40 protein-coding genes and 1 pseudogene (1 of these 41 running past the window's edge) are annotated in these 57,671 nt (G+C 70.1%); 7 read left to right on the plus strand and 34 right to left on the minus strand.

What is annotated here, in order from left to right:
- Positions 1 to 717: 717 nt before the first annotated feature.
- Positions 718 to 1,110, minus strand: a complete 393-nt coding sequence (locus tag JK363_RS36810; RefSeq protein WP_201882250.1) for a hypothetical protein — start codon at positions 1,108 to 1,110, stop codon at positions 718 to 720.
- Positions 1,111 to 1,726: 616 nt separating this feature from the next.
- Here JK363_RS36810 and JK363_RS44445 point away from each other — a divergent pair.
- Complete coding sequence (locus JK363_RS44445) at positions 1,727 to 3,154, plus strand: AfsR/SARP family transcriptional regulator (RefSeq protein ID WP_201882253.1); 1,428 nt, start codon at positions 1,727 to 1,729, stop codon at positions 3,152 to 3,154.
- On the opposite strand, the gene JK363_RS36820 is transcribed toward JK363_RS44445, so the two are convergent.
- The 3 genes from JK363_RS36820 to JK363_RS36830 all read right to left on the minus strand — a co-directional run bounded on the left by JK363_RS36820 (position 3,129) and on the right by JK363_RS36830 (position 8,112).
- Positions 3,129 to 4,982, minus strand: a complete 1,854-nt coding sequence (locus tag JK363_RS36820; RefSeq protein WP_201882255.1) for a sigma-70 family RNA polymerase sigma factor — start codon at positions 4,980 to 4,982, stop codon at positions 3,129 to 3,131. The two genes, JK363_RS44445 and JK363_RS36820, sit on opposite strands and share 26 nt — an antisense overlap.
- 177 nt (positions 4,983 to 5,159) lie before the next feature.
- Entirely contained in the window at positions 5,160 to 5,786 is a 627-nt protein-coding gene (locus JK363_RS36825) for a helix-turn-helix transcriptional regulator (protein ID WP_201882256.1), read from the minus strand.
- Positions 5,787 to 6,207: 421 nt separating this feature from the next.
- On the minus strand, positions 6,208 to 8,112 hold the full coding sequence (locus JK363_RS36830) for a protein-arginine deiminase domain-containing protein (RefSeq protein ID WP_201882319.1): 1,905 nt from the start codon (positions 8,110 to 8,112) through the stop codon (positions 6,208 to 6,210).
- Positions 8,113 to 8,539: 427 nt separating this feature from the next.
- On the opposite strand from JK363_RS36830, the gene JK363_RS36835 reads away from it, so the two are divergent.
- The 3 genes from JK363_RS36835 to JK363_RS36845 all read left to right on the plus strand — a co-directional run bounded on the left by JK363_RS36835 (position 8,540) and on the right by JK363_RS36845 (position 10,636).
- Complete coding sequence (locus JK363_RS36835; RefSeq protein ID WP_201882257.1) at positions 8,540 to 9,745, plus strand: helix-turn-helix domain-containing protein; 1,206 nt, start codon at positions 8,540 to 8,542, stop codon at positions 9,743 to 9,745.
- Positions 9,746 to 9,848: 103 nt separating this feature from the next.
- Entirely contained in the window at positions 9,849 to 10,457 is a 609-nt protein-coding gene (locus tag JK363_RS36840; RefSeq protein ID WP_236076426.1) for a hypothetical protein, read from the plus strand.
- A complete protein-coding gene (locus JK363_RS36845) occupies positions 10,454 to 10,636 on the plus strand; it encodes a hypothetical protein (protein ID WP_201882259.1) in 183 nt (60 codons plus the stop codon). The genes JK363_RS36840 and JK363_RS36845 overlap by 4 nt, the downstream gene beginning before the upstream one ends.
- Before the next feature lie 187 nt (positions 10,637 to 10,823).
- Here the strand turns inward: JK363_RS36845 and JK363_RS36850 are convergent, their stop codons facing one another.
- The 12 genes from JK363_RS36850 to JK363_RS36910 form a co-directional block, all read right to left on the minus strand.
- Positions 10,824 to 12,617 (minus strand): acyl-CoA dehydrogenase family protein, encoded by a 1,794-nt coding sequence (locus tag JK363_RS36850; protein WP_201882260.1) that lies wholly within the window; start codon positions 12,615 to 12,617, stop codon positions 10,824 to 10,826.
- 464 nt (positions 12,618 to 13,081) lie between these two features.
- The gene (locus tag JK363_RS36855) at positions 13,082 to 13,756 is read right to left on the minus strand and encodes a sterol desaturase family protein (protein ID WP_201882262.1); all 675 of its coding nucleotides are present in this window, start codon (positions 13,754 to 13,756) and stop codon (positions 13,082 to 13,084) included.
- Positions 13,753 to 14,058 (minus strand): SDR family oxidoreductase, encoded by a 306-nt coding sequence (locus JK363_RS36860; protein WP_201882263.1) that lies wholly within the window; start codon positions 14,056 to 14,058, stop codon positions 13,753 to 13,755. Before JK363_RS36860 ends, JK363_RS36855 begins: the two co-directional genes overlap by 4 nt.
- A gap of 40 nt (positions 14,059 to 14,098) precedes the next feature.
- Positions 14,099 to 14,626, minus strand: a complete 528-nt coding sequence (locus JK363_RS36865) for a flavin reductase family protein (protein WP_201882264.1) — start codon at positions 14,624 to 14,626, stop codon at positions 14,099 to 14,101.
- Positions 14,623 to 14,799 carry a hypothetical protein gene (locus JK363_RS36870; protein WP_201882266.1) on the minus strand — a complete coding sequence of 59 codons (177 nt, stop codon included), beginning with the start codon at positions 14,797 to 14,799 and terminating at the stop codon, positions 14,623 to 14,625. The genes JK363_RS36865 and JK363_RS36870 overlap by 4 nt, the downstream gene beginning before the upstream one ends.
- 203 nt (positions 14,800 to 15,002) lie before the next feature.
- Positions 15,003 to 16,127, minus strand: coding sequence for an acyl-CoA dehydrogenase family protein (locus JK363_RS36875; RefSeq protein WP_201882268.1), 1,125 nt, complete (start codon positions 16,125 to 16,127; stop codon positions 15,003 to 15,005).
- A gap of 178 nt (positions 16,128 to 16,305) precedes the next feature.
- Positions 16,306 to 17,493 carry an SDR family oxidoreductase gene (locus JK363_RS36880; RefSeq protein ID WP_201882272.1) on the minus strand — a complete coding sequence of 396 codons (1,188 nt, stop codon included), beginning with the start codon at positions 17,491 to 17,493 and terminating at the stop codon, positions 16,306 to 16,308.
- Between the two features lie 38 nt (positions 17,494 to 17,531).
- Positions 17,532 to 18,701, minus strand: a complete 1,170-nt coding sequence (locus JK363_RS36885) for an aspartate aminotransferase family protein (protein ID WP_236076427.1) — start codon at positions 18,699 to 18,701, stop codon at positions 17,532 to 17,534.
- Positions 18,702 to 18,808: 107 nt separating this feature from the next.
- On the minus strand, positions 18,809 to 19,237 hold the full coding sequence (locus tag JK363_RS36890) for a type II toxin-antitoxin system RatA family toxin (protein ID WP_201882276.1): 429 nt from the start codon (positions 19,235 to 19,237) through the stop codon (positions 18,809 to 18,811).
- Positions 19,238 to 19,333: 96 nt separating this feature from the next.
- Positions 19,334 to 19,642, minus strand: coding sequence for a hypothetical protein (locus JK363_RS36895; protein WP_201882277.1), 309 nt, complete (start codon positions 19,640 to 19,642; stop codon positions 19,334 to 19,336).
- A 194-nt stretch (positions 19,643 to 19,836) separates the two neighbouring features.
- Positions 19,837 to 21,759, minus strand: coding sequence for a sodium/proline symporter PutP (putP, locus tag JK363_RS36900; RefSeq protein WP_236076428.1), 1,923 nt, complete (start codon positions 21,757 to 21,759; stop codon positions 19,837 to 19,839).
- Positions 21,760 to 22,025: 266 nt separating this feature from the next.
- The gene (locus JK363_RS36910; protein WP_372444927.1) at positions 22,026 to 23,279 is read right to left on the minus strand and encodes an RNA-guided endonuclease InsQ/TnpB family protein; all 1,254 of its coding nucleotides are present in this window, start codon (positions 23,277 to 23,279) and stop codon (positions 22,026 to 22,028) included.
- 26 nt (positions 23,280 to 23,305) lie between these two features.
- Between JK363_RS36910 and tnpA the strand changes: the two genes are divergently transcribed.
- A complete protein-coding gene (gene tnpA, locus JK363_RS36915; RefSeq protein WP_201882279.1) occupies positions 23,306 to 23,716 on the plus strand; it encodes an IS200/IS605 family transposase in 411 nt (136 codons plus the stop codon).
- Between the two features lie 341 nt (positions 23,717 to 24,057).
- Here the strand turns inward: tnpA and JK363_RS36920 are convergent, their stop codons facing one another.
- Entirely contained in the window at positions 24,058 to 25,527 is a 1,470-nt protein-coding gene (locus JK363_RS36920; RefSeq protein ID WP_372444928.1) for an MFS transporter, read from the minus strand.
- A gap of 119 nt (positions 25,528 to 25,646) precedes the next feature.
- Complete coding sequence (locus JK363_RS36925; RefSeq protein ID WP_201882281.1) at positions 25,647 to 26,087, minus strand: DUF3291 domain-containing protein; 441 nt, start codon at positions 26,085 to 26,087, stop codon at positions 25,647 to 25,649.
- Positions 26,088 to 26,177: 90 nt separating this feature from the next.
- Between JK363_RS36925 and JK363_RS36930 the strand changes: the two genes are divergently transcribed.
- A complete protein-coding gene (locus JK363_RS36930) occupies positions 26,178 to 26,798 on the plus strand; it encodes a MerR family transcriptional regulator (RefSeq protein WP_201882283.1) in 621 nt (206 codons plus the stop codon).
- 60 nt (positions 26,799 to 26,858) lie between these two features.
- Here the strand turns inward: JK363_RS36930 and JK363_RS36940 are convergent, their stop codons facing one another.
- The 8 genes from JK363_RS36940 to JK363_RS36975 form a co-directional block, all read right to left on the minus strand.
- Positions 26,859 to 28,484 carry an FAD-dependent oxidoreductase gene (locus JK363_RS36940; RefSeq protein ID WP_236076429.1) on the minus strand — a complete coding sequence of 542 codons (1,626 nt, stop codon included), beginning with the start codon at positions 28,482 to 28,484 and terminating at the stop codon, positions 26,859 to 26,861.
- 120 nt (positions 28,485 to 28,604) lie between these two features.
- The gene (locus JK363_RS36945; RefSeq protein WP_201882285.1) at positions 28,605 to 30,401 is read right to left on the minus strand and encodes an acyl-CoA dehydrogenase family protein; all 1,797 of its coding nucleotides are present in this window, start codon (positions 30,399 to 30,401) and stop codon (positions 28,605 to 28,607) included.
- A gap of 9 nt (positions 30,402 to 30,410) precedes the next feature.
- Positions 30,411 to 32,141 (minus strand): acyl-CoA dehydrogenase family protein, encoded by a 1,731-nt coding sequence (locus JK363_RS36950; protein WP_201882287.1) that lies wholly within the window; start codon positions 32,139 to 32,141, stop codon positions 30,411 to 30,413.
- Positions 32,138 to 33,772, minus strand: a complete 1,635-nt coding sequence (locus tag JK363_RS36955) for a PfaD family polyunsaturated fatty acid/polyketide biosynthesis protein (RefSeq protein ID WP_201882289.1) — start codon at positions 33,770 to 33,772, stop codon at positions 32,138 to 32,140. Before JK363_RS36955 ends, JK363_RS36950 begins: the two co-directional genes overlap by 4 nt.
- Positions 33,773 to 33,812: 40 nt before the next feature.
- Complete coding sequence (locus JK363_RS36960; protein ID WP_201882291.1) at positions 33,813 to 41,195, minus strand: beta-ketoacyl synthase N-terminal-like domain-containing protein; 7,383 nt, start codon at positions 41,193 to 41,195, stop codon at positions 33,813 to 33,815.
- Between the two features lie 128 nt (positions 41,196 to 41,323).
- Positions 41,324 to 47,821, minus strand: coding sequence for a type I polyketide synthase (locus tag JK363_RS36965; protein ID WP_201882293.1), 6,498 nt, complete (start codon positions 47,819 to 47,821; stop codon positions 41,324 to 41,326).
- Positions 47,822 to 47,865: 44 nt separating this feature from the next.
- Complete coding sequence (locus tag JK363_RS36970) at positions 47,866 to 48,753, minus strand: thioesterase domain-containing protein (RefSeq protein ID WP_201882295.1); 888 nt, start codon at positions 48,751 to 48,753, stop codon at positions 47,866 to 47,868.
- Complete coding sequence (locus tag JK363_RS36975; RefSeq protein WP_201882298.1) at positions 48,737 to 49,003, minus strand: acyl carrier protein; 267 nt, start codon at positions 49,001 to 49,003, stop codon at positions 48,737 to 48,739. The genes JK363_RS36970 and JK363_RS36975 overlap by 17 nt, the downstream gene beginning before the upstream one ends.
- Positions 49,004 to 49,474: 471 nt before the next feature.
- On the opposite strand from JK363_RS36975, the gene JK363_RS36980 reads away from it, so the two are divergent.
- Positions 49,475 to 50,455, plus strand: coding sequence for an AfsR/SARP family transcriptional regulator (locus JK363_RS36980; protein ID WP_201882300.1), 981 nt, complete (start codon positions 49,475 to 49,477; stop codon positions 50,453 to 50,455).
- Between the two features lie 99 nt (positions 50,456 to 50,554).
- Here JK363_RS36980 and JK363_RS36985 read toward each other — a convergent pair whose 3' ends face one another.
- From JK363_RS36985 to JK363_RS37010, 8 genes and pseudogenes are all read right to left on the minus strand, one after another.
- Entirely contained in the window at positions 50,555 to 53,275 is a 2,721-nt protein-coding gene (locus JK363_RS36985; RefSeq protein WP_201882302.1) for a helix-turn-helix transcriptional regulator, read from the minus strand.
- Between the two features lie 624 nt (positions 53,276 to 53,899).
- Complete coding sequence (locus tag JK363_RS36990) at positions 53,900 to 54,421, minus strand: hypothetical protein (RefSeq protein WP_201882305.1); 522 nt, start codon at positions 54,419 to 54,421, stop codon at positions 53,900 to 53,902.
- A 193-nt stretch (positions 54,422 to 54,614) separates the two neighbouring features.
- The gene (locus tag JK363_RS36995; RefSeq protein ID WP_201882307.1) at positions 54,615 to 54,839 is read right to left on the minus strand and encodes a hypothetical protein; all 225 of its coding nucleotides are present in this window, start codon (positions 54,837 to 54,839) and stop codon (positions 54,615 to 54,617) included.
- Between the two features lie 290 nt (positions 54,840 to 55,129).
- Positions 55,130 to 55,603: an ATP-binding protein gene (locus JK363_RS37000; protein ID WP_307822016.1), complete on the minus strand. Its 474-nt coding sequence runs from the start codon at positions 55,601 to 55,603 to the stop codon at positions 55,130 to 55,132.
- Positions 55,604 to 56,385: 782 nt separating this feature from the next.
- Complete coding sequence (locus tag JK363_RS44890; RefSeq protein WP_372444929.1) at positions 56,386 to 56,613, minus strand: WD40 repeat domain-containing protein; 228 nt, start codon at positions 56,611 to 56,613, stop codon at positions 56,386 to 56,388.
- Positions 56,609 to 56,950: pseudogene (locus JK363_RS44895) on the minus strand (hypothetical protein); the annotation flags it as partial. The pseudogene JK363_RS44895 and the gene JK363_RS44890, both read right to left, overlap by 5 nt.
- 191 nt (positions 56,951 to 57,141) lie before the next feature.
- On the minus strand, positions 57,142 to 57,432 hold the full coding sequence (locus JK363_RS44900; RefSeq protein ID WP_372444930.1) for an nSTAND1 domain-containing NTPase: 291 nt from the start codon (positions 57,430 to 57,432) through the stop codon (positions 57,142 to 57,144).
- Positions 57,347 to 57,671 carry the 3' portion of an ATP-binding protein gene (locus JK363_RS37010; protein WP_201882311.1) on the minus strand. 272 nt of this gene lie beyond the right edge of the window, so only the last 325 of its 597 coding nucleotides appear in the window; the start codon falls outside the window, past its right edge — the gene reads right to left on this strand; it ends in the stop codon at positions 57,347 to 57,349. Before JK363_RS37010 ends, JK363_RS44900 begins: the two co-directional genes overlap by 86 nt.

Below are 57,671 nucleotides of genomic sequence, written 5' to 3' on the forward strand. Positions count from 1 at the left end.
GCCGAGGGTATCGAGGGCCTGCGCACCCGTTCCGAGGCGCCCAAGATCTCTCGTCGGGTCCGCCGCGCCATCGAGGGCTTCGTCCAGCGCCTGGAGAACCCCGAGGGCCGCCGGTCTGGATGGTGAGGCCGCTTTGGTGGACTTGGCGGATCCACCAGTCGTCGACGGCAGTGCCGGACAAGGGATGACGGGTTTCAGGTTGTACAGGGCGCGGGTGGTCTTGCCGGGTTTGCGGACGGCGCTGGCGGCGTTGCGGTAGCGCACCGCCCGTCCGGGCTGGACCCTTCGAGGAGTGGTGTGAGGGGTTCGGCCGCGGTGGGGCCGTAGCCCTCGGGCAGCGCGCTGTTGTCGGGCTGGGTCCTGCTTTGGGTGCCGATCTCTTCCTTGAGTACGGCCCAGAAGCTCTGGGCCGCGGTGTTGTCAACGCACGAGCCGCTGCTCGACCCGCCACATTTCCTGGTCGTTGATGCCGGTGGCCGCCCCGCCCCGCTGCGGTTGGCAGTAGCACCGAAGAGGGACGGGACGGCGGAGAGGCCCGCCCGCGGGCGAAGGGCGGACCATGCCGTCCCACTAGGGGAAAGGAAGGGACGGCGTCTGGAGCCGGGTGCCCGTGGCCGTGCGTCGTACGGCCGTGGCGGACTCCCGGCGTGTCGGTGGCGAACCGCTCGGATCCAGTGGGGCAACGGTCGAGCCGTCTCGCCTCAAAGACCCCATAGATCAAGGAACTCGGAACGGTGCTGCCGCGACCTCGATGGCCGTACGCAGCGCCCGGACGTCGGTGATCAGCCGGCCGTCGACGGGCCGAATCCGCCAGTGCGGCCCCGGCCCTTCGACGCGATGCTGCGGCGGGACGACGAGGTGCTGCCTCACGCCGAGCAGCCGGGTCTCCGGGACGTCCCACCCGGTTGTCGCCCCCTCGCGGACGAACCAGTAGAAGACGGGCTCGCACGGGTCCTCGATCACGGCACCGCTGCGGGGCCCCAGGACCGCAAGTGCGCGGACACCGATCCTGCGGGGCACGCGGATCGCGTCCCAGTCGACGCCTGCGGCCTGTAACTCGCAGCCCCCGACGGTCGGCAGAGCGGGTGGTCTGTATGTCTCGGTGTGCATGGGTAGTGGCTCCTCACCGTCTCCGTCGCGCAGGACCGATGTGCGGACCGGTTGGTCGTTCACCCACGGTGGATGGGTGTCGTTCTCCCGCAGCCGATGGGTGCGACAGCGACGGAACCGCCGACGTGTTCGCGTCCAGTTCCGTGCCCGGGGTCGGGGGAACGTCAGCGAGTGCTCCGCCGAGTGACCGGCGCCGCCCGGCGGACCGGTCTCCTCCCGCCCACCATTCAGGAACCGGCCGCGCCGGGCGGACTATGGCGGGCGCGTCGGCGGGCGCGAAGGAGAAGCCGTCGCATCTCCTCCGCGGTCACCGGCCGCATCGACCGCCGTCACATGGTCGGCGTCCGGGCCGCGCTTCCGCAGCCGCAACCGGGGCGGATTTTGGGGTGGTTGAGCCGCACGAAAGGGCGCCCGCCGGCTCACGTCACCGGATGGGCGCGTTGCCGCAGTCGCCGTACGGCGGCACCTCCGGCCGCACCGGTGCCGGTGAGCGGGTTCCTGCGGCGGCACCGGAAAAAATCTTGGAGTTCTCCCGTCATAGCGCCGCACCGGATGTCTCTGTGTAGGTGTGGACACGAATGGTGAAGCACAGCCGGGAAAGGAGAGGGATGCCGACGTGCGACAGCCTGACGCGCCCTTACCCAGGGGCCATCTCACCGATGACGCAGGCGGCCACTGCGCCACCGGCCCAAAGAGGGACGATCTGTCCAAGGCTGACGTCGGGCTGCGGTTGCTGCGGATCGCCCTCCGCCTGATCCACGACGCGGACGGCGGCGACGAGGACACCGGCCAGGCGCTCTCCCGCTTAGCGTCTTCCCTGGCCGACCTCTCCTGTGACGGCTGCGGCCAGCACCTGACCGCGTCGGCCTGGTGCCGTCACGCGACGGATGCCCACCTGATCCACTCCTGGGCCCGGGAACTCCTCGCGCTGCTCGATGCCGGTGAGGGACCGCCGGACCTCGAGCCCGGTGCCGTGCGGAGCGGGCACCCCTCGAACGCCGTGGATGCCGGCACGCCACTCGTGGTCCACCGCGCCGACGGCGAGCGGCGCCGTAGTACACGGTGCGCCGCCTCGCCGGGCTCCGCCGGCGCACCGCCGGCCGCCGTACCGATCAGCCCGGTCGTACCGATCAGCCCGGTCGGCCCGGTCGGCCCGGTCGGCCGATGGCATCCGCTCTCGGCCCCCACACACACCGAAGACCGGCACCCCCGGGTGGCGATCAGGTGCTTCGGCGGATTCCGGATGACCGTAGGTGACTTGGTGATCGACTGGACGAAGGTCCGTCCCCGCGCCCGCGCCGCCATGAGGCTACTCACCATGCGTGCGGGCCGCCCCGTGCACCGGGAGGCTCTCTTCGAGGCTCTCTGGCCGGACATGCCCCCCAAGTCGGCCACGGCCAATCTGCAAGTGGCCGTCTCCAGCCTGCGCAATCTCCTGGAACCCGACCGGGATCGCGGCAAACCACGACTGGTGGTCCGCGTCGGTGACGCGTACCTGCTCAGCCTGCCGTCCGACACCTACCTCGACACACTCGCCTTCCAGGCCGCGCTGACCCGGGGTAGGCATGCGAAGGCCACCGGGGACACCGCCTCGGCGGTACAGGGCCTGCGGGACGCGCTCGCCCAGTACCACGGCGAACTGCTACCCGAGGACGGCCCCGCCGAATGGCTGCAGCAGGACCGCGAGATCTACCGGCGCCAGGCGGCCGACGCCGCCGCGGAACTCGCCGCCGCCGAACTCCAGGCCGGCAACCCGCAGGAAGCCGTGGCCGCGGCCCAGAAGTGTCTCGCCATCGACCGCTTCCACGACATGGGGTGGCACCTGCTGCTGCGGTCCTACCACCGGATCGGTGCACCCGCCGCCGCCGAGCGGGCCCGACGGCGGTACATCGCCACGCTCGCCTCCCTCGGCCTCGACGCCCATGAACCGGCTGCCGGCGTCGCCCGAGACACCGCGCCGATCCCGCATCCCCGGCCGGGACGAGGTGAGGGACCCGGCGGCCACGCGCCCGGACGGCTCAGTGTCCCGGCTTACGGGCAGTGACCTTGACATCGTCAACGGTCGGCCCGCAGGGGCTGCTCGGGTCGCTGGTACTGGCCAGGCGCAGGGTGGTCCGGCCACCGGTCGCGGTGAAGCGTACGGTCTCGCGCCGCCATCCCATCGCGGAGGAAGAATGCCCGGCGGTGTCGAAGGAGAAGTGCTTCGAGACGCCGGCGACCTGGACGGTCAGCGATCTCACGACGGTCCCGCAGCTGGGATTTCCGGCAAGGTAGAAGCTCACCGTGTACTGCGCACCGGGCTCGGTGGCCAAGCCCTGGCTGATCGCTCCAGCCGTGGACCCGGGCTGATCGCCGTTCATGTCGAGTGACTGCGTACCGGTCGCCGGCTGCCATCCCTTGGAGCCAGTGAGATTCACCGAGTTCTCGACCCGCCATCCGCCGATGAACTGGCCATCCCGGTAGGGGATATGGGGCTGGTCACCGACGGATGGCGACTCGAAGGCGCCGTCGCTCAGCTGGGGGTCCGGAACAGGGCCGGGGCCGTTGGGCGGGGTGTCGGACGGGCCGTTGGACGGGGTGTCGGACGGGGTGTCGGACGGGGCGTCGGACGGGGCGTCGGACGGGGCGTCGGACGGGGCGTCGGACGGCCCGCCGGGGAGGCGGTCCGCGGACGTGTCCGGAGCCGGCTGCGGACCCGGACCGGCCCTGTGGTGATCGCCCAGCCGCCGGGACTCCTTCGGCAAGGGCGGTATCGGGCCGGATGCGGTGGGCCCGGGCGCCTCGGGCTCGGTGGTGGGCGCCGGGGTTGAACCGCGCCCGGTGGCGGGGCCCGCGGTGCGGGGACGTGAGGTGGAGTCCGCGGGCAGGAGGAGCGTGCCCGCCACCACCAGCGCGCCAACGACGGCGGCCAGCGAGGTCACTGCCATGGCGGCCTGCGAAGATGCCTTGCCGCCCGCCGCCCCGCGGCCGAGTCCGGCGTCGTCGTCCGGACCGGCCGGCTCCCCCGCCTCGTCGTCCGTCTCGTTCGGTGATCCGTCGGCCAGCGAGCCGAAGTACCCCGCGAAGAGCGGTCCCAAGACCAGCGGAGCCAGAATGCCGCGCAGACGACCAGAGATCTCCCGCAGCTCCGGCAGCAACAGCGCGCAACTGTCACACTCCGCGAGATGAGCCTCCACACGGACCCGAGCCCGTCCCCCGAGCGACCCACGGACATAGGCGGCCAGCTTCACAGCACACCTACGGCACTCCTGCTCCATCTTCTCCGCCGACAAATGCGCCTGCAGATACTCCTTACGCAGCCCCTCACGGGCACGCACCGCCAGCGCGGCAACCCCATTGGCCGATAAGCCGAGATGCACCGCCACCTGAGCCGGACTCTCTCCCTCCACCGCCGTATGCCACAACACCTCCTGCCAACGCTCGGGCAATGCCGCAAACGCCCGCGCAACCAACGACGCCTCCAGATCCGCCAGAACCGGATCCTCAAACGGCACCCAAGGCGCATAGTCCTCCAGCTCTGGCGTGGGCACATCCCGCTTCGCCCTCGCCGCCCTCCTGACCGCGATTCGACGCACCGTCGTCAGCACATACGGTCGAAACGCCTCCCGCGGCCCCCCACCGGCACGCACCGCACTCAGCACCTGAGTAAAACCCTCGGACGCAATCTCCTCCGCATCCGCCGGACTTGACGCATACACCCCGGCCAACCGACGAGCCGACTCCACATGACGCTCGTAGAGCACACCGAAGGCACTGTCGTCACCTTCCCGGGCGCGCACTATGAGTTCCGCGTCGCACTGCTCGACCCATGCGCCGGACCCGGACCCCGCGGAGTCCCCCGGCTCCCGGCCCTGCCCCAACTTCCCCGCCATCGCCACACATCCTCCGTACCCGACCGGACACACCTCCCAGCCGCTTCACGTACGGATCCCAGCAGCGGGAAGCGTTCTCCGAGAAACACTAGAGGCACGGCTCAGCGAAGTTCCCTCGTGTTCCGCGAAATCCGCCCCATGGGGCAACGTCCGCCGCCCGATGAGGGAACGTCCTCCTCAGATCAGGCCGTTGCGCATGGCGTACGCCACGGCATGGCATCGGTTGCGGAGTTGAAAGCGATTCTGGAAGTCGTGGAGGACCTGCTTCACCGTCCGTGCGGAGTAGGCGACCGCGGCCGCTATCTCATCGGTGTCGAACCCCTCGGCGGCCAGCCGCAGCACCTGGACCTCCCGCTCCGTAAGGTTGTTGAAGTTCAGGCCGCGTGGCCCCAGCACATGACGCTGTACCTGGCCGACCTGATCGAGCAGCCGGCCCAGCAGATCCGGAGGCACGGCTCCCTCCCCCGCAGCGGCCGACCGCACCACCGTCACCAGGCGTTCCGGTGTGGCATCCCTGCGGCGGACCACCCCCATCACCCCCGCCTCCACCACCGGCACCAGGTCGGACTCGTCGATCTCCGGGGTGACCAGCACCAGTCGGGCCTCGCTCATCCGGGCAGCGACCGACCTCAGGACCTGCGGGGTTTCCTCGGTCACGGCACCGGCGACGACTACGGCGACTCTCGCCTCGTCCATCTCGTCGGATCCGAGCACCCGCACCTCCGGCCGCGGTCTGAGCTCCGCGGTCACCCCCAGCTGTGAGATCGGATCGTCCGCGCGGATACACACGGGTATGCGGTCCATCCATGCTCCTCGGCAGGCACAGGACACCGTCGGTCATTCGGCGTCTCGGAGGGCAAGCATCCTCGTCGCGCTGGGCGTCCGCTGAACATGGACTTAACGCATGGTTGTCACACCGCCCTCCCCCATATCGGCGCCTGATCCCGCAGGTAACGGCCCCTGGGAAGCGCAGACGGCGCCGAGCCGGTCCGGGCGGCCGCCCGCGAACGACGGTGCCGGTACGAGCTCCGTTTTACCGAGCCTCTCACCCCGCAGGCACACGGCAAACCGCCCCGGGGCCGCGGTGCCCCATCGCGCACAACGAGTTCACGAGCAGCCGCCTTCTTGACCGTTACGTGCGAGGCTCTGGCCCCCCGGAAGAGTCCGACCGCATGAGCGGGGCCCCGGCGCCCATGGCGGCGCGCCGGTCCCTCGGGGCAAGGCCCTACGCCGTGGGCCACCACGGCGCGGTGGCGTCACGCAGTGTGTTGGTGCCGCAGTGCACCTCGCCCATGCCGATGTGATAGGTGTACCAGTCGTCGACGTAGGACGTGGTGAAGCCCGCCTTCGCGTACACGGAGTTCACGGACTCGGTGAAGATGTCCCGGCCGCCGATGACCGGGCCCCACTGCTGGGGCGCGAGGTAGCGTGTCGGGCTGAGCAGGACGCCGTTGACCGCACCGGGGATATAGGCGCTGTTCTGTGAGGCGGCAGCCTGCCGTGTGGCGCGGCCGTCGGCACCGCGTTCGGCACGGCCGTCGGTACGGCTGTGGTCACCGCCGAGCTGGCTGTACTGGCGCAGCGTGTCGGGGCCCATGCGCCGCAGCTTGCGGCTGCCGCTGAGGTTGCCACGCTCGTCCCCGTCGCGCGTGTACAGGCCGGGGACCTTGACGATCTCCGCGTCGGTGATGCCGGTCTCGCGCTTGAGGATGTCCAGGTTCGCCTTGATGCGGTCGGCCGCCAGCTTGTTGTCCGCGTGGAACTTGGGCTTGGCGAGGACCTGGTCGATGGTCTCCTTGGGCGCCGGGATGTCGGCCGAGCGCGGCACGGAGAACATCTTCTCGCCGCCGTGGCCGTCCCGCTTGGCCTTGCGCAGCAGCTCCACGCCGGCCGCCGGGTCGGCGACGCCTATCCGCCAGCCGCGCTCGGTGTCCGCAGGCAGGAACTGGATGAACTCGTCCACGTGCCCGACCGAGAGCCAGGACGTGTCGAGCAGCAGCGGCGCCTGCGCGCCCTGGGAGGACAGGAACGTACGCATCGCCTTGGCGGGCTTGGAGCCGGTGTCGGCGCGGTAGCCCTGGATGATGCGTCCGGCGGGGTAGCTCGTGCCGCCCAGGGTGTACGGCGGGATGGTCTCCAGGTTGCCCATGGAGTTGAGCGTCCACTCCTCGTTGTCGCGCACCCCGCTGACCTGGACCACGCCCACGTCCGGACCGCGCAGCCTCTCGAACAGCTCGCGCCCGGCGTCCCGGTCGGGCTGTGCGGAGCGGATGAGGACGCGCATCACGCGCTGCTTGCCGCCCGGACCCGGCATGCTCGCGTACGCGGGCTCGACGAAGTCCTGCGCCCAGACGTCGTCGTACTTGGTGAAGGTGGTCAGGGGCTTGCTGATCCCGGCGTCCTTCGCCTGCTCGGCCAAGTCCTTGACGAACTTTCGCTGGGCGCGGCCGTAGGCGCCGCCGCCGGACACCTTGGTGACGAGGAGTTCCTCGGCCCGCTGGAGGTGGTGGTGGGTGAGCACCGGGGCGGTGCGCAACACGACGTCGTCGGAGCGGGACGTGCCGCTGCCGGTGACCGTGAAGCGAACCTTCACCTCTCCGTTCCACTTCCGCGCGTCGCGCACCACGTCGGTCGCCTCGATGCCCAGCTCGACGCCGGAGCGCAGCTCCTTCGTTGTCAGCCGGTCGGCGGGCCGCAGCAGGGACCAGCGGCCCTCGCGCTTGATGAAGAGGTGGGACTTCTTGGCGCCGGTGCCGACCGTCTTTACGGTGCCGTGGCTGCCCGCCGGGGTCTGGGGCAGCGGCACGGTCTTGAGCCGGGCCAGGTCGGCGGCGTCGCGCGCGCCGTTGACCTTGGCGTCCGACGCGTCGTTGCACCGGGCCAGCTTGGCGTCCGAAAGCGGCCTGCCCTGTGCGTCCTTGACCGGGCAGCGCTTGGCGTCGTCGTCGACGTTCGGCAGCACGATCGCGCCCCGCCGGTTGGTCCAGGTGTTCTCCCCGTCCGTGTCGGTGGCGCCCTCGATGGAGCCGTCCCGGTTCACATCGGCGCGCAGGTCGGGCACCTGGGGTGTGGCCGAGGTGCCGGTTGCGGCGACGGCGGTGGCGCCCGTGGACGCGAGGACCCCGGCCATCCCGGTCGCCAGCGCGATGTTTCTCCATCGGTGCGTACGCACAGTTCCCCTCCTTGTTCCCGGCCCTCCGGTCAGGTGTGCGAGGGCCGTCGAAGAGCAAGAGGGCCACGGGGGCCGGCAGGTTGACGCAACGGGAGGAAAGCGGCGGAAGGAAACTGACGGCGAGAACGGGCGGGTGCGGCGGTCAGGGCTTGCGGGCGGCGCCGCCGAAGTCGTCGACCTCCGCGGGCGGCTGCCCATCCGGCTCAGGACGCCGCCGCGGACCGAGGTCAGGCCGGGCTCCACCGGGTCCGGCCCGTCGAAGAGCCGGGCGAGCAGCTGCTCCCGAAAGCACGACGGCCCCCACCGAGGCGGGGGCCGATCAGGCGTACCTGCGGAGCCGACCGCGGGTACCGTTCTGAGTGTCTAGGTCAGAATGGAGTGCAGCATGCCGCAGAGCATTGAGGAACACACCGGCGCTCGAATCGCGGACTACCGGAAACTGCGCCAGCTCACCCAGACCGCTCTCGCTCAGCGCGCGTTCCTCGCCCGCAGCACCATCGCCAAGGTCGAGCGGGGCCTGGCGCCGGCCACACCCTCGGTCGTGGCTGCCGTCGCCCGAGTCCTCCAGGTCGACGTCGCCGTGCTCAACGGCCAGCCGTACATCTCGGAGCTCCAACAAGACCACCTCGACCGTCTCATCTCCCCGCTGTCCGAGGCTCTCGACCTGTACGACCTCGGGCCGGACCCCCACATCACCCCCCGGCTCATCGGCCAAGTCGAGGACGACGTCAAGGCGCTGTGCGCTGGGGCCTCCGCCACGGAGTACAAGGACATCGGTTCGAAACTGCCTGGCCTCCTCGGCGAGCTCACCACGATGGTCAGCCTCCTGCCCCCGAGTGAGGAGTACCGGCTCGCAGCCTCGTCGCTGAGCTGGTGCTACTGGGTCGCCTATGAGTTCACCTATCGGGTCGGCTACCACGATCTGGCGTCTATCGCACTGGAGCGCATGGGCTGGATGGCCGAGCAGGCCCAGGACCCGCTGCTGCTCGCCATCCGGTTGAACAAGCGCTCCAGCATGCTGCTCCGGCGTGGGAATAACCAGATGTCGTTGCGGGTTATCGCGCGCGGCCACGACCTGATCGATCAGGTCGAGCGGCCGGAAGGCGTGGATGCCCTGGCCGTGAGCGGCAGTCTGCACTTGGCGTCGGCCATCGCGGCCGCACAGGCCAAGGACGCTGACGCGGTCAGTGGGTACATGGGCCTCGCGCGGGAGACGGCCGAGAAGATCGGCCGGGATGTGCCGGAGGTGTACTGGTCCTCGTTCGGGCTGACGAACGTGCGGCACTTCGATGTCGCGACCAATGTGGAACTCGGCGAGCTCGGCGAGGCGGTGAAGCTGTCGAAGAAGCTGCACTTCCCGGAGACTCACCCACGGATGCGGGTCGGCCGGTACTACATCGAGATGGCCCGAGCCTACGCGCAGATGGGCAGGGCGGAACCTGCCGAACGGTTCCTGGCCCGGGCGCGCCGGGTGGCTCCGCAGCAGGCTCGGTATCACCCTCTGATGCGGGAGACGATCGGCGCCCTGGTACGTCGGCAGCGACGGGCGCCTGAGTCCTTGTCGTCGCTCGCCGCGTGGGTCGGCATGTAGCAGCGGGCGAGGGGTGCCATTGTTCCCTATCGGGGAACACTGACACCCCGACAGCTCGGCACGATGTGACGGTCAGCACACAGACCGTTGCATGGAGCCGACCATGACGCCCAAAGCCCTGCCGTGGAAGCCGCCGCCGTTCGCTACGGATGTCGAGCCGTTACAAGTGGGGAAACACTGGGACGCTGTACGAGCCCATCAGCCCGTAGGCGAACGCGCCCTGGCCCTGCTCGGAGACGCGTGCGGCGCCGTCATCCAGGACACGTACGGCACCCTGTACTGGCTCATCGCGAAAGGCTCCGCCCGCGGTAGCTGGCACCTGCGCCAAGTCCGCGTGCTCACCGAGCGGAGCAGGGAGAGCAACTACCTCGGCGTACCGCCGATCACCTGGACCGAGCCCACCACCAAGGCCCGTACCCACTGGCGTGTACCGCTCGCGCCCGGCCGGTACCTCACTGAAGCCGAGCGTCTGTGGGAGGCCCTCGCGGCCGCCGACCATGCCGAGCTCGGCCCCCGGTCCGAGGGGAGGCAGCTGTGCTTTCGCTGTCAGCTGCCGACCGATGAGCCGGTCATCGTCGGCGGGGAACACGGGGGCAACCTCGGCGGCGGGATCATCTACGCCTGCCCCTCGCACGCCCGCAGCCTCCCGGTCATCGAGGCGGAGACGCTGATCGACGCCGTGCGGCGCGGCCGCGAGGGGGCCGGGACGTGACGGCGACGGCGAACGAGCAGCATGAGGGTGATGCCGCGGATCAGGCGTGGCGGGCAGCCATCGGCCACGTCGCGGCCTGCCCCTCGTGCCGGATTCTCGCGGGATGCGAGCGGGGCGACCAGCTGGTCCGCCGCTACGAGGAGGCCACGCGGCAGGCCCGGTCGGGTGATGCCGGATGAGCCACCGCCGCACATCCCGTGCCGCGCGGGCTGGACTGTACGCCGTCCGCGCCGTCCGTGCCAGGGCTGTCCTCGGTGCGATTCCCGGTGCGGGACCGGCGCCCATGTCGGCGCGGGTGGCGAAGTGGTCGAAGGTCTTGGGTCCGCCGTTGCCGGCCTTGATGGCGGCCGGCGCGCGTCGTGATGTTCAGAGACGGGCGGCTGTTTCGTCGTGGACGCGTTCGGCGAGTGGGAACTGCCAGTGTGAAAACAGCCGGTTGTCGCCGTGGAGACGGCGCAGCACCTGCATCACCGCGTCGACCACAGCCTCATCCGCGATGAGTTCGTGCGGGTACAGCTGCCTGCGCAGCCGTTCCAGCTGGAGGAGCAGTAACGCCCCACTCGGCAGTGGATGGTCCATGACGTCGTACGAGTGAACGAAGGTGAGCACGCAAGCCGCGGCGGCGTGCAGCAGGCAGTACTCCTTGGTCAGTTCGAAGAGCTCGGACGACTGCGTGTAGTCCTTGCCGAGCGCGGATGTGAGGGTGATCGCCCTCTTGTTCATGGGACTGACCCTGGTGAGCAGTTCCTCGGCGAGGTCCGCCGCACAACACAGCCGGTCGCGCTCGGTGCCCGTGGCTTTCTCGGCCAGGGCGCGCAGGCGCCGCAGCCCTGCGGGCGCGGCCAGCACAGCGTCGTCCGAGCCGCGGCTGAACAGCTCCTGCTTCACCGGCTCGAACACTGGGAGCTCGCGGTCCATGCCGAAGAGCGTGGCGGCGCGTTCGGCGGCGGCCTCGCGTGTGGCCGCCTCCGACGCGTTGGCCCTGTCCAGCAGACGGCCCAGCTGATGGCCGAGGTTGCGCAGGTTCACCACCGTGTTCCCGTCGGTGACGTCGGTCAACAGGATGTCGCGCAGCATCTTCTGATGCATGCCATAGTGCGGGTGGTCCCGCATGAAGGTACGCGCCCCGAGGACCACGGTCAGCTGTGCCATTGTCTTCTGCAGCAGCGTGGGCACCAGATACTTGGCCACTGATGACCAGACGCTGACCTGCTCCGGCACCACCTGAAGGCTACGTGCGGCCCCGAGGACCATCGCGTCGGCCACCATCAGGTCGGCGAACGCCTCCGCCAACTGGCGCCGGGTGTAGGGGACATCGATGATCGTGTCACCCAGCAGGACCCGGCGTTCGGCGAAGTCCATGGCGAGCCGGAGGCTGGTGTCGACGGCCGACAGAGCCAGATGGAGGAGCACCACACGCGCCGTCAGGCTGGTCTTGATGGCGATTTCCAGGCCCTGGCCCTCACCTCCGATCAGCGCAGACTCCGGCACGAAGGCCTTGTTCATCCGGATACCGCTGAGGTTCGCCGCGCGCACGCCATACAGGTTTTCGCAGGGCATGTCCTCGATGGTGTCTGCCCCGGTCTGCCACTTGTCCAGGATGAAGAGCGAGTAGGCGGCCGGACCTCCGTGCCGGGCGGTGCGGGCGAAGACTATGATCTTGTCGGCGACCGTCGCGTTGCCGATCGGCCACTTCTCACCGGTGAGCGCATAACCGCCTTCCACCTTCTCTGCCACCACCTCGTTGGCCACCAAGTCGCTCCCGTGAGCGCGCTCAGAAAGGCCCCAGGACACTGCGCCGCCGCATGTGATGTCCGCGATCAGCGAGCACTTCTGCTGCTCGGTGCCGAGGATCCACGCCGGCATGAATCCGAGGCTGGTGAGGGAGAGGCCGATCGCGGTCGACGGGTCCCGGCGCGCCACGAGCCGCATCAGACAGATCGAGGTCTCCACGTTGCCCGCCTTGCCGCCCTGCTCAGCGGGCAGGCTGTATGCAGGGACGCCCCAGCGCCGAAGCAGGCTGAGGAACTCGTATGGGTACCTTCCGCGTTCGTCGTGGTCCAGGACCTGGGCGAAGGGCACGCGGCTGGCCGGGTCGTGCGGATCGCCCAGGTACTGCTCCAGCCGCACTGCCAGGGCCGTCATGGTCGATTTGGACATGGTGAACTCCTATGGAAGGGGTGCTGACCGGACAGGCAGGGCGGTCAGCGGCCGACGGGGCGTCCCGGAACGGAGTGACGGCGTCGAGGGCGGGCAGGAGCTCCCCCAACCGTGGTACCGGAGATCCACCCCTTCGGTTCGGGCGAGCCAGCGAACGGCCGCTGTGCCTCCGGGGCGCCCCGGCGCGCCGCAGGGGTTCTTGACGCGGTCCGCTGGGCGCCCCGGAAGAGCACCTGGTTGCCGAGAGTTCCATGACGCCCACTTCCTCGGTCAGGGAAGCGAGTCGATCGGCGACCTCGAGATGCCTTGAGCGCGACCGAGGTTTCCGGATGGGCGGGTTGCGCGGTGCGGCTCGACCGCAGCGCCGCCCACGAGTGGACCCCCAGCCGAGCCGGACGCCTCGCCGGGTGGGCGCCCACGCCGCCTTGATGGCCCGAGCCTCTCTGAGCCCGGGCTGTTGGTACTCAGGCGGTCTGGCGTCCTGACCGCGTGGTGCTGCGGGATGGGCGGGCGACGGAGGTGCCGAACAGCTCGTCCCAGTAGGGCGCTGAGATCCCGAATCCAGAGGTGTCATCGCGGAAGTGATGGCGCATATGCAGCGAGCGCAGATGGCGCATCAGCCGGTTCTTCGGGGTGGCATGGTGCAGATAGAGGTGGAACAGGTCGTAGGTGAGGTAGCCGAAGGCGTACCCGGCGCCGAATGTCAAGGGCAGCGAGCCCAGTCCGGAGGCCATGTAGATGGTGCCGGCCACCATCGGGACGCTCAGCAGCGGGCTCAAAAGGGAGCGACGTACGTCTTGCGGGTAGTCATGGTGGATGCCGTGGAGGATGTAGTGGAGCCGAGCGCCGAATCCCTTCTCGGGCTCGTAATGCAGCACGACGCGGTGGCCCCAGTACTCGGACAGAGTCCAGGTGACGTATCCGGCCGCCGCCCATCCAAGCAGCGCCCAGCTGTTGGCCTGTTCTCCTTCGACCGCGAACCAGACGCAGGTGATGATGACCGGGGTGTACATGGCCACGGTGATCACGGGGTGCACGTGGATGAGGTTGTCCAGCCACGACCAGCCGACGACGGCCGGTGCTTTGCCACGGTGAATGGCGCCCTTGTTGGTCTTGGGTGCGGGTGTCGAGGAGGTCATGCGCTGGCTCCTACCGCCGCAGGGACCTTCACCAGCGTCTCGTAGCCCGTGCGGGCCCGGAAGCCGGTGGTGTGCAGCAGCTGGTCGGTCGTGGGGGAACAGCTCTTGCCGGCCGGGTCGGTGACATCGAGGGGGTGGGCATGGGTGCTGATCTCGGCGCCGACCATGAGGGCAACGTCGTAGTCGGGGGCTGCGATGGCGACCTCCGCGCCAGTATCGATGAGCTGCTCGGCGGTCGTCCGGCCACTGCCGCGGCAGCCGCCGGCGGCGGCCACGACCGTGTTGTTGAGGTTTCTGCGCACTGGTCCTCCTGCTGCGTGGGAGTTTCGGTGGGCAACGACGTCAGGTGAGTGCCGTGAACTTACGGTTGTGCCAGACCAGCGGCGGGCTGCCGCTGCGGCTGTCCCCACTGCCGACGCTGCGCACCGTGGCGGTGACGATGGTGTGATCGCCGCCCGGATGCATATGGGCGACCTGGCAGGTCAGCCAGGCCAGCGCGTTGCTCAGCACGGGCAGGGCGTCGGTCTGGTGGTGGCGGGTGCGGGCGAAACGGTCGCTTTGGCTGATCGCGGCGTCGGCGAACCGCTCTGCCAGGGGGGCTTGGTCGTGGCGCAGCAGGTTGAGTGCGAAGGCGCCGTTGAACCGGATTCCGGCCAGGGTGCGGCTGCGGTTGCTGAGGCAGACCAACACCATCAGTGGATGAAGAGAGAGCGAGCACACGGCACTTGTGGTCATCCCGCAGGGGCTGGTGCCGTCCGGGCAACTGGACGTCACAATGGTGACGCCGGTGGGCAGTTGGGCGAACACGTCGCGGAACGCCTCTGACGTCACGGCCTGGGCAGGGGCGTGCAGGGCCCTCGGATGGCTCACGGCTGACCACCGCCGTCGACCGGGGCGGGGGCGAGCGCGTTGTCGCCGTAGGGGAGGTGCCCGGCTGCCACCAGCCTGGTTCTGAACGGGGCCAGGCCCGGGCGGTGCTCGGTCGGGTTCCCCGGGAGAAGCCCGTCGGCGCTGGTGAGCGGGATGGCGGTAGCAGAAGACACGTCAGAGCACCTCACAGGTGGGCGGCGTTGTGCGTACGGGGGTCAGGGCTTCGGGCGGGCGCTCGCCCGGGGCGATGCGGCGCATGGTGTGACAGGGGGGACCCAGCCGTTTGGTTGCCGGGCGGATATCGGCGGACCGGCAGTGAAGGAGGATGGTCGGGCGCGAAGACGTTCGCCGCCCGCACCCGAAGCGGCGGTCGGAGTCAGAGAATGCGCAGCGGCTCGCCGGCCAGAGTCTCCACCAGCCGGGCAGCCATGCGGTGGCGCGAGGGCGGGTGAAAGGCCAGCGCACGGCAGGCGGAGTTGAGGTAGGCAATATCACCGGAGGAGATAAAGGCCATTCCCCCCAGGGCCTCCACCGTGGCAGCCGACACTCGGTTGATCGCGTCCTGGGCGGCGTAGCGGCAGATCAGCGCCTGGGTGAGGGTGTCCTGCCCGATCGGCTCGGTGGATGCGGCCAGGGCCTCGACCGCGAGGAAGGCTCCCTCGACGGCGGTGGCGGACTCGGCGCGTATCGCCGCTTCCACCTCGGCGTTGGCCAAGGTGCGTTCCACCAATGCGGAGGCCGCCCCCAGGTAGCCGGCGGTCATCAGCAACTCGAACCAGACGAAGCCGACTGTCTGCAGGTGGTCCAGTCGGCCGTCGTCGGTGACCTCGGTGCGCACCACCAGGTCGGCGGGCACCTCCACATTCTCCAGGACCACCTCGTCGCTTTCGGCTCCGGCCAGGATCGGGCTGCTCCAGAACGGGCGGACGCTCATCCCGGGCGCGTCGGCCGGGATCAGGGCGATGGCCAGCTGCGGCGTCCCGTCGGGGCCGGGCAGCGCGATCGAGGCGGTGAGGAGATTCATCGACCGGGCCAGGCTGCACGGCTTCTTCGACCCGCTCAGCCACACCTTCTCTCCCTCCACCCGGGCGGTGAGATGCGGAGCAAGGATGCCCTGACCGGTGCGGCCCTCAGCGAATCCCGAGGCAAGCAGCAGCCGGTCCTGGGCGATCGCTGCCAGCAGCATCGATTCCATGCCACTGCTGTGCGCTGCGGCTTCGACCACGGCGCCGACGGAGAAGTGGTGCATGGTGGTGGCCACGGCCAGCGAAGGGGAGCGGGCGCCCAGAGCGCGCTGCACGCGCGTTGCGGTGAGCAGGTCGGCTCCTTGTCCGCCGTGCTCTGCGGGAACCAGGAGCGCGGGCCCGCCCGCCTCGATGAACGCGGCCAGTGCCGGCCCATCGGGGCTCTCCAGGGCCGCGAGCGGATGCGCGGCCAGCTGCTGGTCCAACCCTGGCAGCACGTTCTCCAACGCGGCGCGCTCACGGTGCAAGAACCTCATACCTGGCTTCCCCTCCATACTTTTATGACTCGTCCAAACCTGCCGCACCCGGTCGGCGAGGGCCGCAGAATGCCGATGTCGCCGGGGCTGTGACCGAGGGCTTCCGGCGTCACCCCCGCTGAGGCGCCGCGTGCAGGTGCGCTCACTGCCGTGGGCACGAGACGATATCGGCGGTGTATCAGGCACCGGTGACCGTCGCGGGATCCGGCAGGATGCCATGGCGGACGAAGTACCCCACGTACGTGGAGAACACCTCCTCGTCGATGTCCGGGCTGGTAAGCCCGGCATCGATGAGGAACTCCCGGGTGGCCACGTCCGAGAACTCCGCCACCTCGACCTTCTCCCATTCAGCTATGACGCGCATCAGCGGAAACATGGAGTTGGTGACGTCCGCCGCGATGGCCTTCATCCACTTCAGGATGCTGACCTCCGCCAGCTCGTACCCGGCACTGCGCAGCAGGCGGAGGATCTCCTCAGGGCCCAGCACATCGGGACTGACCTGGTGGAAGATCCGGCCGAGCGCCCGCGGGTTCCGTGAAAGTGCGACGATCGCGGCACTGACGTAGTCGACCGGCACAATGTTCATGGGCAGCCGGAACCTGCGTGGATACAGACCGGCCTGGAGGGAACCCCTGATGAACCGCCAGACGAAGTCGTTCTCCTGGCAGGCTCCACTCCGCGAGTCGCCCCACATCTGGCCGGGACGGTGGATCGTCACGGGTACGCCCCTGCGGCCCGCCTTCAGCACGAGTTGCTCGGCGACCCACTTGCTCTTGGCGTATCCCAGTTGCAGTGCCTGCGGCGGCCCGGTCGGGTCGAGCTCCCCCCGCGGCGGCTGGTCTGCTGTCGGCTCGAACACGGCCGTGGTCGACGTATGATGCAAGGTCGCCCCGGCCGCGCAGGCCAGTCGGAGTATCTCGTGGGTCGCGTCGACCGTCGCCCTGCGAAGCCACTTGTAGATCGTGAGGAAGTTGACCTTGGCCGCGGAGTGGTAGATGGCGCCGATCCGCCCGGCCAGCTCGGTGTAGACCTCCTCAGGCATGCCGAGTCGGGGCCGGGTCACATCTCCGGTCAGCACCCTCACCGCGTCCAGGTCGAGGTCGTCGAGGAGTTCGTACCTGCGCAGGTTCTCCTCCAGCCGTTTGCGGCCCGCGTCGGCGCCTGGGGCCCGCACCAGGCAGTGCACGGTCAGGCCATGCGCCAGCAGTTGCCGCAGCACAAACGCCCCGAGAAAACCGGTCGCGCCGGTGAGGAACACGTCGGATACGGTGTGCGGATCCGGTGGTGCGAAGCCGGTGATGTCCTCGTGCAGCCTGATGTCGTCGGCGAATTCCTCGGTGACCTTTGAAAGCGTGGGCGAAGTCATCAGTTGTCTACGTTCCTTCCCGCCGGCATCGGCTCCGGCTATGCGCCGACGGCGGCGGCCTGTGCCGCTTCGGTCAGCAGGACCAGAGCCTCATCGACGTCCTCGTCGGTCGCGACGATGGGAGGCAGCAGCCGGATCGTCGTTGGCCGCGTCATACAAGGAGAGACGACCAGGCCGCGTTCGGCGAGTCCGGTGAGCATGGCGCCGGCCAGCTCGGGCGAGTGGAGGTCGATGCCCCACAGCAGTCCGCGACCGCGCGTCTCCGCTACGACGTCTCCGTGCCGCTCCTGGATCGTGGCCAGCCCTGTGGCCATCGCAGTGGCGATGCGGACGCCGTCCTCGGCGTGCTTCTCGATCGTGTCCAGCGCCGTGGGGATCACTGCGGTGCCCAGCGGGTGACCACTGAAGGTCGCGGAGTGCATCATCGGGTCGGCGAGCAGGGGCTCGAAGAGCTGATCGGTGCCGACCGCGGCCGAGACCGGGACGACACCACCGCCCAGAGCCTTGCCGAGCAGCACACAGTCCACCGGCAGCCCCGCTTCCAGCGCCACCGAACGGGCACCACACCGCCGCAGCCCGATCTGGATCTCATCGGAGATGACGAACGCGCCGTGCTCGTGAGCATCCCGGCACCACTGCGCCAGGACCTGCTCGTCCAGCGGCCGCGCCCCGTTCTCGGCCTGGAGCGGCTCGAAGACGACGGCGGCGACCTCCTGTTCGCGCACGACACGCGCGACGGCCTCGGGATCGTCCGGCGAGACATGCACGACGCCCTGCAACAGCCAATCCAGACCCTTCTTCAACCGCGGGTTGTCGGTCAGTGCGAGGGCTCCGAGGGTCTTGCCGTGGAAGGCACCGTCGACCGCGATCACGGTCGCGCGGCTGGTGGCCATCCGGGCCAGCTTGATGGACGCCTCGACGGCGTCGGCCCCGCCGCACCCGAAATAGACACGGCTGAGCGAGCCACCGAGGTATGCCGCGAGGCTCTCCGCGGCAAGCGGCGGGACCGGGCTCTGGATGGACCTGGTCGACGTGGGCATCACGTCCAGCTGGGCACGTACCGCGTCGGCTATCGCGGGGTTCCGGTGGCCGAGCAGCGCGACGGCGTAAGAGCCGAAGTCCAGTACCGACCGGCCGTCCGAAAGCGTTACACGGCTTCCTGCGGCGGACGTCTCGACGGCTCCCTGCCCCATGAATTTGCCTGCCATCGCGAGTGCGGGCGAGAAATGGCGCTTGACACGCCTGAATGTTTCTTTGGCAGCTGTCGATCGAGGGTCACTCACCATGCCTCCTCCTTCAGGAGTTCGCCATTCCTCTACAGGTACAGGCTGCTGCTGAGAATTTGCTGCTGGTAGGCCCGCAACGACTTTTCCACCGCGGGGTGGATCATTTCAGCCACCATGGGGAGCCCGATGTCGAATTCCACATTCAGGTGGAGCGCCACGCCCTCGGTGTCCTCGAGAACTTGCCAATATCCCTCGTAGTGGGCGAGATCCCCTTCGGTCTGACGAAACTCCCAGCGGAGCCGCTCGACGTCGATGATGTCCTCCTGATCCCACTCCATCTCCGAGCCCTTGAGCTCGACAACCCAGCTACTGGTGCGACGGCCGCCGCCCTCCTCGCCGGTGACGGTGACCTCGTTGACGCCGTCCAAGAAGGTCGGGAAGGTCTCACAGTCCAGAAGCACCTTCCACACCCGCTCGGTAGATCCGGCACCCCTGCGGGTCACATTCAGTACGGCCATGAATTTCTCCTTCGGGACACTTCAGAGGACGCATTCGAGACGGTTGGAAAAGACTGGAACCCCTGCCCATCGGTATGCGCATCCTAAGATGCGCGGTCACTCATCAGGGCAGCCAATGCCCATACCTGACATGCGTTTGACACGCTGACAGGCGCGGTCCGGGGCCAGGAGGAGGAAGTCCATGCGCTGCCGATACAGCGTGCCGGCCTGCTTACCGCTCTTGCGCGTGTACGGGTCGTAGTGCAAGCAGACCTGGGGGATCAGGGCGGGGCAACTCAAAGCCGCCGACTCAGCGTAGTGAGCGCGGTAGGTGCGCAGTGCCAGTTGTTCGGGCAACGAATCCAGCGACTTGTACAAGCGCCCGCAGAGGGCGTCTGCGAACAATCCCTGGCCCCGCAACGCCATCGATCGCTCGTGTTCAAGGCCCTGGGCGCCTCCCCCCAAAGGAGGCGCCCAGGGCCGGTCGCGGGTGGGCGAACCAGTCGGTCCGCCCTGCCGTCAGCACGCGTGGGTGCCCGACGAAGCAGCCCGCTTGCGGCAGGAGTTCACCAGGCACGCACCGCCGACGACGAACACCACGCCGCCTCCGGCGGTGATGCTCAGCTGACCGGCACCGTCGCCGTGGGCTCCTGCTCCATGGGTCCCGACCAGGTGCGGCGCGGCGGGCGGCCGACGAATGCGCCGAAGAGCAGCGTCGCCACGGTGGCCGCGAGCACCCCCGGCACCATCTCGTAGACGCCCGACTGCAGCGGACCGAGGAGCGGGTCGATGTGCTTCCACAGGACGACGGTGGCCGCTCCCGTCACGATGCCGGCCATCGCCCCAGCCCGCGTCATGCGCGGCCAGTAGAGCGACAGCAGGATCACCGGCCCGAAGGCCGAGCCGAAGCCCGCCCAGGCGTACGCGACGATGTCCAGTACGGCACCGCCGCTGAGCGCGATGACGTAGGCCGCCACGGCGACGGCCACCACCGTCGCCCGAGCCGCCAGCACCATCGACGCATCAGAGGCCTGCCGGTTGACGAACGCCCGGTAGAAGTCCTCGGTCAGAGCCATCGCCGAGACCAACAGCTGGCTGTCCGCGGTGGACTTGATCGCGGCGAGCACTCCGACCAGCAGGAGGCCTGCGACCCAGGGATTGACCAGCTGGGCGCAGAGCGCGATGAAGACGGTCTCCGGATTCTTCAGCGGCTGGTCGAGCGCGGCGATCCCCACCAGCCCCACGGTCGAGGCGCCCGCCAGACAGACGACCACCCAAACCACACCGATACGGCGGGCCCGGGGAATCTCGCGGGTGCTGCGGATACTCATGAAGCGCGCCAGGATGTGGGGCTGGCCGAAGTAGCCCAGTCCCCAGGCGAGCAGGGAGACCACCGCCACCGCACCGAGCGGCCCGGCGGAAGTCCACTGGCTGCCGTCGAATCCGGCCTGGCCCCCCATCTCCAACAGGGACGGAGTCTTGCGCGTCAGTACGCCGTGCAGCGCACCGAATCCGCCCAGCGTCGCGATGCCGATCGCCGGGAGTGCCGCGGCCGCGCAGAACATCATCGTCGCCTGCACCGAGTGAGTCGCACTCACCGCGCGGAAGCCGCCCAGCACGGTGTAGATCACGATCACCACGGCGAAGACGGTGAGCGCGAAGTCGAAGCCGCCACCGAAGATCTCCTCGAACAGCACACCCCCTGCCAGGAGACCGCTCGCCACGTAGACGGTGAAGAAGACGACGGTGACCGTTGCCGAGACCACGCGCAGCATTCTGCTGCGGTCCTCGAACCGCTCCTCCAGATAGGCCGAGAGGGTCTTCGCGTCACCGGCCAGCTCGGTGTATGTGCGCAATCGCGGTGCGACCAGGAGCCAGTTGAGGTAGGTGCCGATGGCGAGACCGACGGCGATCCACGAGGCGCCGATCCCGGCCGCATAGACGGCGCCGGGCAGTCCCAGGAACAGCCAGCCGGACATGTCACTGGCTCCCGCGGACAGGGCCGCCATCGGCGCACTCAGCCGACGCCCGCCCAGCGCGAAGTCGGAGAACGTCAAGGTGTCCTGATACGTCAAGATACCCACGAACACCATGGCGAGCAGGAATATCCCAAATGTGATCATGACGGGTACGATCAGGGGTGTCACCACTGCTCCCTGGCTGCTGGGGTTCCATTCGAGGACGTAGCGGACCTGTGGCCCGTGGAAGTTGCCGCGGACGATGTGCGGCTGGGGCTGGCGTCGGTGGACGAACTTGCCTGTTTCAGGTGCGAGTTGGGCTTGGGTGTAGGTCTGCTGTGCATGGGCAGGTTGCGCTGGAGATCGGCGTTGATACCAGCTCATCGAGGTTGAGCCTGGTGAGTACGACGGCAGGAAGTGCGGGTCGATCAGGTCGGCGTGCTCGGACAGCCAGTCACGGACCGCGCGGGAGCAGTGGGCGGAGTGACCGCCCACGACGAGGTACACCTTGCGGTCGCAGTGACCGATGAGCCGTTCCAGGGAGCGGCACACGATACCCGCGTCGAAGGTCTGCGTGAAGACCATGAAGTGCTTCCATCGAACCCGGACGCTGCGCGACCGCTAGGGGTGACGGGTCACCCGGGTCGTGTTACCCCGCTGAGATGAGCCTCGTTCGACTGCAGCTCGGGCCGCTCGACGAGGCCGAGGTCCGTCGGCGGCGGTGGACCGTCGAGTCCGGGGCTACCAGCCGGCGAACTCATCACCACGACCACAAAGACCCGGCCCAAGGGCAGGCCGCGCCCTGCTGGGGCGCACACGACGGTCTCCCGGAGATTGACGTGCTCCCTGGCCTAAAGTCCAGGGATTCCGGCCTGGGTTGTCTGACCCTTCCGGGGGCTTCCTGCTTCAACGCGCTGTGCCGGGACTTTCGTCCTGGTCTCACCGGCGCTCCACAAGGCGTTGAGCGTCTCCGCCCGTCCGGCGGCGACGATACGGCGTCCTTCGAAGAGGACGTTGCGGGCTGCGTTGTGGTCGCGGTCGTGCATGGTGCCGCACTCGCCGCACGTCCACTTTCGGATGTGCAGGGGCTTGGGGCCGTCCCGGAATCCGCAGGCCGAGCAGACCTGAGAGGACGGGAAGGCCCGGTCCACCGTGGCGAAGGTGCGGCCGTGCTTGACCGCCTTGTACTGGAGCATGCCGACGAACGCGGACCATCCCGCGTCGTGCACGGACTTGGCGAGGCGGGTGCGGCCGAGGCCGGACACCGCGAGGTCTTCCACATACACCGCTTGGTTGTCGCGAATGATCTGTGTGGATGCCTTGTGGTGCCAGTCCCGGCGCCGGTCGGCCACCTTGGCGTGCTGGCGCGCGACTTTGATGCGGGCCTTGGCCCGGTTCTTCGATCCCCTGGCCTTGCGGGACAGCGCCCGCTGTAGACGCTTGAGTTTCTTCTCGGCCCGGCGCAGGAAGCGGGGGCTGTCGATCTTCCGGCCGTCGGACAGGACCGCGAAGGCGGACAGGCCGAGGTCGATACCGGTGTCGGTCTCCGCCTGCGGGAGGATGTCCGGCTCGGTGTCCACGACGAAGCTGAGGAAGTACCGGCCGGAGCTGTCTTTGGTGATGGTCAGGGACGTGGGTGCGGCCGGCAGTCGGCGGGACCATGTGACGTTGAGGTTGCCGACCTTGGCCACGTACACCGTGCCGTTCTCCTGAAGGGAGAAGGCGTTGGTGTTGAGGCGGATCGACTGCCGGGTGCCTTTCTTCGACTTGTACCGGGACGGCCCGACCTTCCGGCCCTGCCGCTTGCCCTTGAGGCTGTCGAAGAAGTTCTTGCAGGCGGCGTCGAGGTCCCGAAGCGACTGTTGCAGGACGACCGCCGACACATCGGCGAGCCAGGCCCGTTCGGCGGTGCGCTTGGCCTGGGTGATGCGAAGCCGGGACAACTCCGCCGACTTCACATACGGCAGCCCCGCTGCGTGTGCTTCCTTGCGGTCGCGCAGGCAGTCGTTCCACACCACGCGGGCGCATCCGAACGCACTCGCCAGCGCACGGCGCTGGGTGGCATCCGGGTAGGCCCGGTAGTTGTAGCGGAGTTGCACATCCACGATGCTACTACGATTGGTCTCATTGGATGAGCAGAATACTATCAGCGGGGCAGCATGTTGTTTCGGCGATGCATGTGCATTTGGTCTTTGTGACGAAGTACCGGCGCGGGGTGTTTGACGACGAGATGCTGACACGCTGCGAAGAGATCATGCGCAAGGTGTGCGAGGACTTCGAGGCGGAGCTGAAGGAGTTCAACGGTGAACGCGATCACGTCCACCTCCTGATCAACTACCCGCCCAAGGTCGCCGTCTCCAAGCTGGTCAACAGCCTCAAGGGCGTCTCCGCCCGCCGGATACGACAGGAGTTCACCGGCCGGATCAACCGCGCCATCATGTACGGACACCTGTGGTCGCCCTCGTATTTCTCCGCATCGTGCGGCGGAGCACCGTTGGCGATCGTCCGCCAGTACATCGAGCAGCAAAAACGTCCGCTCTAAAGTGCACGTCAGAGCAGCCTTGAGATGCATTCATCCCCGGCGTGAACGCCGGGGCTTTCTGCAAGAGTCCCGGTAACTCCCATGCAGGGAGCCTAAGTTCGTAGCACCTCCGGACGCGCTGTCGTCCCGAGGCAGCACGGCGTCGGAAGGAGAAGCCGGCACGGTGCCGCCACGGCAGGCGGGGCGCGGCGCGTGTGGTCACCCTCCCCTGACCGACGGCGGGTGAGAGACGCCCGCCCGGTACGATCACCGTCATCCCCTGTCGACCGGTAACGGCGGAGGCCCAACCGCACCAGGCGGCTGGGGGCGGCCCGGCCTTGGAGTACCGGTTCGCGGGGCGGTCAGGTCTTGACCGGTTCCTCGGCGCAGGGTTCCTCAGTGGTTGCGGCGCTCCCGTTGGGCCGGGGCTTGCGCGGGATGGGCAGGCCGCAGAGGGCGCCGAAAAGCACCACTCCCACGCCGACCCACACCGCGGGGTGCAGTCCGTCGACGAAGGCCGGGGCGCTGCGGTCGTTGCCGCTGTTGGCGAAGACGGTGCTCAGGACGGCGATGCCGAGGGCGCCGCCGATCTCGCGGAAGGTGGCGTTGGCACCGGACGCCTTGCCCTCGTGCTCCCTGGAGACCGATGCCAGTACGACCGCCGCGGTGGGCGCGATGGCGAAGCCCATGCCCGTACCGCCGAGGATCATGGCGGTGACGAACTTGGAGTAGGGGGTGTCGTCGGTGGCCACCAGGTTGATCCAGGCGAGACCGACGGCCTGCAGGAAAAGACCGAGGGCCATCAGGCGTCCACCGCCGACCTTGTCGGTCAATATGCCGGCGATCGGGGCGATGACCATGGGCATCAGTGTCCAGGCCAAGGTCAGCACGCCCGCGTGCAGGGGGGTGCGCGCAGGGGCGATCTGAAGGTATTGCGCGAGCAGAAAGATGGAGCCAAAGACCCCGAAGTACATGGTCGCCGAGACGACGTTGCTCAGCACGAAGGCGCGGGACCGGTAGAAGCCGAGCGGCAGAAGGGGGCTGGGGGCTCGGCGCTCCCACAGGATGAACAGCACGAGCAGCATCGCGCCCGCGGCGAACATGCCCAGGATGCGGCCCGAAGCCCAACCGTCCTGCTCGCCGTTGACGATCGCCCAGACGATCCCGAAGAGTGCGCCGGTGGCGAGCACCATGCCCGGCAGGTCGACCCGGGTGTCGGGCACCGAGCTCTCTTTGAGTGCCCATAGCGCCAGCGGTACGGCCACCACGCCGACGGGCACGTTGACCCAGAAGATCCATTGCCAGTCCAGGCCGTCGACCACGGCACCGCCCACCACCGGCCCGCCCGCCACGGCCAGACCGCTGATGCCGGACCAGAGGCCGAGCGCCAGGCCGCGCTTGCGCTCGGGGACGGCCGCCGCGAGCAGCGTCAGGGACAACGGCATGACGGCCGCGGCCCCGAAGCCCTGAAGGGTGCGCCCGGCGATGAGCTGGCCGGTGGTTTCGGCGAGGCCGCAGGCGACGGACGAGGCGGTGAAGACGATGATGCCGAGGACGAAGACCTTGCGCCGTCCGAAGCGGTCGCCGAGCCCGGCGGCGGTCAGCAGGAGGCAGGCGAAGGTCAGGACGTAGGCGTTGACGAACCACTGGAGGTCGGAGGTGGACGCCTTCAACTCGACGGCCAGGGTCCGCAGCGCCGTGGAGACGACCAGGTTGTCCAGCGCCACCATGAACATCGGGACGCTGCACGCGACGATGGTCAGCCACGCAGGGACGGTGCGCCCCCCGGGAGCCTGGGCAGGTGCCTCACCTGCGGATTTCAGCATGGTCATGCGCAATCAATCCTCAGCTTGGTCTCGTCCGGGCGAGGTAGGGAGAAGCAGGTACGGGGAGGGCAGAGAGGGCTCCCGGCCCGGGAGCGGGGGTCCCCCGGACCGGGAGGCTTGGGTGGTCAGTTCTGGGAACCCGCCGCGGCCCCGTCCGCGCCGCACTCGGCGTCCACGGCGCGCTTGGCGCGCAGTCGGAGCCTGGCGTCGTCCCACGTGACGGGGAGGTCCTCGACGGGCACCTGCCAGAAGTCGAAGGTCGACCTCCGCATGGTGGAGCGCAGGCCGGTCATGATGGTGCGGTGCGGTTCGGCACTGGCGTAGGTGTAGAGCGCCTCCTGGCTCTCCCAAGCGGAGAGCGTGAAGAAGGTGCGCTTCAGCGGCTGCGCGATGAGTGAGGCACCGAGCGCGCCGGGTGCCTTCTTCACCTGTCTCCAGGCGCTGAGGGACTTCAGGAAGAAGCGCGGCACGTCACGCATCGAGCGCACCTCGAATCGGGATGCCATGACCAGCGCCCGCGTCCCGGGAGTGGCCGGATTCGGAGTAGTCCAGGGAAGTGTCGGCACCGTGCCGCCCTTCTATGCGGATAGTGGAGAGTACCGCTCTCCACAGTAGACTATAGAGCTATCCACTATCCACAAGGGAGCGGAACCAGCATGCGCATGTCCGAACTCAGCCGCAGGAGCGGAGTACCGGTCGCGACGATCAAGTACTACCTGCGGGAAGGCCTGCTCCCCCAGGGGCAAGCCACCGCCGTCAACCAAGCCGATTACAGCGAGCTCCACCTGCGCCGCCTCCGCCTCGTCCGCGCCCTGGTCGGCGTGCGCGGGCTCTCGGTGAGCGAGACCAAGGAGGTCCTCGCAGGTGTCTCCGAGCACGCCTCCGACATGCACGAGGTGCTCGGACTGGTCCTGGGCGCACGGCCGGTCGACAAGGCGGCCGCCGAGCCGACCAAGGAGTCGTTCGACGAAGTGGACGAGCTGCTGAGGGCGGTCGAATGGGAGATCTCCGACTACGCTCCCGCCAAGCAGGTCATCGCCGAGAGCCTGACGACCCTGCGCTCCCTGGGGGTGGACATCGGCTGGCGGACCCTGCTGCCCTATGCGGAACTGGCCCGGCGCTGCGCCGTGCTCGATCTCGACCAGCTGCGGGACACGGACGACCCGCTGGAGCGAGCCGAACGCGCGGTGGTCCTCACCGTGCTCCTCGAACCCGTGCTCCTGGCACTGCGACGGCTCGCGCAGGAGGACGAGTCGGCCAGGCGCCACAGGGCCTGACCGCGTCCCCGAAGAGACGGGGAGGGGCGCCCGGACCTCCAAGCGCCCTTCCTCACCTCGTCACAGCTTGAAGATCGACACGTAGCGCACGGGCGTCTCGGAGACGAAGGCATCGTGCACGGAGCCCGCGGCCGCCGCGAACGCGCCGCCCGTGGTGATGGTCCGACCCTGGTTGCTCACCCGCCCCTCGATGAGGTACAGGAACTCCGCGTGCTGGTGTACGTGAGGGTCGGTCCGGTAGCCGGCCTCGGCCTCGACCAGCGCGACGTGGTAGCCGTCGGCCTGGGCCACGATCCGGGCGCGCGCCTTGCCACAGGAGCCCCACGGAATCCACTCGCCGTGGTCCGCCGCCGCGATGTCCCAACCGGCCAGCGAGGGTTCGCCCGCCCTCCCCCCGCCGATTTCGCGCAGCAGCTGTGCCGCCGCCTCGGCGCCGGAGGAGAAGGCCGCCTCATGGGAACCGATCTGGTCCCGGCCCAGCCGCTTGGAGTGGAAGTACGAGCCGCACAGTTTCACTCGCGGGCCCTCATTGACGTCGTAGATGTCCTTCTGCAGCTCGCGCACGGGGACGTCGATGACCGGGTGGCTGTAGGGGAACTCGGCGATCACCTTTGCCGGGTCCACATCGCCGGGGTAGTCGAGCGTGACGAAGTAGTCCTTCTCGGCGGTGAAGCCCTGCAGCTTGTTCATGTAGTACGCGACATAGGTGCGCTGCTCGCCGTCCACGGCGACCTTGCCGTAGTTCCACGCCTCCCAGCGCGAGCGGTCCGCCGGCATCACCGAGGCGTCGGTGTGCAGAACGACGTGTGAACCGTTGTACCGGACCGGCGCCAGGACGGTCCGCTGCCGCTCCGTGGGGTTCTCCAGCAGGGCCAGCGCCTGGTCCGCGTGGGTGGCCACCACCACGAAGTCGAACCGCTCGCTGCCCGACGCGGTGCGCACAGTGACCCCTTCGGAATCCTGGTGAACGCCGGTGACCGGCTCGGACGTGCGCACCTCAGCCCCGATGGCGGCGATCGCCTTGCGAACGTAGGAGATCGAACCGCCGCCGACGGTGCGCCAGTCGACGCGGCGGCCACCGAGCCCGCCCTCGTCGTGGCCCATGTAGAAGGCGATCACGGTGGAGGCCGGCATCTCCCAGACCAGCTCGGCGGGCACCGACCACACGGCCGCGCAGAGCAGAATCACGTACGAGTTGCGGAACTCCTGGCTGTAGCCACGCCGGTCGAGGTATGCGCCGAGCGGCACGTCGGTCTTCTGGTGCAGGAAGTCCTTGCGGCTCTCGGTGTGGAAGCGACGGGCCTCGCGCCAGATGCCGACGAACTCCTCCGGGTAGCGGCCGACGACCTCGTCCTCCTCCAGGACCAGCTCCCGGGTGCCGTACTCGACCCCGGACTCAAGGTCGAAGAAGTTGAAGCCCCCGGGGTGTTCGACGGCCTCGACGTCCAGCTCCCGGAAGAACGCGGTCAGATTGGGGTACGCGGGCTCGTTGAAGACCACGAACGCCGTGTCGATGCCGAGGGTGCGGCCGTTGTCCTCGACCTCGACGGTGTGGGCGTGGCCGCCGAGGTGGCCCTCGCGCTCGTACAGGGTGATGTGCGCGTGCTCGCGCAGGTGGTACGCGGCGGAGACGCCGGCCACTCCGGCTCCGACGACGGCCACGCGCGGCTTGTGCTCAACAGGCATGGGATGTCCTTTACTCCAGGGTTCGAAGGTCGAAATGACGGATGTCAGGGTGTTCGCCACGTCCGCGGCCACCATCCACCGGGCCGAGGGCGGGCACGGGGCTCAATGCGTCCTCCTGCCTCAGTGGCGGGCGGCGGACACGTCGGCCGTGGGCTCGGCCAGCGGGAAGGCCCAGTGCGAGAAGAGCCGGTGCTCCCGATACAGCCGGCGCAGGACCCGCATCACCTCGTCGACCACGGCATGGTCGGTGACCGCCTCGTACGGCCGGACCTTGCGGCGCAGCCGCTCCAGTTGGAGCAGGAGGACGGCACCGCTGGGCAGCGGGGCGTCGAGCGCGGTGTGCGAGTGCACGTACGTGAGGACGCACGCGGCCACGGCATGCAGCAGGCTGTACTCCTTCGCCAGGTCGAAGAGTTCGGCGGAGTGCCCGAACTCCCGGCCCAGTTCGGCACGGAGGGCGTCGCAGCGCTCGCGCAGCAGCGTCGTGTGCGCCAGCAGTTCGTCGGCCGTGTCGGCGGCGCGCAGCAGCCAGCCGCGCTCCTGCTGTTCCGCCTCACCCGCCAGCTCGCGCAGGCGCCGTACCGCGTGGGGCGCGGCGAGCAGCGTGTCGTCCCTACCGCCCCGGCTGGACAGCTCCTGCTTCCACGGCTCGTACGGCGGCAGCTCCCGCGCCATGCCGTACAGGACCGCGGCCCGGTCGGCGGCGGCCAGCCGCGCCTCCTCGTCCGCAGTGGTGGCGCAGGTCAGCAGCTGCGGCAGCTGGTGGCCGAGGTTCCGCAGGTTGACCACGGTGTTGCCGTCGGCGAAGTTCGCCACCACCAAGTCGCGCAGAAGCTTCTGAAACATGCCGTAGTGCGGGTGGCCGCGTAGGAAGAAGCGGGCGCCGAGCACCACGCTCAGCTGCGACATGGTGGCTTCGAGCAGCGTCGGCACGAAGTACTTGGTGACCGACGACGAGACGCTGACCTGCTCAGGCGCCGCCTGCAGGCCGCGTACGGCGCCCAGGCTGACCGCGTCGGTGACCATCAGGTCGGCAAAGACCTCCGTCAGCTGCCGCCTGCTGTACGGGATGTCGCTGACCGGCTTGCCGAGGATGACACGCTCCTCGGTGAAGTCGAGGGTGAGCCTGAGGCCGGTGTCGACGGCGGACATCGCGATGCTGCTGATCTGCGCGCGGGCCGTCTGCGTCGCCTTCAGGGCGATCTCCAGGCCCTGGCCCTCGGAGCCGATGAGCGCGGAGTCCGGCAGGAAGACGTCATCAACGCGGATGCCGCTGATGTCCATCGCACGCAGCCCGTGCAGCCTCTCGCGGGGCAGCTCCTCGACCGCGCCGGCCGGGGTCTTGCGCTTCTCCATCAGGAAGATGGAGAAAGCGGCGGCGCCCGGGCGCTCGCCGGTACGGGCGAAGACAACCACCGCGTCGGACCACGTGGCGTTGCCGATGAGCCACTTCTCACCGGTGAGACGGTAGCCTCCCTCGACCTTGCGGGCGGTCATGGCGTTGGCGAGCAGATCGCTGCCGTACGCGCGCTCGGACAGGCCCCAGGCCAGGCGGGTGCCGCGCTTGACGGCGTCGACGACGGCCCACTTCTGCTCGTCGCTCCCGGCGATCCAGACCGCCATGAAGGCCAGGTTCGTGACGATGAGGGCGGTCGCTGTGGTGGGGTCGCGGCGGGCGATGAGCCGCACCAGGCTGAACCCGGCCTCCACATCGCCCGCCTTGCCGCCCTGCTCGCCTGGGAGCGAGTACTCGGGCACGCCCCAGTCGCGCAGCATGTTCACGAACATGTACGGGTACTCCTCACGCTCGTCCAGGTCCAGGACACGCGTGAACGGCATACGGCTCGCCGGGGCGTGCGGGTCGCCGAGGTGCGCTTCGAGCCGGGCCGCCAGGGCGGCCATATCGGCCTTGGGCATGAACTTCTCCTAGGCGGTGGTTTCGGCGAGCCGTACGGGCTGCGCGGTGCACAGCAGGTGGCGGTCGCACAGCGCGGCGACCACGTCGAACGCGGGGGCCAGGGCGGCAGCGTGGCGGCGCGGGTCGACGCCCCCAGCGCGGGCGAGCAGGTAGCCGACGGACGCGCCGAGCCACTCTGCCGAGCCGGGCTCCGCCCCGTACATGGCCCGGTTGCGGTTGGCCGCCCACAGGTGGACACAGGCGGCCGCGCTGTGCAGCCAGGCGTACCGCTCGGCGAGGTCCACCAGAGCGTTGGGGTCGGCGCCGGGGCGGCGCGCGGCGTCGGCCTCGTCCGGCAGCGCGGCCACCGCGTCGGTCAACCGGCCGATGAGACCGGCCACTTCGGCCGGGCCCGGCACCTTGGCAGCTGCTTCCGCGAGCCCGCTCAGGAGCGGGTCGGCACCGCGCGTGACCAGGTCGAGGTGGCCGGGCCGGTAGGGCGGCAGCGGGGCGTCGAGCCGGAGCACGCCGGGCAGGGCGTCCGGGTCCGCCGTGGCCCGGGCCCGCAGCAGGGTCGGCAGCTGCCCCGCGTACGACCGCAGGTTGGCGAGCGGGCTCGCGTCGATCACGCGCACCACCGCCGTGTCCCGCTGGAGCTTCTGGAAGACGCCCGCGCCGGGCGCGCCGTCACGCAGCACGGAGCGGGTCGCGAGGACGCCGCCGCAGCGCCGCACCAGATCGCCGGACGCCTCCGCCACGACGTGCTTGGCGACCGGGCCCCATACGCTGAACGCTTCGGGGAAGCCGTGGACGCCCCGGGCAGCGGCGAGCGCCACCGCGTCGGCGGCGAGCAGCGCGGCCGAGGCGGTCGCCAGCTCGCGGCGGGCGTAGGGGACTTCGGCGAGTGCCGCGCGGCCGACGCGGCGGTCGGCGGCGAACTCCGCGGTGAGCCGCAGCGCGCTGTCCGCGATACCGAGCGAGCCCGCCATGCTCATCAGACGGACCGCCTGCTGGGCCTTGACCGCGATCTCCAGGCCCTCGCCCGCCTTGCCGACGAGCGCGCTCTCCGGCACCGGCAGCGCGTCGAAGCGGATCCGTGCCAGGTCAATGCCGCGCATACCGCCGGTACGCGGCGCGGGCAACCGCACCAGGCGGCCGTCGGACATCTGTGACCCGTCCAGGAGCAGCGCGGAGAACGCGCCGGAGCCTCGCGGCCCGGTGCGGGCGACGACGTACAGGGCCTCGGCGCGCAGGCCGTTGCCGACCAGCCACTTCTCGCCGCGCAGCACGCCGTCGGCCAGTTCCACCTCATTGGCGAGGAGTTCGCTGCCGTGATCGGCCTCGGTGAGCGCGAAGGCGACCGCGCCGCCGCGCCGCAGGATCGCGGCGACCCGCTCGCGCTGCTCCTCGCGCCCGTGCAGTTGCAGGCACGTCGCGGCGATGATGCTGAACATCGTGCCGGGCATGACGTTGACATCGCGGCGCGCCGCCGCCCGTACCAGGGTCAGACTGCGGTCGAAGGACTCGAAGCCGCCGCCCCACTCCTTGGGCAGGTAGTTGAGGTGGAAGCCCGCATCGACGAGGGCTCGGCAGAGAGCGGTGGGGAACGCGTCACGCTCGTCACGGTCGACGGCGGCCGCGAAGCCGTACGGGTTGGTGGGGTCGTCCGGGTCGCCGAGCAGTTCCTCCAGGGCCTCGGGCGTGAGGGCGCCGTCGGGTGTGCTTTCGCTCCGCACTGCCTCGGGTGCCGGCTCGCTCATCGGGGTTCCGCCGAACGGCCGGTCACGGACGTGTCGAGTGGCACCGGCAGGTAGTGCGCGGCGGCCGCGGGGATGTGGGCCCCCGCTGTGCGCAGCCGGGCCAGGCGGGTGTGGAAGGCGGCGCCGCGCATCAGGTGGTGGGCGACGTCGGCGACCCGGCGGTTACTCGGGTTCTTCAAGTAACTGCCGGTGACCCAGTCGTTGAAGCTCCCCATCGCGGGGCCGCACCAGATCTGGTAGTCCATCACGCGGTCGGGCTCGCCGATGACCGCCCAGCGCGAGGCCATGCCCAGGTACCAGCGGAAGACCAGGGCCATCCTGCGCCTGGGGCTGCCCTCGGCGCGCCGCAGCTGCTCGGGGTCACGGCGCTCGAAGTAGGCGACGCAGTCCTGCCACACGTCGTCGAGGGGGCGGTGGAAGATCTGCCTCTCCAGCTTCTCGCGCTCTCCGGCGGGCAGCGCCTCCAGACCGTCGTACGCCGTATACAGCTCGTAGAGGCGGCGCGCCCGCATCGGGAACAATGTTCCCTTCTTGAGGACCTGCAGCTGCACGCCCATCTCGAACATGTCGGCGGCCGGGGCCATGTCGCAGTCGGCGATGTCCGCCTCGGCGAGCAGCGCACGGGCCTCCGGGGACGCGCCGGACTCCAGGCACGCCTGGTTGACCGAGCCCGTCACCACGTACGCGGCGCCCATCGCGAGGGCGGCGGCGACCGCGACCGGGGTGCCCAGACCGCCCGCGGCGCCGACCCGGATCGGTTCCGGGTAGCGGTACTCGCGCTGCACGGTGTCACGAAGGCGCAGGATCGGCGGCAGCAACGCGGGCAGCGGGCGGCGGTCGGTGTGGCCGCCGGAGTCGGCCTCGACGGTGATGTCTACGGCGAGCGGCACCAGGTGAGCCAGCTCGGCCTGTTCAGCGGTGATCAGTCCCTGCTCGCACAGCCGGGCGACGATCGCGGCCGGGGCGGGCCGCATGAACCGCTCGGCGGTCTCCGGCCGGGAGACCTTGGCGATCAGGCGGTTCTCGGCGATGACCTGGCCGTCAGGGCCGCGGCGCAGGCCCGCGAGACGGTAGCGCACCACATGCGGCGTCAGGTTCATATAGGCGGACGCCTCGACGCAGCGCACCCCGCGGCCCAGGAACAGCTCCACGGCTTGCCTCTCCAGGCGCTCCTCGCTGGGGCTGTGGATGAGGTTGACGGCGTACGGCAGGCCGGGGATCTCGGCCGCGAAGCGCACCAGGGCTTTCTCGATGGTGGACGGCAGCAGGCCCGCCGCGCCGAACGAGCCGAGGAAGCCCGCGCGGGCCAGGGCGATCACCATGTCCGCGGAGGCGATGCCACCCGCCATCGCCCCTGCCATGTACGGCAGGCTGACTCCGTGCGCGGTGCGGAATGCGGCCGAGCCGAGGCGGCGCGGCGGCAGCGCCTCGACAGCGGCGAGCAGCGGCAGTCCGTCGTGGGCGGTGCCACCCGCCGTGACGACGCCGCCGGAGACGGCGCCGACACCCTGTGGCGTGACCGTCAGGTGGCAGGGTTTGTCGAGGTCGGAGAGCGCGGCGTAGATGCCCGCCGGATCGGTGCTCGGGTATTGCTCCCCGTGCCAGTGATAGGGGGTCTCGTGGGGTTGCATGAAGTGCGTTGCTCCTTGGGCCGGGTGCGCGGGGTGTCCGTCAGGCGTGGGCGGCATCGGTGTCCGGGCGGACCTCGATGGCGACATCGGTGAGTTCGTAGATGCGCAGGCCCGGCTTCCACAGCTCGGCGTCGGCGATCACCAGGAGTCGACCGTCCTCCCGGCGGACCTCCTTGACGTGCGCGTCGAAGCTCATCTCGCCGTCGTGGCGCAGGATCTGGCCGCGGTACTTCCAGCTCATCTCGACGTCTGTGGCCATCGCGAAGCGGGGCCGTGCGTAGCCGTCGGCGAGCTCCTCCTCGATGACGAAGAGGCGCAACGCCTGAAGCACCGCCTCCACGCCGAGGGAGCCGGGCATGACCGGGTCGCGGTGGAAGTGGCAGTCGAAGTACCACTCGTCAGGCCGGATCACCCGCCGGCCGTGCAGGTATCCGGCGCCGTGGCGACCGCCGTCGGCCACCAACCGGACCTCGTCGACCAGAGCGAAGTGGCCGCCGGGCAGGTACAGCCGGCCGCCGGAAGGGTCGCGGAAGGCCGGGGCGTCCTCACCGCGGAGGTCGATGGTGCGCACGCGCGTGGGGTCCGGCAGCTCCCGCTCCAGCCACGGGGGGACGTACGCGCCGTTGTCCAGGCCGACCTGGTTGGTGAGGGCGACCTCGCTGAAGTAGCCGAAGAGCGACTCACCGGTGTAGAAGACCTCGCCGTCGGCGGAGAGCTCGTACGAGAAGTTCTGCAGCACCGCGCCCTGGACCGCGCTCGTCATCAGGAGCCTGGAGTGGTGTCGGATGGTCCTGCCGCGCAGGTCGATGTCCTTGACAAGGGTGGCGCGCCCGCCGAGATTGCGGATCGAGTACTCCTGCTCGGGGTTCTTCAGGGTGGCGCCGAGGTAGTAGCCGAGGAAGATCGCCGCCTGTAGCGAGGACTCCATGTACACGCAGTTCGGCATGTGCGGGAAGGAGTTCTCACGGTAGTACCAGGAGTCCGGCGCCGAGTCGTACTCGGCGACCATCTCCGAGCCCGGGCTCAGGTCGCCGCGGGTGCCGCTGAGCCGCATGACGCGGTCGACGAACTTGAAGTCGCCGCCTGGAATGTAGGGCGCGCGGCGCTCGCCGTAGATGTCGAACTCCGGGCCCATCGCCATACCCAGGTCGCCCTTGGCGGCGTGTGCCAGGTGCATCTCGTTGATCATCGCGGGCTCGCCACTGCGGTTGCGGCGGCCGAGGAAGGCGGGCACACCGCCTTCCTCCGGGCGGTACGGGGTGCCCTCCTTCTCCAGGACCTGCAGGCCGAGGTTGCGCATCCGGATCACCGGCTTGTCGCCGAGGTGGATCAGGACGTCCGCGACCACGGAGGGGCGCGGGAGCAGTGTCACCTCAGTGACCTCGACCTCGTAGCGGATCTCCTGGTGCTCCGGCGTGATCTGGCCACGCACCTGCACATCGATCCGCAGGTCGGTCATGGTCTGGAACCGGGCGTCCGGCAACGTCAGGTGCATGCCCTGGTGGAGCAGGTAGATCTGCAACAGTTGCACGGCGCCCTCGGCGACGAGGGAGCCCGCGAGCACCGGGTCGTCCGGGAAGTGGCACGCGAAGTACCAGGCGCCCGGCTCAAGCCGCTTGATCGCGCTGAGCGTACCGAGGCCGTACGAGCCGCCGGTGCGGTCGATGGTGACCTCGTCGACCATCCGCAGCGCGGCGACCGGCAGCTTGAGGGCAGGGTTGATGCCCGGGTCCTGGGCGTGATGCGGCCCGAACACCTCTCCGGGGGTGCCCTGCGCGAGCAGTTCCAGGTCGTCCGGGGTGAGGTGGTCCTTGTCGGTGTACGCAAGGGGCTTGAAGGTCTTCTTCGGCAGAGCCGCGCGCGCGGCCCGCTCGGCCTTCTCCTTCTCGGACATGACGACGCCCAGCGGCGTGTCCAGTTCCTGCTTGCTGAAGAACCCGGCGCAGGCGTCCCTGAGTTCGAGGATCAGCTCGCCGTCGGCGTAGCAGAGGTAGCTGAAGAAGAAGATCGTCGTGTCGCCCTGGTGGACGAAGCGGTCGATGGAGATGTCGTAGCGCAGGGTCTGCCCGGTGCGCGGCAGCGGTCCGTGGAAGATCAGGGAGCTGTCGAGCAGCCGGTAGACGCGCTCGCCCTTGTTGCGGAAGTCGATCCCCAGGTAGCTGACGAGCAGCAGGTCGCACTGGCCCGCCTCGACGGTGACGGCTGGGGGCACGCCGCCGTCTACCGCGTACCAGGCGTCCTCCGGGATGTCGAACTCGCTGGTGATCTTCGATGGCTTGAGCTGGCCCGGAGTGGCTTCGACGCGGGTGACGCGGGTGACGAAGTGGTACGGGGGCGCGGGAAGCCGCACACGCTTGGCGTACTCGTCGATGACGGCGAACTCGGGCCCGAAGACGCCGGCGACGCGGCCGCTGGCGAACTCGAGGAGGTCCTTCTCGTCCCAGACGACGTCATCGGGGCGGGAGCGGTCACCTGCGGTGCGCTCGCTCGCGGGGAGGGCGGCGCCCTCATGGGCGGGGGCAGGCTGGTTGTCGTAGGAGGACGAGGGCGCCGGAAGCGCCTGCGCGGCCGGTGCGGCCTCGACGGCATGCAGAGGCTCTGCGGCCGACGCGGGCCGCTCGAGCGCGCTGGGACCAGCGGACGAGCTCGGGGCGGCCCGCGTGTCGGCCGCCCCGTCGAGCAGTGCCTCCGTCGTGCTGAGCGCAGTCAGCTGCAGGACGCTCTGGGTCTCCATGACCACGGAGTGCGTGGCGAGCATCTGCCGACGCAGCTCACGCACGACATCCGCGGCGGCAGACGCCTCCCGCGCACGGGCCACAGAAGCGGACGCCACCTCAACAGGCTTCCCTGAATGCGGAGTTGCCGCCGAGGTCGTCAGGGTCGCGGGTGTCGCGGAGGCGGTCGCCGCGGGCACGGCCTTGGGTGCCGTCGGCGCGAACGGCAGCACGGAGATCGGTTCGCCGTCGAAGGCGATCGTCTCCTCGGCGAGGGTCGGGTCGGCGGGCATGAGGGCGGGTTCCTCCGGTGGTACAGGAACAGGGGCCGGGTACCGGGCGGCGAACGGGCCGTCCCCGGTGGCGAGTTCATGGACGGCACGGGCGATCCGGTCCGGCACCGGGGTGCCGCCGCCCACCCGGAACCGGGTGGCGCGGCCGTGCCCGGGCCGGGGCGGGGGTGCGGCGAGCAGGGACTCCAGGTCGACGTCCAGGCCATGGCCGACCAGGCGGGCGAGGAGCTGGGCGACCGACCGGGTGGCCGGGACTCCGCGCCGGTCGACAGGGACCGCGACGTGCGGCGCGTCGCCGAGCGTGTCGCGGACCCAGCGCGAGCAGGTCGCGCTCGGACCCACCTCGATGAAGTAGCGGAAACCGCGGTCGTACGCGGTGCGCACCAGGCGAGGGAAGTCGATCGGGGAGCGCAGGGTGTGCGCGATGCGCCGGGCGACCTCCTTGCGGTCGAGGCTGCCTTCGGATGCCACGACACCGCCGTCCGCACGGGTCAGCGCCTCGTAGTCGTACGCGCTCAGCAGCTCAAGGCCGTCGACCGGGCCGGTCGGGTAGTCGTTGAGCCCGGCCAGGCCGTCGAGTTCGGAGTCGACGACCGGGCAGTGCATGACCACGCTGACCGGGGAGCGGGCCGCCGGGCAGCCCAGTTCCTCGACGAGCGCGCGGCACTGGGCCGGATCACCGGCGATCACCAGCTCGCCGGGCGTATTGACGTGCGTGAGGTACACCCGGTCGTACGCGGCGAGGGCCGTACGCACCGGGTCGGCGTCGGTGAGCAGCACGTATGAGGCCCAGATGGCGTCGTCCCGGATGTCCCGCGGCAGCCGCCACAGCTCGCGCACGGTGCGACGGGCGCCGCACAACCGGTCCTGGAAAATCGGCGTGTTGCTGATCAGGTCGTCCCGGCGGCCCTCCTGCCGCCAGCCGCCGGTGGCGTGCAGCATGCTGGACTCGCCGAGGCTGTAGCCGAAGCCGCCGTGAGCCGTGAGGCCGAGCGTCTCGCGGACGAGGTCGGTGTGGAGGATGGCGAAGCTGGTGCCGGTGGCGAGCATGAACGGCACGTCCTCCCCCAGCGCCGCCTCCAGCTTCATGAAGTCCCGGCGTTCCGGGGCGACGTGGGCGCGGGGGTAGAGCCGGTGCGCGCGCAGCAGCCGGGCGGGCTCGGCGGCCTGCGCCTCGAACCGATCGAGCAGGCCCGGGAAGGCCCGGAAGAAGTCCTGGCCGAGGCCGGGGTAGGAGTTGAAGGCGCCCGGGTAGACCAGGGCGACCTTGCCGTCGGGGCCGATGGGCCGCGCGGTGAAGAAGGTCCCGGCCGGGGTGGCCCACTCGCCGCCCCGGGCGTATGCGTCGGCGACGCCCTTGACTGCGAGGTTCAGCTGGGCGCGCAGCTCGGCGGCGTCCTTACCGACGAAGACGGCGCGCGGCGCCGACGGCGGGAACCGGCGCAGCCGCTCAACGGCCTCGCGGGCGAGTGCGTACGGGTCGATGGCGCCGTCGCCGCCGTCTTCCAGGAGCGTGCGGTGCCGCTCGATCTCCGCGAGCAACCCGTCGAGCGAGTCGGCGGCGAGCGGAAGCAGCACCGGGCCCCCCGCGCGGCGCCAGTCGGTTCGTGCGACGGCGCCGCGCGTGGCGTCGGCGGAGAGCACCAGATGGCCGCACATGCCGCCGGAGCCGAGGACGTTGACGGCGGCGTGGCGGCGGACGCCCTGGGCGCGGCGCAGCCAGGGGCGGGACGCCTCGGGCACGTACAGGGCGGAGGCGGCGAAGGCGTCGGCCAGGTCGTCGGCGGGGCGGCGCCAGCCCTTCGTGCCGGGCAGATAGCCGTGGTGCAGGCAGAGCACCGTGCGGATCAGACCAGCCATGGCCCCCGCGCACCCGGCGGTGCCGACCTGCGCTGCGGCGCTGCCGAGGGCGACTCCCCGCTCACCGTCCCGGCCGGCCGGGTACGTGCGGGCGAGCGCGGCGATCTCGGCGCGGTCCAGGTCGGCGGCGCCGCCCGCATGGGCCTCCACGTACTCGATGTCGGCGGCCGCGATCCCGGCCTCGGCGAGCGCGGCCCCGGCGGCCCGGGCGAGCATGTCGACGTCAGCGGTGGGCACGGCCCCGGCGACGGGGGCGGCGTGCCGCACGGCCAGGGATTCAAGACGCGCGTACACACGGTCGGTTGCCCGGCGATCCTCGTCGGGGCGCGTGACGACGACGGCGCCCGCGCCTTCGCCGACGCGGCTGCCCCGGACGCCGTCGCCGAAGGTCAGGCCCGCCGCGGCGGCCGCCGCCGGCGCGAGCAGGGTCTGCTCGGCCGAGCCGGTCATGTCGACGGCACCGACGAGGACGGCCTCGATGGTCGGGTCGAGCAGCAGCAGGCGCGCGGTCTCCAGGGCGGCGGCGGTGCCGGAACCCTCGGAGGAGAGCGTGAAGGAGGGGCCGGTGAGGTTCCACAGCGAGGAGATGCGGCTCGCCATGACGTTGCCGATGTAGCTGAGCACCTCGTTGGCGGTGATCGGGTCGACCACCGCGTCCCGGGCCGCGGCGGCGAGCGCGGCCCGCTGCTCCTCCGTGAGACTCAGACCCGCGCGCTCGTAACTCTCGCGCAGGAACGCGGCGAGGCCGTAGCGGGTGAGCCGGGCGTGGCTGTACGGCTCGGTCTCCATCGCCACGACGACGGCGATCCGGCGCGGCGCGGGCGCCTTGGCGCCCTCGGCGCGGCTGTACCCGGCGTCGCGCAGCGCCTCGTCGGCGACCTTGGTCGCCAAGACGTGCTGGACGTTGTAGGTACGCAGGTCGGTGGGCGGGATCTTCTGGTCGACCGGGTCGATGGCGACGCCGTCGACGAACGCCCCCTGCGGCAGCGCGTCCGGCGTGATCCCGGCCCGCCGCTCCAGCGAGCCGCCGGAGGTCTGCTCCAGGCCGCGCCAGCGCCGCTCGGGCAGCGGCGCGAAGGCGTCGGCTCCGCTGTGCACCACCTGCTCGAACTCCTCGACGCCGTCGAGGGAGCCGAAGCGGGCCCCGAGGCCGACGATGTCGAGAGCGGGCGCGGCCCGCGGCTCGTCCTCCTCGCTCCGGGACGGCGTGTTCGACAGGACCACGTGCGCGTTGGTCCCGCCGAAACCGAAGGCGGAGACCGCCGCGCGGCGCGGCCCACCGCGGTCCGGCCATGGGCGCCCCTCGCGGACCAGGACGGGCGCGCCGACCGTGCCGTCCTCGGACTCGATCGGCCGGTCCACGCCGATGGTCGGCGGCAGATGGCCCTCCCCCATCGCGACGATCACCTTCAGGAGGCTGCTCAGGCCCGCGACGGTGAGCAGATGCCCGATGTTGCCCTTGACCGAGCCGAGCAGCGGTACCTTGCCCGCGCCGCCGAAGAACCGGGCCACGGACTCGGCCTCGACGGCATCACCGATGGGCGTACCAGTGGCATGGCACTCCACGTAGTCGACCTGCTCGGGCCCGAACTCCGTATCCGTGTAAGCGAGTTCGTACGCGCCGAGCTGGCCCTGTACCTGCGGTACCAGCAGGTGGCGGCCGCTGCCGTCGTTGGTGAGCCCGATGCCCTCGACGACCGCGTAGATCGTGTCGCCGTCGCGCACCGCGTCCGCGAGCCGTCTCACCGCGACCATGCCCGCGCCCTGCCCGGTGAGGATGCCGCCGGAGCGGCGGTCGAAGGGCTGGCTGAACCCGTCGCGCGGGTAGGCGCCCAGGTCGGAGAAGGACAGGTGGATCAGGGTCGGGTCGGGGGCGCACACACCGCCCGCAAGCATCAGATCGGCCTGGCCGGTGGCGAGGTGGTCGCAGGCCAGCTTGAGCGCGTACAGGGCGGAGGAGCAGGCCGCGTCCAGGGCATAGCGGGGGCCGCCGAGGCCGAGGGCGGCGGCGGTGACCCCGGCGGGAGAGCCGCTGACCCTGAGGTTCTCCTCCGTGAGCGGCGCCTCGTCGACCAGCGGGGCGCCCGTGGGCAGCCCGGCGAGCTCCGGGAGCCCGGCGCGGCGCAAGCCCTCGAGCACGGCCTCCTGCGCAAGCGGCACGCTCACCTTCGCCGACGTCGGCGTGGGGAACGAGTAGTTGCCGAGGACCAGGCCGGCGCGGGCGAGGAGGTCGGGCCGCTCGGCGTGGCCGCTGTCGTGGAGCGCCTCGTGGGTGACGTGCAGCGACCAGTGGAAGAGCCGGTCGAGGCGGGCGAGGTGGCCGGGGTCGAGCCGGTACCCGCTGGGATCGAAGTCAAAGCCGGTGATGAAGCCGCCCCGGCGGCAGTAGATGGTGTGCTGCGGGTCGAGGTCCCTCTCCTCGGGGATGGCGCCGAAGACCTCCTGGCCGCCCTCGCGGCGGCTGTCCGCGCCGGAGCGGAGATTGCGCCAGAACTCGGCGGGCGTCCGCGCTCCCGGGAACAGACAGGAGAGGCCGACGATGGCGTACGTGCTCATGAGAGCTGGGGATCCCTTCTCAAGGGTGGCCGGTCCTGGACGGCCAGGACACGGGAAGACCGTCCGGACTGGCGCGTTCGTGCTTCGTCAGGTGCGGGGTCGGTCAGCTGCTGACCGGGACCGCCGCGCTACTGGCGAAACTTCGCCTCCAGTTGCGGGGCCGGGACCACGCACAGGCCGTGGAGGCGGGTCAGGACCCGGCCGTCGGCCCCGCAGGCGGTCACGGTGAGCTGGTGACCGGTCCCGCCGGAAGCGGCGTTCTTCTCGCCCGGCTCCACGACGACCAGGAACGGCTCGCCGTCCGGCAGCGCCGCGTGCAGCTCCGCCTTCGCCACCGCGAGCGGCAGACCGGCGGTGCCGCGGAACAGCCGCACCCACACCAGGCCCGCCTGCAACAGCAGATCGGCGGTGCCGGGAGCGAACCGGGCCCCTGCGAACGCACCGCCCTCGGGCCGCAGTTCGGACAGCGCGCACTCCAGGACGAGCCGCTTCTCGTCCTCGGCGAGCACCCGGCGCACCCCGCGCAGGGCGGGCCCGTGGAAGAGCGTGCCGTCGGCATACAGTCCCGCCGCGTCCCGGCCGCCGCCCAGCCGCGGCAGCCCACTGACGGTGGCGGCGGCGTGCGTCTCGGTGGAGGTCACAGCCGCGTAGTGCGGGCGGACGGCGCCGTCCTTCGTCACGGACCGCACGACGACCTCGGTGGTGTCCCCGGCCGGTGTCATTTCAAGGCGCAATGTCTCCGGCTGGCTCCCGTCGAAGACGATGCCCTTGTGCACGGAGAAGTCCCGCACCTCGCGTACCTCGCAGCCGTTGGCGCGCTCCACGGCGCCGATGGCCCAGCCGAGCGCCACGGCGGCCGGAAGGACCGGGGCGTCACCGATGACGTGGTCGGCGACAATCGGGGTGGTCACGAGGCCGCTCAGGCTCCGCTCCACCGTCACAGCGGCGGCACGCGACTCCGGCTCGCGCCCAGGGAGCGGGGTGGTCGGGCCGAGGACGGTGACGACGTCACCGGCGCGCTCGGCGGTGAACTGTTCAGCGAAGAGGGAGGCTCCCTCGTCGACCGGGATCAGCGTGATACCGCGCTCCTCGAAGACGGCCTTGATCTCCGGGGAGACCATCCCGCTGTCCCAGGCGCCCCAGTTCAGAGAGGTGACCCGGGCCTTGGGATGGCGCTGCTTCCAGGACGCCGCCCAGGCGTTGAGGGCTTCGTTGGCCATGGCGTAGTCGGACTGACCGCGGTTGCCGAAAAACCCGGCGACCGAGGAGAAGAGCACGATGTGCCGCAGCTTGTCGGCGTCCACGGCGGCCATGACCGAACGGAGCCCGACCAGCTTCGGCGCGAAGACCCGCTCGACCTCGGACGCCTTCTTGCTGGCGATCAGCTGGTCGGCCAGAACGCCCGCGCCGTGCACCAGGCCGGTGATGCGCTCGCGGTACGGGGTGAGGGCGGCGGTGGTGGCGATGGGGTCGGTGATGTCGACGGTGAGGTACTCGGCCTCGCTGCCGCACTCCCGTACCCGCTCCAGGGTTTGCCGGATCTCCCGGGCGCCGGCCACCGCCCGGAAGAGCTGCTCGACCCGCTTCGGCGTGGGCTTCTCGCCCTCGGCCTTCAGGGCGACGGCCGCGGCGGCCTTCAGGCCCGTCTCCTCGACGCCGCGCGCCCACGCGGGCTCGTCCTCGAGCGGTGTACGGCCCAGAAGCAGCAGACCGGGACGGTGCGTGCGGGCCAGCTCGGCGACGCAGGCGGCGGTGATGCCACGGGCGCCACCGGTGACGACGAGCAGGTCGCCGGTGCCGAGATCCGGGGCGTCCGCGACGCCCGAGGCGTACGAGGGGGTGTCCCCGAGTCCGAGGCCGACCCGGCGCGTGCCGTCGAGCCCCACCTGCGTGGGCTCCGCTGCCGCGTCGTACGCCTCGGCGAGTACGAGGCGGGCGGCGCTGTCCGCGTCGAGGGCCGGGGCGAGGTCAAGGGCGCGGCAGAACACGCCGGGCTCCTCAATGGCCATGGTCTTCACGAGCCCGGTCACCCCGCTCGCGGGCACCAGCTCTTCGTCCACCCCGGTCGACCCGAACGCCCCGTCGAGCCGGGTCACGGTCACGAACCCGGCGCGCCCGTCGGCGGCCGCCTTGGCAAGCGGCTCGATCATGTGCTTGGCGACGAGCAGCGAGTGCGCGAGGCGGCGCACGCCATCGGCCCAGGATCCGGTGGCCTCGACTGCGACGTCGACGACGAGGGAGACGCCCTTGCCGTCACCGTCGCCGAGGATCTCCTCGACGCGGGCGACGAGTTCGGTCACGCGCCAGTCGCGGAGCGCGTGCTGCTTGGCGCCCCTGGCCTCCTTGCCCCGCTCCGGCACGCCCGGCAGACGCAGTGTGTGCACCCGCAGGCCCGCCTCGACCAGTTGCTCGTTGAGGGCGGCGACCAGTTCACTGCCGTCGTCGACAACGAGCGCGACGGCGCCCTTGGGGTAGGCGTCGACGAGCTTGTCGGGTGTAGGCAGTGTGAGGAGGGCGGCCTGGCCGCGGCCTATACGGCCGGGCCCGGTGCCGGCGGCGGCCTCCGGTGTCGCCGTACCCGCCGGGCCGTCCGGGGCAGCGGGAGTGTTGGTGCCGGGCGCCTGGCCCGAGACGAAGGTGGCGATGTCTCCCAGCGTGCGTAGCTCGGCCAACTGCTCCGGACCAGCGGTGACTTCGGCGGAGAACCGCTCCTGAAGCACACCCATGATCTCCACACGCTTGATCGAGTCGATCCCCAGATCCGCCTCGACATCCATGCTCAGCTCCAGCATGTCCGCCGGGTAACCCGTCTTCTCCGCCACCGTCTCGAGCAGAGCGGCCTCGATGGACGCCTTGTCGAGGCCGGAGGCGGCGGGAGCAGCCGGGGCGGCGAGGGCGGTGGAGGGCTCCTGCCCTGCCACGAAGGTGACGATGTCACCCAGCGTGCGTAGCTCGGCCAACTGCTCCGGACCAGCGGTGACTTCGGCGGAGAACCGCTCCTGAAGCACACCCATGATCTCCACACGCTTGATCGAGTCGATCCCCAGATCCGCCTCGACATCCATGCTCAGCTCCAGCATGTCCGCCGGGTAACCCGTCTTCTCCGCCACCGTCTCGAGCAGAGCGGCCTCGATAAACGCCTTGTCGGGGCCCGTATCGACAGCGTCGGCCGGGGCAGGAGCAGGCACGGCCACAGTCGGGACCGGGGCGGCCGGAGCCGTAGTCGGCGCCGGCCGAAGGGCCGCCGGGGCCACGGTCATCGGCTCGGGGGGCGCGGGGGACATCGGGGCCGCCGTGCGCGCGGCCGCGCCGGACCCCCGTACCGGCGCCATGCCGTTCTCCAGACCGGCCAGGTCGCGCAGGATCTCGTTGGCCCGCAGGTGGGTGCGGCCGATGGCAAGGCCGTGCTCCTTGACCGCGTTGACGCCGGGCAGCACCTCCGTCGTGCGGCCCTGGGCAGCGGCGCACTCCAGGAGCGCGGCAAGGCGCTCGGCGCTCCGCAGCTGACCGGTGAGGTAGTCGTCGTGCAGGGCGAGATGGTCGCCCATCAGTTCGGCCAGTCGGTCGGTGGCCGCGGTGGCTGCCCTGTCCACGTGAGCTGTCTCCCTGACGGTGGCGGCGGGAACGGGAATGGGTACGGGAGCCGGAGCCGCAGCGGGCACGGGCACCAGGGCCGGGGCAGGCGCGGGCGCGGCCTTCGGAGCCGCCACAGCCACAGGCTCCGCCACAAGCGCGGGCTCCGGCGCGGGCGCCGTGGGCAGAACCACCTGGTACCCGTTCTCCAGCGCGTCCCGGTACGCGGCCCTGCGCTCCGACGACACGTAGTTGATGCCGTTGAGCAGGACGGTCATGCCCTTGGTGGGCACCTCGGCCGGGACCGGCGCGACGTACCGGTCGGCGGTGCTCAGCTCCAGGCCGAGTACGGCGAGCTGGGCCACCCCCTGCTTGAGGGCCACGTCGGCGTCCTTGCCGGGGCCACCGTCCAGGGACAGCGCCACGTGCTCGCGGTCGCCGAGCGTGCGCCGCACCAGGCCGGTGAGCAGGCCCTTGGGGCCGAACTCGACGAAGACCCGGAACCCTGTCGCGTACATCTCCTCGACCCGGGTGGCGAAGTCCACCGGGTGGATGAGCTGTTCGGCGAGCGCCTTGCGGTTGGCGGCGATGTCGTCCCCGTACACGACACCACGCGTGTTGGCGAAGACCTGGCCGCGCGGCTCGCGCACCTCGGCGGCCTCGACGTGGGTGCGGAAGGAGGCGAGGGCGTGCTCCACGAACGGCGTGTGGAACGCGGCGGACACGGGCAGCAACGACGCCTTGAGGCCCGCCTCGTCGGCCTCCGCGACCAGCTTCGTCACCTCGCTGGTCGCGCCGCCCACGACGATCTGGTCGGGGGCGTTGCGGTTGCAGACGGCGAGCCCTGAGCGGTTGACGAGCAGCTCCTTCACGCGCTCCTCGGGCGCCGGGACGGCAGCCATCGCGCCGGCGTCGAAGCCGGGCGCCGCGTCCGCGGGCGGGGCCATCGCCTTGCCGCGGGCCCGCGCGAGCGCGAAGTACGCCTCGTCGTCGAGGGACCCGGCGGCCCACAGCGAGGTCAGCTCGCCGAAGCTGTGGCCCAAGAAGCCCTCGGCGGCGAAGCCGAGTTCGCTCAGGTAGCGGAACTGGCCGGCGGACAGCGCGCCGATCGCGGGCTGCGCATACTCGGTGGCCCGGAGCGCCGCCTCCTGCGCAGCGCGGCCCTCGGCGTCGAAGGACGGCGGCGGGAAGGCGACGCGGGACAGCGGCTCGACGCCCTCGAAGTGCCGGTTGGCCTGGTCGAAGGCGGCGCGCAGCGGCGGAAGCGCGAGCACGGCGGTCATCCCCGGGTTGACGTACTGGCTGCCCTGCCCGGCGAAGAGCGCGGCGACCTTGCCGAGGCGGCGGGCGGCCGAGCGGCGGAAGTGGATGCCCTTGGGGTGCGACCAGGACTCGGCGGTCTTACGGACACGCAGCTCTTTGAGGGCCGTCTCGCGCAGGGCGGCCAGCTCCCCTTCGGTGCGGGCGACGAAGGCGAGGCGCGCGTGGCCCTCGGGCACTGGTCCGCCGTGCGCGGGCCGCCCGTCGGCAAGAGCCTGCTCCAGGGTGGCGGGGTCCGGGGCGTGCCACAGGTGCACCTGGGCGACGGGGAACATGACCTTGAGGTCGTCGCCATCACCGTACTCGTCCAGGACGAGGTGGAAGTTGGCGCCGCCGAAGCCGAAGGATGAGATCGCGGCGCGGCGCGTGGCGCGGCGCGGGTCGCGGATCCAGGGGCGCGACTCGCTGTTGACGTAGAAGGGCCCATGAGCGAAGTCGATGATCGGGTTGGGCGCGTCGACGTTGATGGTGGGCGGAAGCACCTTGTGGTGCAGGGCGAGCGCCAGTTTGATCATTCCAGCGGCCCCGGCAGCGGCCTTGGTGTGCCCGATCTGCGACTTGACGCTTCCCATCGCTGCGTACGAAGTGGCGTCGGTGGTCTCGCCGACGACGGCGGAGAGCGCACTGAGCTCGGTCGCGTCGCCGACGACGGTGCCGGTGCCGTGCGCCTCGAACAGCTCGACGCTGGCGGGCGAGCAGTCGGCATCGTGGTAGGCGCGGCGCAGGGCGGCCATCTGGCCCTCCTTGCGCGGCGCGTAGATGGACTTGAACCGCCCGTCGCTGGAGGTGCCAAGGCCCCGCAGGACCGCATAGATGCGGTTGCCGTCGCGCTCGGCGTCGGAGAGGCGACGCAGCGCCAGCATGCCGATGCCCTCGCCGAGCAGTGTGCCGTCGGCGTCCTTGTCGAAGGGCCGGATGCGGCCCGACTTCGACAGGGCCGGGGTCTTGCTGAAGCACACGTACATGAAGATGGTGTTCTCGGCGTCGCAGCCGCCCACCAGCATCGTGTCCGAGCGGCCTTCGAGCAGCTCGCTCACAGCGGCCCGCACGGCGCCCAGCGAGCTGGCGCAGGCAGCGTCGACGGTCATGTTGATACCGCCGAGGTCGAACCGGTTGGCGATGCGCCCGGCGACGACGTTGCCGAGCATGCCGGGGAAGGAGTTCTCCTCCCACGGGGCGTACGCCTTCACGAACTTGGCGGCGACCTCCTCCGCGTCCCGGTCGCTCAGGCCGCAGCTGCGTACGACCTCCTTGACGACCGGGGTCTGCAGGCGGGCGGTGAGCGGCTGGGTGAGCTGGTTGGCGCCGGTGATGCCGAGGACGACGCCGGTGCGCGACCTGTCGTACCAGGGCTGGTCGGCCCCGGCGTCCTTGAGCAGGTCGCGGGCGACGACGAGGCTGAGCAGCTGGAGGACGTCGGTGACCTCCAGGGTGTTCGGCGGCAGACCGAACTCCAGCGGGTTGAAGGCGACGTCGGGGATGAAGCCGCCACGCTTGGCGTAGGTCTTGTCGGGCGCCGTCGGGTCCGGGTCGTAGTGCTCGCGGACATCCCAGTGGCTGCGCGGGACGTCCTCGATGCAATCGGCCGCAGAGATGACGTTGTCCCAGAACGCCCTCAGATCCAGCGCCTTGGGGTAGAGAGCGGCGAGGCCGACGATGGCGATCGGGTCACGGACGAGGCGCCGATCGAGACCGGCGCCAGTGGCGTAAGCGGTGTCCTGCGGATGTTTCACGGCGAGTCTCTCTGGATCTGGGGCGAACGCGCGGTCCGGCCCGGTCAGCGGCGGCCGGACAGCTCGGCGATGACTTCGGCGGCGTCCGGGCGGGTCAGCGTCGTGTAGTGGTCACCCGGGGCGGCGTGCAGGCTGAGGCCGTGCCGGGCGAGCTCCGTCCAGCCGAGCGTCTTGTCCTGCGGAATCAGGCTCCGCTCGGCCTTGATCAGGACCAACGGCACGGACGAGACGGGCGGCCGGTGACCTGCGGTCAGCCGGTTGTTGCGCAACAGACCCTCCACGTATGTGTCGTAGAGCTTGCGCAGGCCGGGCGGCGGGGTGTCGGGAGGCAGCGCGCCGGACGTGACGGCGGCGTCGAGGAGGAGCTCGAGACCCGTGGCCAGGTCGTCCGTACCCATGCTGTCGAAGCAGGTCGAGAGGTCGCGGCTGCGCTTGGCGCCCAGGTACATCGCGAACCAGCGCAGCAGCAGCGGAACGTCGAGCGCGTCGTCCGGCTGCTGGTAGGCGTCGGTCGGCGCGATGGAGTCAACCAGGACGAGGCGGTCGGGCCGCTCCTCGGGCGCGAGTCGCTCGATCACCGCCTGCGCGAGGACGCCACCGAACGACCAGCCGACGAAGACCGGTGCGGGCGACTGCGGAGGACCCTCGCGGTCGGCGCGGTAGGCGGCGGTGAGCCGATCGGCCAGCGAGGCGATGCTGAGGTCGGCGTGGTCGCCGGAAAGGGCCGCCTCAAAGTACTCGGGCACGCCCGCGAGGTCGAGCACGGTGAGTCCGGTGTCCTGCGGCAGTGCGTCGGCGAGGTGGCCCCACACGCCCACGGGCAGCGAGCCGGGGTGCACGGCACACACCGTGGTTGCGCCCGGGACCGCCTGACGATGGCGCAGCACGATGGGCGACGCCCCCGCGCGGCCCGCTCTACGCTGCTGCCGCACGCCGGCCGCTCTCCTCGGCGATGTGGGCCGCCAGGTCCTTGATGGTCGGGTGGTACCAGAGCGCTGTCGTGGCCAGCTCGAAGCCCAGCCAGCTCTCCATCTCGCCGGCGAGGATCAGCGCCTCGGTGCTGTCCAGGCCCAGTTCGTCGAAGTACTGCTCCGGCGGAACCTCGGCGGGCTCGACCCCGAGCCGGTGGGCGATCTTCTCGATCAGCCACGTCTGGGCCTCATCAGCCAATACATGTCGCATGCCGCATTTCCCTTCCTACGTTGTCGCGGGGTTCTGGCGTCGCAGGGAATCTAGGCACCCGCCCGTCAGGGATGCAGCCGAGCGGCGGCGCACGGGGCGCTGCTGACACGGACGGCGACCGGACCTCCGGTCAGCAGCACCTTTCCTACCTGCGCACATGATGATGGGGAGCGGAGCGACGACCGCTGACGTCAGGTTTACGCAAGGCTGTCAGCGCGCCTGTCAGGACATCCGCGAGGGAGTGATCGACGCTTCGTCAGCATGTGTCAGGAAGGAGTGAGTGGCGATCACTCAACTACCACCGGTAATCGTCGTTCCGACCAGGGGCCACCTGGTGTGCATACACCTATTCGGGACGGTCAGGTTTGAGTGCTGCGCACTCAGGCTCTCGCCCATTTCCCGTGCTTTGCTCGAAGGCAATGGCGCGGCGGGGGCCGCGCCGCATTGGGGAGGTGAGCGGTGCAGTTCCGAGTGCTCGGCGCGCCAGGCATCTACGACGAGGCGCGACAGCGCCCCATCCGGTTGAACAGTCCCAAGCAACGCCTGCTGCTGGGGGCTCTGCTCGCCTGGCGATCATCGCCGGTTCCAACAGCCGCGCTGATCAAGGAGGTGTGGGGCGATCTCGCCCCGGACAAGGCGGTGAATGCCCTTCAGGCGCACGTATCGCGCCTGCGGCAATTGCTGATCGAGAGCGAGCCCGCCCGCGCCAAGACACCCCGGCTGATCGCCCGGGGATCCGGATATCTGCTGGACGTCCGCCCCGAGGAACTCGACTGTGTCCGCTTCCGGCTGTTGGTGGCCAGGGCGCTCAAGTGCGCGGACGATCCGAACACGGCTGCCCAGCTCCTGCAACGTGCGATGGCGCTATGGAGTAGCCCCGATCCACAGGCCGACTCCTATGGTCCCTTGTACGCGCAGATCGCCGCCCGGCTCGAGGAAGAGCGCCTGCGGGCTCTTGAGCATCTCTATGCTGTCACCATCCGCCTCGGTCGGTGCGAGGAGGTGCTCGCCCCGCTCAAGGAACTGGCCGCCGCCCACCCTGAGCGGCCGGTATTCCGCGACCAGTGGGCCCTCGCGCGGCGCCGATGGGAGCAGCAGCCGAGTTCACCGCCGCGACCGCCTCACGAGGCAGGCGTATGGCCGAGTCCGGAACCGGTCGCACCCCGACCGACGGCCGTCGCCCCGCCCGCTCGCGACACGGCGGCCACGCAGGAGATCGACCGGCTGCGGCAGCACGTCGACCGCCTGACCGAAGAGCAGGGGTTGCTGTGGGCCGCGCTGGAGAAGATGACAACCCTGGTGGCTCCAGAGTCCTCCTTGCTGCCGCGCCGGCGCGACACCGCATCGCCCCCAGCCCTGGAAGACCTCGGCGAACTCCACCACAGCAGCGCAGATTTGCTGATCCGTTCGTTGAAGACCCGCCGGGGTTTCCACCTCGGCCCCACCACCTGAGGGCGCCCCGGGCCGAGCGGGAGAGGCAGGCTCCCTCCCGCTCGGGCGCCTTGGGCACCGCTGCCGGTGAACCGGCCGCGACCGCATCGGCACCGGATCTCAGGCGGAGGCGCGGTCGCCGCCTTGGCCCGCGAGGGCACGGCCGACGTCCGTGCGCGCTGAAATCCCCAACTTGTTGTAGACGCGGTGCAGATGGTTCTCCACAGTACGGACCGAGACCACCAGACGGGCCGCGATATCCCGGTTCGAAAGGCCGGAGGCCACCAGGGCGGCGACTTCGCGTTCGCGTGTGGTCAGCGTGGCAGCCGGACGCTCATCGGAGCCCTCGCGCGCCGCCCAGGGAGGCAGCATGCCCCCCGTGGCGGTGAGGATCTCCTGGCATGCCGCCCACGCCGCCTGGCTCTTGCGCAACTGCCCCGCTGTCTGGTGTACGCGGGCAGCCTGGGCCAAGGCTTCCGCGGCGAGCGGCAGCGCGCCGATGGCCCGGAACCGGGCCGCCACGGCCCGGAGGGCGTCGCCGTCCGCGGCGGCGAGTGCGGCGATGTGGTCGGTCTGGAGGTGGACGAGTTCGGAGGTGCTGCCATCGGCGAGCCGCCGCGCCTGGCGGGTGAGCGGTGCGGCATCCGCGACGCGGGCCACCAGGTGCAAGGCCGCGACGGCCACCAGGGTGCGCCCCGCTTCGGAGGCCGATTTGGCCACCTCCATGGCCTGGCCAACAGCTCCGGAGACATCCCCCGCGTACGCGAGCACCAAGGCGCGTTCCTGGGCGATGCTGTCCCGCACGATCGGATAGTCCGGCTTGTCGCTCTCCTCGCTGTCGGCCTCCAGCAGCGTGCAGAGCGCCTCGCTGTGCTCCCCTACCTCGGCCAGAACACCGGCCAGCCAGCCGACTGTGCAGTGTGTGTCGAGCCAGTCGTGCCGTATCCGGACGGTTCCGACCTCGCGCAACAGCTCCACCGCTTCCTTGAGCCGTCCGCCTTTGCGATACAGGCATGCTCGCGTCGCGGAGGTGTGAAATTGCCGGGCCCGGTCGTGGAGGTCCGTGCTGCGCTCCATCTCCTCCAGCATCGAGGCTGAAGCCTCCTGGTCGCCCAGGTGGAACAGGCATCTCGCGACGACCGCGTCCCGATGGCACAGAGCGTCGTCCTCCCAGTCCTCAAGACGTCCCCCATGGAAGCGCAACAGCTCCAGTGCGCCCACCGGGTCACCCCGCTCCAGGCGGGCGAAGGCTGCCACCGGCAGGATGGCCCGCGTCGTGGGCGATCCGGGCGGTTCCAGCGGCAGCACGCGGTCGGCGATGGCAAGGACATCCGCGAGCCGGTCGGCATGGAGAGCGAGCGCAGCACGGCAGCCCTCCAGCGCTCTCACTGACGGACCGTCGAGGCTCTGCATGGCTTCGTCCGCCAGCGCCGCGGCCTCGGCCGTCCTGCGCATCCCCCAGACAAGGTTGTCCACGCGGGCCCGGAAGGCGTCCACGTACTCGTCCCGCGGGAGCTGCTGTACGGGAGTCTCCGCCGCCGCGGCGAACTCCTGCTCCGCCTCCGCGTGGCGTCCCGTGCTGGACAGCACCCGGGCGAGCAGCAGACGGGCACGGGTCAGCTCGGCTGCGTCGTCATCCAGGCGGGAGAGGGCTGCCCGGCACAGACGCTCGGCGAATTGATGGCTCCCCCGGCGGATGGCGGTGAGGGCTGCCCCGAGCAGGTGGGCTCGCTCGGGCACGAGCCCCGCATCCATCCGCAGGGTGACCATGCGCAGCACGTCGTCCTCTCTGCGCGCGCCGGTGGCGGCGAGCGCGTCGGCGACCTGCCTTCGCAGGCGGCGGCCGGTAAAGGCGGATATCCGGGAGGCAAGCACATGGCCAGTGAGCGGTTCGGACAGCCGTAGCCGAATCCGACGCTCGGCCCGCTCCTCCGCCACCAGTCCCCGGGCATACAGCGACTCGGCAGCGGCACCCAGCCCTGACTGCACGACCAGGTCCGTCTCCAACGGCTCGGCGATGGCGAGCATGCACGCGAGTTCATGCTCGTCCGAGGTCAGGTCCCGCAGCCTGAGCAGCGCCGCGTCGGCCAGTCGCTTGCCCGGCGCGCCGGGCGAACCGCGCCAGCGCCAGACCCCGCCGACGCGGCAGAGCGAGCCGTCGGTGAGCGACTGCTCGATCAGCTCCCGCAGCAGGAGCGGGTGCCCACGAGTGGTGGCCCAGAGGCGTTCCAGCGTGGTGGCTCCGACATCTACGCCCAGCCGGGCACGCAGGACCCGGGCGACAGCGGGCCGGTCGAAGGGAGCGAGGTCGACGCGCTCGACGTGACGCTCCAGCCACAGCATCTCGATACCTACCGGGGGGCAGGCCTCCCGCGTCGCCGCCGCGACGATGGAGGCCCGGCCGGAAGAGGCCAGCGCGCAAAGCCGCGCGGCGGCAGCGGAATTGAGCAGGTGCACGTCGTCAACGCCAAACACGGGGGGCACGGCTCCTCGCTCGCGGCGCATCCGGACCAGCCGCTCCAGGCACGTGTCCAGGGTGTCGAACGCCGCACTGGCAGCGGTACCCGCCGCGCCCCCTGTGCCGCCGACCGACAACACAGTCAGGCCCTTGGCTTCGGCCTGTCTCAGGACCGCGCGGAGCAGTTGAGACATGCCCATGCCTAAAAGGCCCTCAATCAGGACGCCTTTCCCCTGGCTCATGGCAGAGTCGATGACCTTCAGCTCTTCCGCACGTCCTGCCAGCATCCAATCGTCCTGAGTTTCTTGCATGTCAACGTCCTCGCGAGATTCGGAACAAAGAAGATGAGCGATAGCCCCTCGACACAACGGCAGCTCCAGCACTGCATTGACCTCGGAAGTCCGCTGAAGGGTGTCTTTACGGCCGTAAGCTACCTGACCAGAGGCTTTGCCGTGATCGAAGCATGGGCGTGATTCGATCGGGGGCCTGCGACTGCCTTAACTGATCTTCTGCCGACTACTGGGCTCGGGCACGCTGCTGACCCGGCGCCGCCGTCTGGTGCGCTGGGAGTGGCGCCACACACCGGTCGGCCATCGTTACCGGAAGAGACAGTCGCGCTCATCCAGCGCCTGGCGAGGGAGAACCTGGTCTACCGCCCGGATCACATGCTGACCACGCCGACAACGGCACAGCCGTCATCCCGATCCCAAACAAAGGCCAGGGTCACACGCATGCGCCGAACGATGGATCCGCACAGCCCGCACCGAATGCACCGACCGCCTCCTGATCACCGGCGAATGGCACCTGCGCACGGTCCTCACCACGTACTCCGAGCATGACAACGCAGGGCGAGCCCACCGCAGCCTCGACCTACACGCTCCAGGCGACGCCCGATCGTCATCCCCCCCTCACCCCCCAACCGCCTCACGATCCGCAGAAACGGCCAACTCAGCGGCCTTGCGCGGGATATTGACACCCTTCAGAACCCTGCTGCTCCTCACAAGCGGTCAGCAGAAGCACGCCGCCGCCCACGCCCGCGCCGACCAGGAGACCCGGAGCCTCTGTGGAGGCATCAGCAGCCCGCACGGGGACATCGGCCCGGGCACGCTCCAGAAGCCTCGCCGGAGTGGTGCTTCGCCCAGCGGCACGGGGATGGCAGCCCTTGCCAGCAGGTACCGCTCGCCGGTCCACCAGCCCAGCAGCCGTACCGGCAATTGCGCTTCGAGGTGCCTGTCCAGCCGAACCAGATCCTTGTAGACACTCACGCAGGCGGGACAGGTGCGGAGATGGCCCGTCAGCTCCTTGACGGGGGGCGCCTCGGATCGCAGGGCCAGGCGCCTGATCGCCTCGTCGCAGTCCTGAAGCTCCAGCCGCGCGAGATACAGGTCCGTACGGGCTTGACGCAGGGCGCTTCTGGCCTGTCCGCATGCAACCAGAACCGCATGGGGAGCCAGTCCCGTGATGCGGACCAGCAACGCGGGAGCGTCTGGCTCCACCACGGAGTGCCACAGCAGGCGCTGGGTGCTCACCGGAAGACGCTCGCGGGCGAGGACCAACCGTCCGATCTCCCCCAGGGCCAGCGGCATCCCGCCGCGACCCAGGCATGAAAGTCCGGTGACAGGATTTCGGGTTCCTGGTGCGAGATCGTGATGGCGGTCGTACAGGCGTTTCCGAGCAGGAGGGGTCGCAGGCAGCCGGGATAACTGCGCTCGACGAGGGGAATCAACCGGCCAGCACCTGATGCAGCAGGTCGGCAAAGACACGCGAAGTCACCTCCTGCGCATGCAGTGGACCCGCCACGCGCTGGACGTCATACGCCTGCACAGCGGCGTCATGGCGGCGATACAGATGTCGAAAGGAATCGATCTCTCCCTTGCGTACCGCGAGCATCAGAGCTGCGTCGGAGAGGGGCTGCTGTGGCGGCCGCAAGCCCAGGAGCGGGTGCATCGAGGATGCCTTCCATTCACGTCGGTTGGCAGGGTTGGGCACACTCGGCGCAGCTGAGGGTCTGTGGGAACCGCTGAGGCACCGGCCATCGGCGACGACTCACGGAATCGATCCGGCTGCCGCTGAGTGAGCAGGAACATAGGGGGACGGTCCGACCTGTCCGTCGCCCCTTCGGCGAAGTAGCACAGCCCTAGGCGTTGTCATAGTTGTACGTGAGCACCACGGCGGCGTTTGTCCGAGGCAGTGAATTCCCCTCCCAAGTGACGGCCGTGTCGCCGTCTGCCTACTTGTCACCGACCGGCTCCGGACTCGGCAGGGAGACGGACTACGACGCGGGTGCCCGAAGCAGACGGGTGTACCGCACACCAGCTGGTGCAGGCCCTGACCAGGTCCAGTCCTCGTCCGAAGTCGGCGTCCTGGTCCTCCTTGACGTCGCGTACGAGCCACCGGCCGGAGTCGGTGATCTCGACGGTCACGGCGACGCCGTCGAAGACGATCACTGCCATCACGTCTGAGCTGCCACTGTGGAGCACAGTGTTCGTCACCAGTTCACTGACGACGAGTAACAGTGTGTCGCACGCATCCTGAGGAATGCCCCATCGCTGCGCTGCACTGCGCGCGAAGTGCCGTAGCTCCGGTACGGCTGCGGCCACCGCCCGGGTCATGTACAACGTCCGCAACCGCCTCAGCCCGGGCGGCGGCGCTGCAGAGCCCAGCCTCGCGTGGTCGGCGGTGACAGATCGAAGGCTGTCCATGATGGCCATGCCGGTTTCTCCTGGAATGGTCGCTGATGAGCTGTGTGGGGAGACCGCTCCTACCGTGGCCGTCGCACTACCCCTGCGACAAGCAGGAGAACCGACTTACGGATACGTAATGACGCTGAGTACGCGCTCCGCGTCTCGTTCTCTGCTTCCATCGAACCCAGGCGCTGCACGACCGCGAGGTGATGGGGCACCCCTGGTGCTTACCCTGCCGAGATGAGCCTCGGCCCGGTTGGCGGAGGGCCGCCGTGCAGCGCTGACGGCCACGCTGTCGCAGCAGTGCTGCACGAGCTCCCGCTCGGCCACTACGGGTTCCGCATGCCCGTGGAAGCAGCGGTCGTGCATCGGCTGCTGCAGGGACCCTGTGCGACGGGAGCAAGAGATCGCAGCCACCCTGCATCTGTCCCCGCGGACAGTGAGCAGCATGTCGCCCGTGCCCCTCCCCGAAGTTGGGCGCGGCCTGCTGGAGCGCACGCGACGGTCCCCCGAAGAGTGATCCACCCGTAGTTCCCCGCTGTTAATTACGCATCCGTGATTTGCCACCACCGATAGGCAACTCCACTGCGAGGAACCTAAGTTCGTAGCACCTCCGGACGCGCTGTCGTCCCGAGGCAGCGCCGCGCCGGAAGGAGGAGCCGGCACGGTGCCGCCACGGCAGGCGGGCGCGGCGCGTGTGTTCACCTCCCCTGGCCGGTGCCGGGCAAGAGACACCTGACCGGTGTGGTCACGGTCATCCCCTGTCCGCCGATAACGGCGGAGGCCCGACCGCATCGGGCGGCCGGCGTTCAGCCCGGCCTTGGCGGCTCCCTCGAGGTGACCACCGCCAAGGCCGGGATGTCCCACAGCCGCACCGTCTGGTCGTAGCCGGCGGAGGCCAGGGTGCGCCCGTCCGGACTGAACACCACCGACGTCGCCCTTGGTGTGGCCGGTGAGGGCCTTTCGCGTACTGGCGGTGGCGGTATCCCACAGCCGCACCGTCTTGTCATAGCTGGCGGTCGCCAAGGTACGCCCATCCGGACTGAACACCACCGATATCACGGAATCGCCCAGCCCGGTGAAGCGGTGTTGGAGGGGGAGGTCTGCCACGGCGTAGAGGCCGGTGGTGGCTTCGCTGGTGGGGCTCGTGCGGTAGGCCTGGATGGCCGGCAGGGAAACCAGATCGGGGTTGGTGTCGATGAGCGCGTCGGACTGTGGCCAGTTGCCGGGACATGGCCTCCCGCTGGGAGGCCCGTGCGGTTTCACGCTGCCAGTAGGCCAGTGAGGTAGTGACCATGGCGCGGACCAGGAGCAGGGTGAGGGCTGTGGTGAAAGCCCTTCGTCGACGCATAGTGCGGGTCTCGGCCTTGACACCGGCGTCGAGGAAATCCTGCTCCTGCCTGCTGAGAGTGGGATAACGCTCGGGATCGGCGCCCCAGCGCTGCCGGGCGTTGGTGACCGCGGTCAGCCGTGGTCCCCGGTAGAGGAAGGAAGGATGCCGGTGGTGTCGCGCCCAGTCAGCGGCATCGTCCACCAGTTGGCCGTGCAGGGCGCGGTTGGCCGGGTCATCTTCCGAGCCAGCCGCGTAATCGCCCCCAGACATACAGCAAGGCCTCATGGGTGATCTGCGCGGTGTTCTCACCCACCACGATCAGACGTTGAGCGGCAAAGGCCTCCACCACCTCCTGGACTGCCGACCCCGGATCACCATGCCGACCGGGACCTGGGCCATCCTGCCGGCCCGCGGCCGGAGCAGGGGCCCGGGAGTGGTCAGCATCGGTGGAGCTGGGCCACCAACCGGTCACCGGTGCTGACCGCCGCCCTCCCTTGCCCGGCGGCGCGGGCGTCCACCACATCCCGCACCACCACAGGCACCTGCTCCGGATCGGCCTCCAGCATCGTGCGGATGGCACCCGGGTCACGCCCAGCAACCCTGGCAAGCACCCGGGCCAGCTCATCACGAGGCCGGGAGGTGGGATGCATCACCGCAACCGGCCACCGCGCCGAATCCGCACTCAGCTCACCATCAGCGAGCGCGGGCAGCAGCCCGGCACGCACCAGTGAGGACTTGCCCGCCCCCGAAGCTCCGGACACC

This window comes from Streptomyces coffeae (assembly GCF_016741875.1).
GTDB classification, from domain to species: domain Bacteria; phylum Actinomycetota; class Actinomycetes; order Streptomycetales; family Streptomycetaceae; genus Streptomyces; species Streptomyces coffeae.

Bases quoted from the DNA above. Each gene is read 5' to 3' on its own strand.
- JK363_RS36940 (WP_236076429.1), bottom strand. From the start codon at position 28,484: ATGCCTGTTGAGCACAAGCCGCGCGTGGCCGTCGTCGGAGCCGGAGTG.
- JK363_RS37000 (WP_307822016.1), bottom strand. From the start codon at position 55,603: ATGGCCATCATGGACAGCCTTCGATCTGTCACCGCCGACCACGCGAGG.
- JK363_RS36820 (WP_201882255.1), bottom strand. From the start codon at position 4,982: ATGGCGGGGAAGTTGGGGCAGGGCCGGGAGCCGGGGGACTCCGCGGGG.
- JK363_RS36875 (WP_201882268.1), bottom strand. From the start codon at position 16,127: ATGAGGTTCTTGCACCGTGAGCGCGCCGCGTTGGAGAACGTGCTGCCA.
- JK363_RS44890 (WP_372444929.1), bottom strand. From the start codon at position 56,613: ATGGGCGTACCTTGGCGACCGCCAGCTATGACAAGACGGTGCGGCTGT.
- JK363_RS36955 (WP_201882289.1), bottom strand. From the start codon at position 33,772: ATGCAACCCCACGAGACCCCCTATCACTGGCACGGGGAGCAATACCCG.
- putP (WP_236076428.1), bottom strand. From the start codon at position 21,759: ATGGTCTTCACGCAGACCTTCGACGCGGGTATCGTGTGCCGCTCCCTG.
- JK363_RS44900 (WP_372444930.1), bottom strand. From the start codon at position 57,432: ATGTGGTGGACGCCCGCGCCGCCGGGCAAGGGAGGGCGGCGGTCAGCA.
- JK363_RS36830 (WP_201882319.1), bottom strand. From the start codon at position 8,112: ATGGCCGGGGTCCTCGCGTCCACGGGCGCCACCGCCGTCGCCGCAACC.
- JK363_RS36850 (WP_201882260.1), bottom strand. From the start codon at position 12,617: ATGTCCAAATCGACCATGACGGCCCTGGCAGTGCGGCTGGAGCAGTAC.
- JK363_RS36920 (WP_372444928.1), bottom strand. From the start codon at position 25,527: ATGACCATGCTGAAATCCGCAGGTGAGGCACCTGCCCAGGCTCCCGGG.
- JK363_RS36975 (WP_201882298.1), bottom strand. From the start codon at position 49,003: ATGCGACATGTATTGGCTGATGAGGCCCAGACGTGGCTGATCGAGAAG.
- JK363_RS36855 (WP_201882262.1), bottom strand. From the start codon at position 13,756: ATGACCTCCTCGACACCCGCACCCAAGACCAACAAGGGCGCCATTCAC.
- JK363_RS36835 (WP_201882257.1), top strand. From the start codon at position 8,540: ATGCCGCAGAGCATTGAGGAACACACCGGCGCTCGAATCGCGGACTAC.
- JK363_RS36890 (WP_201882276.1), bottom strand. From the start codon at position 19,237: ATGGCCGTACTGAATGTGACCCGCAGGGGTGCCGGATCTACCGAGCGG.
- JK363_RS36825 (WP_201882256.1), bottom strand. From the start codon at position 5,786: ATGGACCGCATACCCGTGTGTATCCGCGCGGACGATCCGATCTCACAG.
- JK363_RS36840 (WP_236076426.1), top strand. From the start codon at position 9,849: ATGACGCCCAAAGCCCTGCCGTGGAAGCCGCCGCCGTTCGCTACGGAT.
- JK363_RS36960 (WP_201882291.1), bottom strand. From the start codon at position 41,195: ATGAGCACGTACGCCATCGTCGGCCTCTCCTGTCTGTTCCCGGGAGCG.
- JK363_RS36995 (WP_201882307.1), bottom strand. From the start codon at position 54,839: ATGCACCCGCTCCTGGGCTTGCGGCCGCCACAGCAGCCCCTCTCCGAC.
- JK363_RS36895 (WP_201882277.1), bottom strand. From the start codon at position 19,642: ATGGCGTTGCGGGGCCAGGGATTGTTCGCAGACGCCCTCTGCGGGCGC.
- JK363_RS36810 (WP_201882250.1), bottom strand. From the start codon at position 1,110: ATGCACACCGAGACATACAGACCACCCGCTCTGCCGACCGTCGGGGGC.
- JK363_RS36880 (WP_201882272.1), bottom strand. From the start codon at position 17,493: ATGACTTCGCCCACGCTTTCAAAGGTCACCGAGGAATTCGCCGACGAC.
- JK363_RS36945 (WP_201882285.1), bottom strand. From the start codon at position 30,401: ATGCCCAAGGCCGATATGGCCGCCCTGGCGGCCCGGCTCGAAGCGCAC.
- JK363_RS36885 (WP_236076427.1), bottom strand. From the start codon at position 18,701: ATGGCAGGCAAATTCATGGGGCAGGGAGCCGTCGAGACGTCCGCCGCA.
- JK363_RS36950 (WP_201882287.1), bottom strand. From the start codon at position 32,141: ATGAGCGAGCCGGCACCCGAGGCAGTGCGGAGCGAAAGCACACCCGAC.
- JK363_RS36930 (WP_201882283.1), top strand. From the start codon at position 26,178: ATGCGCATGTCCGAACTCAGCCGCAGGAGCGGAGTACCGGTCGCGACG.
- tnpA (WP_201882279.1), top strand. From the start codon at position 23,306: ATGAGCAGAATACTATCAGCGGGGCAGCATGTTGTTTCGGCGATGCAT.